Genomic DNA, 56,575 nt, shown 5'->3' on the forward strand with positions numbered 1-56,575 from the left:
GGCAGCAATCCGCCGGACGGCTGGGACCCAAAACCGAAATCCGACCCGGCGATCTCCCCGGTACGCAACGCCCGGGAGGACTGGCCGCGGCGCGAAGGAATGGGTCCGGTCGAACATCCCTACGACGTGCGCAGCGACATGGACGGCGATGCCTTTCTCAAGCGCAACCCGGGCAATGACGGCCGTGGCGTGGTGGTCGCGCACGTCGAGTTTTTCCCGGACTTCCTGTCGCCGGAACTGAGGACGGCATCCGCTGCGGACGGAAAGGAGATACCGAAGTTCCGGGATGTGATCAACATCCCGGGCCTCGCTCCTTCGCTGGACCCGGATGCGCCCCGCAAGGGCGCATTCTGGAGCCATCGGCTTGGCACGCCGGCGACGGCACGCGGCGGGACGATCGAAGTCGACGGCCATCGGCACCGTGTGCCGGGCGCTGGCGAGTACCGGCTGGCATTGCTGGATTTGAACAAGGACATCGGCGCGCTATGGGCGGTGTGGCCCGTACTCGACAAGGCATTCCACGGGCGCAGGTATCCGCAGGGGCTCAAGCCCGAGGATCCGGAAATCTACCTGCGCACGCGCGTGCTGTGGTCGCAGGCGAGCCAGACGCTGTGGATCGACACCGACCAGGACGGCGACTTCGACGATGAGGCGGGCGTCCGCGCGTACGCGGCCTCGCAACAGATCGGCGTGCTTGGACAGGACGATCCCGCAACCGTCCTGCGCGAAACCGTGGGCTATACGGTCCAGGCCGATGGCGACTACGTGTCCGTCAACATGGGCTTCGGTTCGCATGTCACCGCCGTCGCCGGCGCGGTAGCCGCGAGCAAGAGCGCGAAGGGCCGGATCCAGGGCGTGGCGCCCGGCGTGCAGCTGATCTCGGTCAATGTCAACGAGGCTGTGAGCGGCTATGCGCGCGGCATGATCGCGGCCTACGAGCATCCGGCGACCGACATCGTGCTGATCGAAGGCCACGCGGCCATCACGACCTTGCATGAGCAGGAACTGGGAGGGCGTTCGCTGGTCGCCGTGGTGCTGGACCGGCTGCAGGCGCTGCACGACAAGCCGACGTTGTTCACCGCATTCAACACCCCGGGCTTGTCGACCATTTCCGATGCGACGGTCCCGCAGAACGTGCTTTCGATAGGGGCGTACCAGAGCGCGGAGGCGGTGTATTCCAACTACGGCATCCACGTGCGTTACCAGGACGATCTGCACTGGGTCGGTTCGGAAGGACCGGCCGGCAACGGCATCCTCAAGCCGGATCTGCTGTCGCCCGCGAACCCCACGAGTCTGGAACCGGGCAATGTCGACCGGGACGATGGCGGCAAGCGCGCCGGCGTTTTCCGGATGATTGGCTATGGCATCTGCGGCGGGACTTCATGCGCGACGCCGGTGGCCACGGGCGCGACCGCCCTGCTGGTCGGCGCGGCCAAGCGTGAAGGCCTCCCTGTCAGCGGTTCCATCGTCCATCGCGCGCTGCGCGACAGTGCGCGGCCCCTTGCGCGCTTCCCGGTCTACAAGCAGGGCCGCGGCCTGATCCAGATCGACGCAGCCTGGCAGCGATTGCAGCAGATCGCGCAGGAGACGCCGGAAACCATCGAGGTGGCCGCCCCGGTGAAAACCTTGATGAGCCCGTGGCTGCAACAGCCCGATGTGGGCCAGGGTCTGTTCGAACGCGAAGGTTGGCAAGCCGGGCAATCGGCGACGCGCACCATCACGCTCAAGCGCACCAGCGGCCCGCGGGCGCCGGTGCGCTACCGCTTGCAATGGAGGGGTGATGCCGGGGCGTTCCGGTCCGTGCCGGAAGTGATGTTGCCGCTGGACCGGCTGGTGCCGTTGGAGGTGCGGGTGAGCGTGCCGGAAGAGAAGGTCTACAGCGCGCTACTGGAGCTGCACCGCGACGGCCTGGCCGGGCCCGCCGCGGTGGTGCAGGCGACCATCGTGGTGCCGCACCGGTTCACGGCGCAGAACAAATATCAGGTGGAGCACGAGTTCGAACTGGATCGCCCGGGTCGCAGGAACCTGTTCTACGACGTGCCGGAGGGTGCCGGCCTGGTGCGCTTCCGCATGCCGGAAGCACGCAAGGAGATCAGTACCTACTTGCATGCGCCGGACAATTGGCAGGGAGCGGCTCGTTTCACTTTCGAACAAAGCGGCCATGACCTGTCCAGTCCGATGCCAGGCAGCTGGCAGTTGATGCTGATGGACATGGGCGATGCTTTCGCCCAGGACTGGTCGGTCGCACCGGGCACGGTACTGCCGCGCACGAAAGTCAAAGTGCAGGCGTCCCTGCTGACGGTTGAAGCGCGCGCCGAAGGCGATAGCGTGGTGCTGCGCAACCGCGGTGCGGCGTTCGAAGGCGGCTTGCGCAGCCATGCGCTGGCCGCGCAACGCAGCGAGACGATCGCCCTGGCGCGCGTGCAGGAGGTCGAGCGCACGCTGACCGTGGCCGAAGGCACCGAGCGCCTGCTGCTGGAACTGCTACCGGACGCCGGTACCGATTCGGCCTGGGTGAACCTGTACCAGTGCGAGGCCGGTAAATGCACCCGGCACGGCGACGTAGACGTCAATGGCCGCCACAAACGCATCGTGGTGGACCGGCCGAAGGTCGGCACCTGGAAGGCGGTCGTCACCCATTACAGCGATGCGCCGGGCAAGGTCGAACTGCGCGAAACGCAAGCGCATGCGAAATATGGCGTATTGACCAGTGCCGACGCGCCGCGCAAGCGCGAAGTCAATGCCGAATGGTGCGTGTCGGTGAACATCTGGAACCGCGACAGGGTGCCGGCCGGCTACGCCCCAGCGATGTTGCTGGATGTCCAGGCCGAGGGTTTCGGCGAGCAGCCGCCGGCATCGGTGCTGCTCGAGGCCGTGCCGAGGGCCCCTGGCTGATTGAAATAGACTCGGGCTGGAGTTGCCCCCGGGGATAGATGTGTCCGGATTCTGCTGTCACAGGGTCAATCACAGCCAAACCTTCGTCAGGCGGCGCGGCAATCACATCAACGGTACAGAGAATTTCTCGAACCAATCCAAACGCGTGTAGCGCAAGTACAACGGCATTCCGCGCAAGAAGTCCTTCTTGTTCCCGAAAGAATGCGGGTCCGATTCAACTACGGGACGCCCAATCGACAGCTAGCTATTCCGCGCTTGGCTCGACCTGTAACCCTTGTCTGGGATAGCCCCTGAACTTTTGTGAAAGGCAACAAAAAACCCCATGGAATCATGGGGTTCGGCGCAAAACGCGGTGGTGGCTATGGGTGGACTCGAACCACCGACCCCGTCATTATGAGTGACGTGCTCTAACCGGCTGAGCTACATAGCCGCGCATTGAACCGCGCATTCTTCCTGTCTGACCCGTGCCTGTCAATCCGGGCCTCTGTGCTTGAGACATCGGCGTGGGCGTGGCACAGTCGGTGACAGTAGATTTCAGGAGTCCGCATCGTGATCGATCCGGACGGCTACCGACCCAATGTCGGCATAGTGTTGATGGGCCCGGATGGGCGGGTGTTCTGGGCGCGCAGGGTGCGCCGGGACGGCTGGCAGTTCCCGCAGGGCGGCATGAACACCGATGAGACCCCGGTCGAGGCCATGTACCGCGAATTGCGCGAGGAAACCGGCCTGCTCCCCGAGCATGTCGAGATCCTCGGCGCCACCCCCGGCTGGTTGCGCTATCGGCTGCCGCCGCGTGCCGTGCGTTACAACGAACGCCACGTCTGCATCGGCCAGAAGCAAGTCTGGTTCCTGCTGCGGCTGGTCGGCGACGAATCCCACCTGCGCCTGGACCTGACCGATACGCCCGAATTCGACCACTGGCGGTGGGTGGATTTCTGGTACCCGATGGAGCACGTGGTGGTGTTCAAGCGCGGGGTCTATGCCCGGGCGCTGCGCCACCTTGCCCCCTTCGCCCAATTGGTGGCGGGGGTGCAGGCGATGCCGCAGGCGTTGCTGGAAGCCTGGCTGCCCGAACTGGCCCTGGGCCGGCCGGCGCCGCGCAATCGGCCCAATCCGCGTCCCGGCGTCCGGCGCGATGGAAGCGGCGGTCCTGGCAAGAATTGACAATCATTCTCATTCGCGATGAAATAGGCCCCGTCCCCGATCGGGCTGTCAGGATCCACGCGCGCCATGTACGTCTGCATCTGTAACGGTGTCACCGACCACCAGATCCGCGAAGCCGCGACCAGCGGCGTACGCAGCGTGGCCGAGCTGACCATGCGGACCGGCTGCGGCGCCACCTGCGGGACTTGCCTGGACACCGCTTCAGCGATCCTGGAAGCCTCGCGCAGCGAGCTTGGCAATGCATTTCCCGTGCCCATGCTGGTTGCGGTCATTCAACGAGCCGCCTGAGCCGTCGCGGACGCCCGGACCCAACCGAAAACGAACACGATTCGCGTTCCGCCATCGGCCGGTGCGAACGGCTAACCTCAGCGCCTTCCCCACCGCCGGAGCAGGGCCATGAAGGGCGACGCCAAAGTCATCGAATTCCTCAACAAGGCGCTCTACAACGAGCTGACCGCGATCAACCAGTATTTCCTGCACGCCAAGATGCTGAAGAACTGGGGCCTGAAGGAGCTGGCGAAACACGAATACGAGGAATCCATCGACGAGATGAAGCACGCGGACAAACTGTCCGAGCGGATCCTGTTCCTCGATGGCCTGCCCAATTTCCAGGTCCTGGGCAAGCTGCGCATCGGCGAGAATCCGCGTGAGTTGCTGGAATGCGACCTGGCCCTGGAAAACGAGGCCACGCCTTTGTTGCGCGAGGCGATCGCGCATTGCGAAAAAGTGAGCGATTACGTGAGTCGCGAATTGTTCGCCGACATTCTGGAGGCCGAGGAAGAGCACATCGACTGGCTCGAGACCCAGCTGTCGGTGATCGACCGGATCGGCGAGCCGAACTACCTGCTGACCAAGCTCGAGGACTGATCGGTCGGGGCGGCCGGGACCCGGGCATTGCGGTTGAGCTGCGAGACATAGCCCTGCAGCGCCATTCGCGCACGCGCGTACTCGGCGATCACCAGCGCCACCGCCACTGCGGGGCGGTCGAGTTTCATCGCCCGCGCACCCAGTTCCACCCGCTTGGCCGCGGTCGACAGCGCCATCGCGCCGACATTGGCACTGGACGACTTGAGCGTATGCGCGGCATCGCGCATGGCATCCAGATCGGGCACCAAGGCGGCGTTTTCCAACTGCGCGATCAAACGCGGCGCGTCCTCCAGGAACAGGGCGATGATGCGCGCGGTTTCATCGCCGGCGATTTCCTGCAGCTCGTCCAGCATGCTGTGGTCCAGCACCGGGAAGGAAACCGGCGCGCCCGGCCGCGCCGGCGCGGCGATGGCCGAAACCGCATGCAGCGAAGGCAACGGCTGGACGACCGGCTCGGGTATCTCGCGGGGCTCGAAGCTGGCCCGACCCGGCAGCCAGCGCTGCAGGCAGTTCTCGAGCTGTTCGCGCGAAACCGGCTTGGACAGGTAGTCGTCCATGCCCGCATCCAGGCAGCGTTGCCGGTCGCCGGCCATCGCATTGGCGGTCATGGCCACGATCGGCAGCCGCCGCGATGATTTCTGCAGCGTCTCGCGGTCGCGCCATTCGCGCGTGGCCGAATAGCCATCCAGCACCGGCATCTGGCAATCCATCAGCACCAGGTCGTATTGCCCGGCCGCCATCTTCTCCAACGCGATCTGGCCATTGACGGCGATGTCGCAGGCGTAGCCGAGCACCGACAACAGTTTTTCCCCGACCGCCAGGTTGACCGGGTTGTCTTCGACCAGCAATAACCGGGTCGTTGCGCCGGCTTCGGCTGGAGTCGCGGCGATTGCGGTCGCAACGTCCACAACGGGACGGGGGTGATCGTTGCCGATGGGCGGCAACAGGACGTCCTTGTCGGGAATCGGTTCGAACGCCACTTCCGGGCTGTCCAGTGGTGGCGCGAACGACAATGCCGCATGCAGGTCCGCACCATGCGACTGGCGTGGCAGCAGGGTGCTGCCTTCGCGCAGTTCGTCGGGAATTTCCTCGTCGCCATACAGCCAGACCATGCGTACTTGCCGGGCGGCGTTGCTGCGGGTCACGCCGCGATGCAGGGCGCGCGCGCTGGCGCGGATGCTGGATAGATCGCCGATGATGATCGCGAACGGCATCGATCCCGGCGCCAGTCCGGCGCGTACGCGCTCCAGTGCTTCCTGGGTGGTGTCCGCGCAGGTCAACTGGATGCCCCAACTGGGCAGCAACAGGGCCAGGCGCTGGCGCAGCCGTGCGTCGGGACCGACCAGCAGGGCACGCGACAGGTCGGCGCCCGGATCCTGGGCGCGCATGTCGCCGATCACCTTCAGCATCGGCACTTCGAACCAGAAGCTGGCCCCGCGTCCTGGCTCGGAAACCACGCCGATGCGCCCACCCATCAGGTCGACGATGCGCTTGCAGATCGCCAGTCCCAGGCCGGTGCCGCCGTACAGTCGCGTGGTCGAGGCGTCGGCCTGGGTGAAGGAGTTGAACAGCCGCGACTGCGCTTCGGCATCGATGCCGATGCCGGTGTCGCGGATCTCGAAGCGCAGCAGGTGCTGGGCCGCGGTTTCGCCCAGCCGGCGCACGATCACGGTGATGGCGCCACGCTCGGTGAACTTGACCGCATTGCCGATCAGATTGCTGAGGACCTGGCGCATGCGCACCGGATCGCCGCGCACCGGCAGGCGCACCGCCGGGTCCAGTTGCAGGTTGAGGCGCAGATTCTTGTTGTCGGCCGGGCGCTGCATCAGTTGCATGACGCCGTCCAGCACGTCGCGCAGGTTGAAGCCGGTGACTTCCAGTTCCAGCTTGTTCGCTTCCAGCTTGGAATAGTCGAGGATGTCGTCGACGATGCGCAGCAACTGTTGCGAGGAAGCGCTGGCGGTATTGAGCATGTCGCGCTGATCCGGCGGCAGCGCCGCGCGCGAGAGCAGGTCCAGCATCGGCACGATGCCGTTGAGCGGGGTGCGGATCTCGTGGCTCATCGTGGCCAGGAATTCGCCCTTGGCCAGGACCGCCGATTCGGCCGCCTGCTTGGCCAGCAACAGTTGTTGTTCCAGGCGACCGTGGTGTTGCAGCTCGCGTTGCAGGTTGTTGCGCTCGGATTCGGCCATCGCCGCACGCGCTTCGCTGCCTTCGTGGCGTGCGGACAGGGCGCGCATGCGCAGGGCGACGACCATGCACAACAGCGCGGCGCAACCGGCGCTGGCCAGCGCCACCCATGTCCACGGTCCGGCGACGCCGGTCATCGGCAGCAGCAAGGCCGCCACCGCGAGCAGGATCGCGAGCAAGGCCAGCCATGGCGCCACGGGCCAGCGCCCAAGCAGGCTCATCCCTACAACACCGCGTTATGGAAATCGAAACCCAGATCGCTGCCGACGCCCTGCACCAGGTTGCCCTGGATGAAGTCGACGCCGCCCATCCACATCGCCGCCGCGGCCTGTGGGTCTTCGATCTGTTGCCCGATCACCTGCAGTCCCATGCGGTGCGCCAAGTCGATCATCCCGCGCAACTGGTCGCGCAGGCCGGGATCGTGATGGGCGGCGGCATAGCGGTTGGACACGCGCAGGTAACCGAGCGGCAACTGGCTGAGCAGGGCCTCGGCTTCGCGGCCGGGCTCGAATTGGCTGAGGCAGAACTGCACGCCCGCGGCCATCAGCCGGTTGCAGAACTGGCGCAGGGTCACCGAATGGATCAGCGCGTCGTCCAGGCGCAGGTCGATGATCAACGAGGTGCCTTCGATGCCGCGCGTGGCGATGGTCTGCAACAGCCAGTCGGCGAATGCCTCGCGCGCCAGCGAACGCGGCGATTGCGACACGAACAGGCGCAGCGACTTGCCTTCCATCTGGTAGCGGGACAGCAGGTCCAGCACGCGTTCCATCACCTGCCGGTCCAGCTCGACGATGCGTCCGGCCAGTTCCGCGGCCGGGACCGCTTGCGCCGCCGCGATCAGCGTGCCATCGGCCTGGCGCATGCGCAGGAACACCTGGTACTGGGCCAGTTCGCTGCCGGCGACCGAGACGATCGGCTGGTAGGCCAATTCCAGGTCGGCGTCGGCAAGCGAGAGACCGTCGTCGTCCGCGGATACCGCGGGTGGGAGGTAGGCGGCGATTCCTTCGGACTGCATGCGGGCTTGCAGCGCGGCGCGTTCGGTGGCTTCCAGCGCGCTGCCGGTGTCGGAGAAAGTGTGGGGAAGCGCCGCATAGCCCACCGCGCCCGCCAGGCGCAGGGTTTCCTCATTGCGGACGATGAAGTCGTGCTGGCCCAGTTGCTCGCGCAGGCGGCGGGCGAACGCCGCCATCGCTTCGGCATCCAGGTCGCGGGCCAGGGCAAGGAAGCTGTTGTCGTTCAGGCGAGCCAGCGGATGCGGCGCGGCGGCTTGTGCCAGCGCGCGTCCTGCGTCGGCCATCAGGTGCTCGAAGTTGGCGTAGCCATAGCGCTCGCGCAGGCCCAGGGTGCCGCCGATCTCGATGAAGAACAGGCCGGCGGAAGTCTTTTCCTCCAGCGCGGCGCCCAGTTGCTGCATCACATAGGCGCGGGTCGGCAAGCCGGTTTCAGGATTGACGACCAGGCTCGGTGCGGCGGCCGCGGGCGCACGCTGGCGCGAACGCTGGATCCGGTTGGAAACCGCAGCGATCAAGTGGCGCGGGCGTATCGGTTTGGTCAGGAAGTCGTCGGCGCCGCTTTCCAGCACTTCGTACTGGCGCTCCGGGTCGGGGTCGCCGGTCAGGAACACGATCGGCAGGTGCAGCAGGTCCGGACGCTGGCGGATCTGCATGGTCAGGGTCATGCCGTCCTGGCCTGGCATGTGCAGGTCCATCAGGACCAGATCGGGCTGGAAGCTTTCGATGGCCGGGATCACCCCGGTCGGTGCCATCTCCACTTCGGCCAGCATGCCGGCGCCGTGCAGCACGCTTTGCGCGAACAGGGCCTGGCCGCGATCGTCCTCCACGATCAGGATGCGGAACGGTGCCTCGTCCGGGTCCAGCTTGCGCGGGTCATTGGCGGAACTACGCCTGGCGCTGGCGTTCGCAGTGGCCTTTTTCGTGTCCGCACCCGTACTCGTGACGGCCTGCGGCTTGATGGCAGGGCTGGTGCCAGCCGAAGCGGCGAGCGGGGCCGGCGGAGGAGCGACAGGCCCGGGTTCGTCCGCGGGCGCGTCGCCGGCCCAGCGCCGCCAGTAATGCGGCGGCGGGGTTTCGGCACGCAACCGCGGGCGAAAAGGCTCGTCCTGCGGGCGGGAGGTGGGTTCAATGACAGACATCAGGCTTCCCCAAGCATGAGAGCCATTATGCGACGAAGTTCACATAATGGGGAGTTGGATCATTGCTCATTCCGCTGGCCCGGCATAGAAGCCGCCGGCGACGGCCGCAGCAGGCTGCGGATTCCGCGCGACAGCTTGCGCCAGACCCACCACACCAGCACGGCCAGCATCACACTGATTCCGACCACCGCGATCAGGGCCAGCCAGGGATGGGCGAAGGCCAGCGCCAGGCCGCCCACCACCACCGCATCCTCGGTGATCGAGGCGGTCCAGTTGCTGACCGGCTCCGGGGAGGTGTTCATCAATGCGCGCGAACCGGACTTTAACAGGTGGCTGGTCAGGGCCACGCCGGCACCGGCGGCCAGCGCGCCGCCACTCAACTGACCGTCGGGCGACAGCGTGGCCGCGGCCAGGAAGGCGCCGGCCGGCACCCGGGCCAGGGTCTGCAGCAGATCCCAGCCGGAATCCACGCCGGGGATCTTGTCGGCGAAGAATTCGGCCACGGCCAAGGCGCCGGAGGTGCCCAGCACCCACCATGACTGGGTCACCTGCAGGGCCGGCGGCAGGTCCAGCCAACCCAATGCGCCGGCCAGGCCCAGCCCGAACACGGTCAGATACACGCGGATCCCCGCCATCCATGCCAACAGGATCCCAATTACGAAAAGATGCGCTTCGGACATGCGGGGGATTCGCCTAGACTGGAACCGACACCGGACGGTCACAGGGGGCCGTCCACCCACTGCCGAGTATAGGCCCGTTGCCGCCCGCCATCCGTGCTGGCGCGGCCGCGTCGGATCGGCGCCGCCTGGTGGAAGCAGAGGCTTCCCTTTACGGATTGTTCCGATGTCCCATGCCCCTTCCTACCAAGCCCCTTCCCGTTACCAGATCGTGCAGCGTCGGACCACGCGTCGCTGGCCCTTGGCCGTGGCGGTGGGTGGGGTCTGGCTGTTGTCGTTGGGGCTGGCCTGGCATTGGGCCGGGATCCGCGCCGCGCCCACTCTGGCCGATACCGCCCGACGCATGCGCGACGCCGAGCAGCAGCTGGCGGCGCAGCAGTCCCGCCTGCAGCAGTTGAGCCAGCGTGAAGCCACCCTGAGCGTATCCGACAAGATCAGCCGCGAGGCCAACGGCGACCTGCAAGGGACCCTGGCCGAACGCGACGAGGAAATCTCCGCCCTGCGCGCCGACGTCGCCTTCTATGAGCGCCTGGTCGGGCCGACCCAGCAGCGCAAGGGCCTGAACGTGTTTTCCTCGGAATTCATCGCCGGCACCGGGGCCGCCTGGCACTACCAGATCGTGTTGACCCAGAACCTCAATCGCGGCGCCATCAGCCAGGGGCAGATGCGCTTCGTCATCGAGGGCGTGCGCGCGGGCAAGCTGGCCACGATCAACTGGAACGAGTTGCACCAGCAGCCCAGCGCGCCCGGGCAGACCTACTCCTTCCGCTATTTCCAGACCCTGGACGGACGGGTGATGCTGCCGCGGGATTTCACACCGCAACGGGTCCGGGTGGTGCTGGACAACGAAGGCGTGGCGGTGGAGCAGGCCTTCGACTGGAAGACCGCCAACACCTGATCCCTTCCGCTGATTCCTTCCGGGTTTGATCGCCCGGGTTCCTTTTCCCCTTTCCGCTTCCCCCGCAGGAGACCCGTATGTTCAAGAACAAGTCGACCCACCACGACGGCCAGGCCATCGATACCTTGATCGGGCCGCAGGTGACCCTGCATGGCGACCTGGTGTTCAGCGGTGGGCTCTACGTGGAAGGCCGCATCCACGGCAAGGTCGTCGCCGAAGAAGGCAAACCCGCGGTGCTGACCCTGGCCGAGCAGGGCCGCATCGAGGGCGAGATCCAGGTGCCCGTGGTCATCATCAACGGCGAACTGCAGGGCGACGTGTTTGCGTCCGAGCGCATCGAGCTGGCGGCCAAGGCCCGGGTACTGGGCAACGTGCACTACAAGGTGGTGGAAATGCGCGCCGGGGCGACCCTGACCGGGCGCCTGATCCATGTCGATGCCGCAGCTGCGGCCCAGGCCGGTCCGACCCTGGTTGCGGCGAACGGCTAGCGCCGGAAGGCTGTGGGAGCGGCGTCCCCCAAGAGGACTTCCTTCGGGGCGTAAGCCGCGAGCTCCTGGATATCGACGTTCAGAAGCTCCTTAACCCGCAAGGGATATCCTGAGCCCATGACTGATCTTCCAGCCACCGCTCCGCATCCGCCCTTGCCGCCGCTGACCCCGATGGCCCGCCGCGGGCTGTATGCCGCCGCGGCCTTGCTCCTGCTGGCGTTGGCATTCGGGGCGTGGGGTGTATGGAAGGTATTCGCCGGCGCCGATGCCAACCAGCCGACCCCGGCGCAGATGCGGGCCCAGCAGAAAAAGATCGACGAACTGGAACAGGGGGCCGCGACCCTGGCGCGTTCCGACCAGATCAGCCGCGACGCCAACCGCGACCTGCAAAGCACCCTGGCCGAACGCGACGAGGAAATTTCCGGGCTGCGCGCGGATGTCGCCTTCTACGAACGCTTCGTCGGCGCGACCGCCCAGCGCCGCGGCCTGGCCGTGCACGAGCTGCAACTGGTGCCGCAAAGCGACCAGGGTTGGCATTTCATCGCCACCCTCACCCAGAACCTCAATCGCGGCGCAGTCAATGCCGGCCGCCTGCAGGTGGCGGTGGAAGGGACCCACAACGGCAAGTTGCAGCGCCTGGCCTGGGCAGACCTGCGCCAGCAGGCCGATGCGCCGGGCGTGGATTATTCGTTCAAGTATTTCCAGCAGGTCGAAGGCGATTTCGTCCTGCCCGACGGATTCAAGCCATCGCGCGTCGCCGTGCGCCTGGCACCGCAGAGCGGGGCGGCGGTGGAGCAATCGTTCTCCTGGAACGACTCGCTGGCCGGCGCCTTTTCCACGCCATGAACGGAATCCGGCGGCTTACGGGTGCCGGGAATCCCTTGCTGCGCTTGAACCGCACGGCCTGCGGCCCCATCCTGATCCCATGAACACGCTAGTTTCCCTGCCAGTCGCCACACCCGCCCCCGATTACCAGTCGCTGGATCGGCCGTTGAATTTCACCGGCGCGGCCGCGGCCAAGGTGCGCGAGCTGATCAGCGAGGAAGGCAACGCGGCATTGGCCTTGCGCGTATACATCCAGGGTGGCGGCTGTTCCGGTTTCCAGTACGGCTTCGAGTTCGACGAAAACCGCGCCGAGGACGATGTCGCGGTCGACACCGACGACGTGACCCTGCTGGTCGATCCGCTGAGCCTGCAATACCTGATGGGTTCGGAAGTGGACTACACCGAGAGCCTGCAGGGCGCGCAGTTCGTGATCCGCAACCCCAACGCCAAGACCACCTGCGGCTGCGGCAGCAGTTTCAGCATGTGAGTGCGCGTCGGTCGCCGCGTATCATGCGCAGGCAGTGACCGACACCCGCCTCAAATTCCCCGCGGAACTTTCCGGCTTCGCCTTCGGCGACGCGCGCCTCGACCGTTCCGATGCCTTGCGCGACGATGCCGATGCGCTGCTGCGGCTGTGGCCGCATGCGCGGGTGATCGTGCTGGAAGCCGACGGCAGCGCGTTTGCCGATGAGGCTGGAGGGTTGCTGGTCACCCGCGGCGCCGCGCTGGGCAACGGGCCCGGCACTGCGGTGTTCCTCGGCCTGCAGGGCGAGGAGGCGTGGTTTTCGGTCGATGCCGAGGTGTTGCCGCTGGCCGCGCCGCGCCGCGTCGACCTGCGCAGCGCGGCGGCCACGTGGCCGGTGGCCGAATCCAGCGCCTTCGCCTTCGCCCGCGCCATGCAGCACTGGCGCAGCCGCAGCCGTTATTGCGGGATCTGCGGCGGCACGATTGAATTCCGCCGCGCCGGCTATGTCGCCCATTGCACGCAATGCGCCAGCGACCATTACCCGCGCGTGGATCCCGCGGTGATCGTCGCGGTCAGCGATGGCCAGCGCCTGTTGCTGGGCCGCCAGACCGGCTGGCCGGCGCGCCGTTATTCGGTGATCGCCGGTTTCGTGGAGCCGGGCGAATCGCTGGAACAGACCGTGGTCCGCGAGGTGTTCGAGGAAACCCGGGTACGGGTGCGCAGTTGCCGCTACCTGGGCGCGCAACCCTGGCCGTTCCCTGGCGCGTTGATGCTCGGCTTCGCCGCAGATGCGGAACCGGATCCGCCGCAGGTCGATGGCGAACTGGAGGAAGCGCGCTGGTTCGGACTGGAAGAGATCGCCGCTGCGCGCCAGCGCAAAGGCAACGACGAGGACGGAATCCTGCTGTCGCCGCGCATTTCCATCGCCCGTTCGCTTATCGAACACTGGTATGCGGGCATGATCGCCGCTGGCGACGCTTGAGCCGCGGCGGGCGGTTGCGCCCGTCGCGACCCGTTATTCACGACCGGGCAAGCTAGAATCGGCCACGGAGGGAACACATGTCGATCACCCTGGTTGCCGTGGTCATCGCGCTGGTGCTGGGGCATATCGCCCCGGCGCTGGTGACGGCGGCGCGTCGCTACACCTGGTATGGCCACTGGCTGCAATGGCTGGATACGCACATCGGCAGCGGTGGTTTCTGGCGTGGGCGCCATGGCGTGGCGCTGGCGCTGCTGCCGCCGTTGTCGCTGGTCGCATTGCTGCAATGGTGGCTGCACGCGCCGTTGTTCGGCCTGCTGGGCCTGCTGTTCGGGATCGCCGCGCTGGTTTATGCGTGGGGGCCGCGCGACCTGGACGTGGACGTGGAAGCGATCATCGATGCGCACGATCCGGCGACCCGGCGCGAGGCCATCGCCCATCTCTGGCCGGACGCCGCGACCGTCGTTGCCGATGGCCCGGCCCTGGTCGAAGCGGTGTTCCGTAACGCCTTGCACCGCTGGTTCGGGGTGTTGTTCTGGTTCCTGCTGCTCGGTCCGGTGGGGGCGCTGTTGTACCGGCTGGCCGCATTCGCCGCCGAAGGCGCGTACTCGCGCACTCTTCCCGCCGAAACCCTGGCCGGTGCGCACGCATTGCGAGCGGTGCTGGACTGGCCCGTCGCTCAACTGATGACCCTGGCGATGGCGCTGGTCGGCAATTTCGATACGGTGTTCTATGCCTGGCGCGAAGCGCAGGGCAACAGGATGCAACTGGACAATGGTTTCCTGGGCGCGGCCGCACGCGCCAGCGTCAAGAGCGAGCTGGCCGAAGAGGCGGAGGAATACGCCGAGGAAGGCATGGTCCAGGCCATGCGCGAATTGCCGGAACTGCGCGATGCGATGAGCCTGGTCTGGCGCATCCTGCTGCTGTGGATGGCGGTGCTGGCGTTGTTCGTGATCGCCGGCTGGGTGAGCTGACCCTGGATTCCAAAAATGTAGGAGCGGGCCTTGCCCGCGATGCTTTGGTTATCTGTCCGAAGCAAGAGCATCGCGGGCAAGGCCCGCTCCTACATGGGCATCAGCCGCCTGGCGCGAGCAAGGCGAACGGAAATCACGGCAAGTTACGCGCGATCCGCGCCACAGCGCATCAGGCAGTGGCCGCTGGAGCGAGCCTTTAACCCGGCGCCAGCAGCGTAAACGGAAACCACGGCAGGTTACGCGCGATCCAGTAAAGCGGCAGCAGCACCAGCCAGAACTTCGGCTCGGCCACGATCGCGATCAAGGGCCGCAACCACGCGGGCCGCCAACCCAGTTTCCACCCGAGCAGCAGCGGCGAGATCGCCAGTACCGTCATCGCCAGCGGATTCATCGAGAACGCCCGCGGAACATCGCCATGGACCAGCGCGTGCAGCGCGCGGGTCATTCCGCAACCGATGCAATACCAGCCGGTGAGTGCATGGAACATGCATTTCGGAAACAGGCTGCCGGCCGCGTTGGGATCGAAATTGCGCAGTAGCCAGAAACCGACAACGGCCGCGAGCGCGGCCGTTGTCAGTGCGGCTATCCGGATCGGCCGTAATGCGAACGACATCGGCCGGTTATTGATATTGCTGGATCATTTGCAGATAGGACTCGGCGCCGCCGGTGGCGAACATGACGATGTTGATCAACAGGCCGATGATCGCAAGAGCGGTGGCGACCCAGCACCAGGTCTTGGCGTTGGCCGAAGCGCGTTGCGCGCCGGCGATGTCGCCTTGCGCCAGCAGGCCGTTGACCTTGGCGGAGAACACGATGGCGACGATGCCCACCAGGCCCAGCGGACAGCACAGGCAGGTCGCCAGCACGGTGGCGATGATCGCCCAGGCAAGATGGTTGGGGATGCTGCCGGGTGCCGCGGAAGCGGGGGGCGGTACGTAGCTCATCGGAGTTCTCCGTCAGGGATTCGGGTAAGGAAGCTCGGCGACAGTCTAATTCACCCCACTCAGTCCGCCCAGCACCCCCAGGCCACCGAGGAACAGGACGAAAACGAGGTACAGCGTGATCGGGATCAATGCCAGTCCGGCCGACAGCATCGCCCAGAATTTCGCCTTGCCCGAAGCTTCGCGCGCGCCGGCGATGTCGCCGGCCGCACGCTTTCCATCCACCTGCGAGGCATAGACGATCGAGACGATGCCGAGCGGCAGGCAGCAGAACAACGTGCTGAGGATCGCCCACACCAGGTGGTTGGGTATGTATTCGTGCGTGCCACCGGGAGGTGGCGGTATGTAACTCATGGATTGACTCCGGCAAGGCATCCGCAACCTCGGGCGCGGATGTGTGATGCAAGCGATGTTTCCCCCGGCGCCAGCCTAACCGAGGCCGCCGCCCCGGCATAGCCTCAGGCGTCGCCGCCGCGCAATTCGCGCACTTTGGCTTCCAGCAGTCCGGCGCTGGCGGTGCGGCCGTCGATCGGTTCCCCCGCCACCACTTCGACATGCGCGCGGAAGCGGCGCGGCAGGCGCATGCGGCGCATGCGTCCGTCGCGATGGCTCCACATGCTGGTCCACATGCCCTTGAGCGCCATCGGGACCACCGGCACCGGCCGGCCGCTTTCATTGGCGCGTTCCAGCACGCGTTCCACGCCCGACTTGAATGGCGCGATCCCGCCATCGCGGGTCAACGCACCCTCGGGGAAGATGCCCACGATCTGGCCATCGGCCAGGGCCGCGTCGATCTCCTCGAATGCGCGCCGCATCATTTCCGGATTCTCGCGCGCACCGGCGATCGGGATGGCCTTGGCGGTGCGGAAGATCCAGCTCATCACCGGGATCTCGAAGATCTTGTAGTACATGACGAAGCGCACCGGCCGCGGCACGCTGGCCGACAGGATCAACGCATCCATATAGCTGACGTGGTTGCACACCAGCAACGCGGCGCCTTCGTCGGGCACGTTCTTCTCGATGCCGTGCAGGCGTAGCCGGTACAGGCCGCGCACGAATACCCAACTGAGGAAGCGCATCAGGAATTCGGGCACCAGGGTGAAGATGTATATCGCCACCACCACGTTGGCGATGGCCAGCGCCAGGAATACCTGCGGGATGCTCAGCCCCGGCATCGGCACGGTATAGCCGAATGCGCTCAGCTGCTTCATCTGCAACAAGATGCCCAGCACCGCGGCCAGCACGATGAAGGCCGCGTTCTGGATGTTCATTCCGGCGATCACGCGCGACAGCTCGTCCTTCGGCGTGCGGTTCTGGATCAGGGCGAACAACGGCACCACGAAGAAGCCGGTGAACAGGCCGATGCCGACCAGGTCCATGACGATGCGCCAGCTGCCGGGCTGGCGCAGGAACTGCATCACTTCCATCCCGCTGGTCGTGGCCGCGCCACTGCGGGCGAAATACAGGTCCAGCAGGAACGCGCTGATGCCGAACGCGCCCAGCGGTACCAGGCCGATTTCCACCGTGCGCGCCGACAGTTTCTCGCAAAGTAGTGACCCGACGCCGGTGCCGATGGAGAACAACGCCAGGGCGAAGATGTACAGCGTCTCCGAACCGCCCAGGTTGATTTCCGCATAGGTCGGCAGCTGCGAGGTCAACACCGTACCGATGAACCAGAACCAGGACACGCCCAGGATGGCGTTGCGCACCGCGACCTGCTTCTTGGCCAGGCGCAGCACGGCCAGCGATTCGGGGATCGGGTTCCAGTTGATCTTCAGCCCGGGCGCGCCGGCTTCCGCGCGCGGGATCGCGCGGCTGACCAGGTTGCCGCTGATCGCGAGCACGATGATCGCGGTCGCCGCGACCACCGGGCCCTGGTCGCCTGCGATTTTGAAGATCAGGCCGCCGAAGATCATGCCGACCAGGATCGAGATCGAAGTGCCCATCTCGACCAGGCCGTTGCCGCCGGTCAGCTCCTCCGGCTTGAGCACCGAGGGCAGGATCGAATACTTCACCGGACCGAACAGCGTGGACTGCAGGCCGGTGCAGAACAGCGCCACCAGCAGAACGACCATGTTCTGGGTCACGAAGCCGATCGCCGCCAGCGACATGATCGCGATTTCCATGGTGGTGGTGATGCGGATCAGCCTGGATTTCTCCAGCTTCTCGGCGATCTGGCCGGCGGTGGCGGAGAACAGGAAGTAGGGCAGGATGAACAGTGCCGGCGCCAGGTTGGTGTACAGCGTGCGTTCTTCGGTGCTGACGCCGAGATAGAACAACAGGCCGATGATGGCCTGCCGATAGACGTTGTCGTTGAACGCGCCGAAGCACTGGGTGACGAAGAACGGCAGGAAGCGCCGCTGTTTCAGTAAGGCGAACTGACTGTGGCTCGACATGCGCGCTCCTTGGATGCCGCGGAGACTAGCAGAACCTCCCATGCCTGTAGGAGCGCCCCTTGGGCGCGATGCCCTTCGGTCCGCATCCACGACCCCGACGAAGAGCATCGCGGGCAAGGCCCGCTCCTACGGAATCAGGAGCGGGCGATCGCCCGCCAGCCGATGTCGTGGCGGTGGAATTCGCCGGGCCAGGAGATGCCGGAGACTTCCTCGTAGGCGCGGCGTTGCGCATCGGCGATGTCCTTGCCCAGCGCGCACACGCACAGCACGCGGCCGCCCGAAGTCACCACGTGGTCGCCCTCCACTCGCGTGCCGGCGTGGAAGACCTTGGTCTCGGGCACGTCGGGCACATCCCAGCTGTTGATGGCGTCGCCGAGTCGCGGCGTGTCCGGATAGTTTTTCGCCGCCATCACCACGCCCAGCGAGGGTCGCGGATCCCAGCTCGCCTCGACTTCGTTCAATCGTCCGTCGATGCCGGCTTCCACCAGGTCCAGCAGATCCGATTGCAGGCGCATCATCACCGGCTGGGTTTCCGGGTCGCCGAAACGCACGTTGAATTCGATCACCTTCGGTGCGCCGGCCGCATCGATCATCAGCCCGGCATAGAGGAAACCGGTGAAGGGGATGCCGTCGGCGAGCATGCCCTGCACGGTCGGTTCGACCACTTCGCGCATCACCCGCGCGTGCACTTCCGGGGTCACCACCGGCGCCGGCGAATACGCACCCATGCCGCCGGTATTGGGGCCGGTGTCGCCGTCGCCGACGCGCTTGTGGTCCTGCGAGGTGGCCATCGGCAATGCGGTCCTGCCATCGACCATGCTGATGAAGCTGGCTTCCTCGCCCTCCAGGAATTCCTCGATCACCACGCGCGCGCCGGCGTCGCCGAAGGCGTTGCCGGAGAGCATGTCGGTCACCGCGTCCTCGGCTTCCTGCAACGTCATCGCCACGATCACGCCCTTGCCGGCGGCCAGGCCATCGGCCTTGACCACGATCGGCGCGCCTTTCTCCTGGATATAAGCCAGCGCCGGCTCCACATCGGTGAACACCGAATAGAACGCGGTCGGAATCCGGTGGCGGGCGAGGAAGTCCTTGGCGTAGGCCTTGCTGCCTTCCAGCTGCGCGGCCGCGGCGGTGGGGCCGAACACGCGCAGGCCGGCTTCGCGGAAACGGTCGACCACGCCGGCGACCAGCGGGATTTCCGGGCCGACCACGGTGACCGCGATCTTCGCGTTGCGGGCCAGGGTGAGCAGGCCGTCGATGTTGTTCACCGCCACGTTGGCGTTGCGGCATTTGGGTTCGGTCGCGGTGCCGGCGTTGCCGGGGGCGACGATGACCTCGGTGACGCGCGGGGACTGCGCGAGCTTCCAGGCGAGGGCGTGCTCGCGGCCGCCGGAACCGATAACCAGAATCTTCATAGCGTTTCGACTCCCGTGGCATTGCTTCGTAGCCCGGGCAGAGCGCAGCGAAACCCGGGGCTTTTCAATATTACCCAACGCTTCCCCCGGGTTTCGCTGCGCTCTACCCGGGCTACGGCCTTGATGCCTTCAACACGAATCAGTGCCTGAAATGCCGCACCCCGGTGAACACCATCGCCAGCCCATGCTCGTCGGCCGCGGCGATGACCTCATTGTCGCGCATCGAGCCGCCCGGCTGGATCACCGCCTTGATCCCTGCCGCCGCCGCAGCGTCGATGCCGTCGCGGAACGGGAAGAACGCATCCGAGGCCATCACCGAGCCCGGCACCGACAGCTTCGCTTCCTCGGCCTTCAGGCCCGCGATCTTCGCCGAGACCACGCGGCTCATCTGCCCGGCGCCGACGCCGATGGTGCGGTTGTCCTTCGCATAGACGATAGCGTTGGACTTGACGAACTTGGCCACCTTCCACGCGAACAGCAGGTCGGAGAACTGGGCCTCGGTCGGCGCCAGTTTCGTCGCCACCTTGAGGTCGTCGCGGGTCACGATGCGGTCGTCGGCGGTCTGCAGCAGCAGGCCGGAACCAACGCGTTTGGTATCGATGAAGCCGCTCGAAGCCGGCGCAAGCGGGATGCGCAGCACGCGGACGTTGGCCTTCCTGGCTGCGTAGTCCAGCGCGCCGGGTTCGTAGTCGGGCGCAATCAGCACCTCGACGAACTGCCGGTCCAGGATGACTTTCGCCGTCGCCGCGTCCAGCGTGCGGTTGAAGGCGATGATGCCGCCGAAGGCGCTGGTCGGGTCGGTGGCGTAGGCCAGTTCGTAGGCATCGCCGCAGGCCACGCCCACCGCCACGCCGCAGGGATTGGCGTGCTTCACGATCACGCAGGCCGGCGCGTCGAACTGGCGCACGCATTCCCAGGCCGCGTCGCTGTCGGCGATGTTGTTGTAGCTCAGCTCCTTGCCCTGCAACTGGGCGAAGGTGGCCAGTGAGCCGGGTGCCGGATACAGGTCGCGGTAGAACGCCGCCTGCTGGTGCGGATTCTCGCCATAGCGCAAGTCCATGACCTTGACGAAGTTGCCGTTGGTTTGCGCCGGAAACGCGGCACGGACCGGTACGTCGCCCGTTGCATCGGTGACCGAGGACAAATAGTTGCTGATCGCCGCATCGTACTGCGCCACGCGGTTGAAGGCGGCGACGGACAGCGCGAAGCGGGTTCGGGCCGACAGCGAGCCGTCACGCGCGTCGAGTTCGGCGAGCAGGCCGGCGTACTGCGAAGGGTCGGTGGCGACGGCCACGCGGGCGAAATTCTTCGCCGCCGAGCGCAGCATCGCCGGGCCGCCGATGTCGATGTTCTCCACCGCGTCCTCCAGCTTGCAGGCGGGATCGGCAGTGACGGTCTCGAACGGATACAGGTTCAGCACCAGCAGGTCGATCGGGGCGATGCCGTGTTCGGCCATCACCGCATCGTCGGTGCCGCTGCGCCCCAGCAGCCCGCCATGGACCAGGGGATGCAGGGTCTTGACCCGGCCATCCATCATTTCCGGGAAGCCGGTGACTTCGGACACATCGCGTACGGCCAGGCCCGCGTCACGCAATGCCTTGGCGGTGCCGCCGGTGGACAACAGTTCGACCTTGCGCGCGGCCAGCGCGGTGGCCAGCTCGACCAGGCCGGTCTTGTCGGAAACGGACAGCAGCGCCCGGCGCACGGGCAGGAAATCGGTGGGCATGGAGGCATCGGTGAAGCGGCGTGGGCCGACATTGTAGCGGTCCACACTGCTGCGGCGGGGCCCCGTAGAGCCGAGCTTGCCCGGCTGGGACTTTCCCGAGATCAGGCCGAAAGACAGCGCAGCAAGCTGCGCTCTACGCCAGCCCGTAATCCTTGAGCTTCTTGCGCAGGGTGGCGCGATGGATGCCGAGCAGGGCCGCGGCGCGGCTCTGGTTGCCTTCGCAGTGGTTCAGCACCTCCACGAACAACGGGATTTCCATTTCGCGCAGCACGATTTCGTATACGTCGTCCGCATCGCTGCCATCCAGGTCGCGCAGGTAGCGGCGTACGGATTGCGCCACGTGATCGCGCAACGGCGGTTTTGGATTGCCGCGACTGGCGTCGTGGCGAGCAGCGGCATTCACGAAGGAGGTTCCCCTGCAAACTCGGACAGTAGGCCCGTCGTGCGGTTGGCAGCTTTCGGCGGGGAGGGGAGTCTAGCGCGTGATCTGCGCGCATGCACGCCCTTGTTGGAAAATCTGCTCCGGTTAACGAAAGTCGAAGGTGAATGCGACCACGTTGGGGTTCGGCTCATGCAGTTGCAATGCGATCCGTGCGCTCTGCCCCGGGGCCAGTTCCGTTTGCGTTGCCGCAGTGCCCAGGTATTCCCGTGGCGTGAATGCGCGCGACCCCAGTACGCGACCATCCGCATCGGACAACGACAGCAGCAGCACTGGCCAGGCCTGCGCCCAGCGCGCGTCGTTGCGGAAGGTGGCCTGCACGTTCAAGCCAGCGGCGCTGCCGGCGATCGGACTGACGTCGCGGCTCAACATCGAGAACGCACCGGGCTGGTGCCACGGCGGTATCGAACAGCCCAGCGCACCGCACAGGCGCGTTAGCAAGGGCCGCCACGTCGCATCAGCCGCCAGGCGGGCGCGGTCGGCGAGCAATACCTGCAAGGCCAGCGCCAGCGAAAGCACGATCAGCATCGCCCATTGCCACCTGGCGGTGCGTGGGCGCACGCCGGGCCGTGCGACTTGGCGGGTGAAACTGGGCGTTGCCGGAAGCGCCCGCGTGAGTGGCGCCGGTGCGGAAGCGACAGGTACGGAGGCAGTGGATGCGGCCGTCGCGTTGCTTTGGGTGGCATCGGTCGTTTGCGGATCGATATCGGGGTTTGCTTCGTCGATAACTGCTGCGCGGGTTCCGGCGGATTCTTCGCTGGGGTCTTCCAGCGAAGCCGGATCTGCAGGCATTTCGTCGCCGATGGTTTCCGCCTCGGTGGTGGCCGTCGTTTCGGGCGCAGAGAGCGTGGCCGTTTCGTCGTTTTGCAGGAAACTGACGAAACTGCGCCCATCCGCGGCCGGCACGTCCGCGGCCGTCGTTCCGGTCGCGGTGCTTTCACGCAGGACACCGCCGCAACGCGGGCACATTTCCGGCGCCAGGCGTGTTTCCCGGTCGATGGCGACCAGTTCGCGGCAGTGGGGACAGGAAATGAACATGCGGCTATTCAATCACAACCCATCGCGGGTGTAGGAGCGGGCCTTGCCCGCGATGCTTTTCGCGATCTGCATGAAGAGCATCGCGGGCAAGGCCCGCTCCTACACGCGGCCATCAGCGGCGGCGGCCGTCGATGCGCATCCAGTCGCCGTCCCGGGTGGCGACCAGCCCATCGAACCATTCGGAATAACGGGCGAGCAATTCGTCCTCCTGTCCGTGCAGGATCCCGGACAGCGCGAGGCGGCCGCCCGGGGCGACGCGCGCGGCGAGGGTTGCGGCCAACGCATCCAGCGCCGAGGCGAGGATGTTGGCGACCACGACCGGATAGGCGGAGACCGGTTCGTCCTGTGGCAGGTAGACGGCGAGCCGCTCGCCGACGCCGTTGCGCCCGGCATTGTCGAAGGTCGCGATCAAGGCCTGCGGATCGTTGTCGACGCCGACGGCCTTCGATGCGCCCAGCTTGAGCGCGGCCAGGGCGAGGATGCCGGAGCCGCAGCCGAAGTCGAGCACGGTCGCGCCAGTCAATTTCCCTTCGCCGGCCAACTGGTCGAGCCAGCGCAGGCACAAGGCGGTGGTCGGATGCGTGCCGGAGCCGAAGGCCAGGCCCGGATCCAGCCGCACCACCGCGGCTTCCGCGTTGTCCGCTTCCCCGGGCAGGTCGTGGTTCCAGGGCACGATGAAAGTACGTGCGCCGAAACGCAGCGGCACGTACTGGTCCATCCATGCGCGTTCCCAGTCCTGGTCGTCCACGGTGCGGAAGCCGGCCGTGGTCCAGTCCAGGCCGGGATCGAACGATTCCAGCGCGGCCAGCAACGCGAGCGCGTTGGTCTCGGCGGGAAACAACGCGGTCAGCACCAGCGCATGCCACAGCGGGGTCTGGCCGACGCCGGGTTCCAGGATCGCCTGCTCGTTGCCGGTATCGGCATCGGCATCCAGCAAGGTGACGGCAAGCGCACCGACGTCTTCCAGCGCGTTCTCGTAGCGTGGTTGATCGGTTTCGCTGCAGCGTAGGGAGAGTTCCAGATAGGGCATGTTGCCGCTCGGTCGATGGGGGCTTGGAGATGAACGCCACATTCGATTCCTGAAGAAGAATCGGCCGTGCCGGGTAACGTGAGAACTGCATTAGACTACGGCGGCGCCGGCGAATTGTCGTCCGCAAGTTCGAACTGGGCGATGGATATCGCCCGAAGGCGAGGGCGCGATCGATTCATTTCCCGGGCTCTCCGGGCCCGCATAGCAAAACTGGACAGCAGCAACGGCTCCCATGCTCACGTCGAAAGCGAAATCCATGTTCTTGCTGCTTGCAGTCGCCGGACTGCTCGTTGTCGTGTGCTGGAATCGTGGCATGGCGGATTGGACCGGGGTGGCGCCGCGCGTTGAAGAAGGGGTGAGTGGGATGGCGATTCCCGCCACCGGTTGGCGCGATCGATCCGTTTCCGCCCCCAGGCCGCTTGGGGAAAACGGTCCGCATGCGGATTTCGAAGGCGCCAGCGACCTTTACGCCTATGTCCAGGGTCTGCGCGCGCGGGAAACGGCGGGAGACGCGGAAGCCTTGTGGAGGGTAAGCCGCGTGCTCGACTACTGCGCCGCCTACGCGTCCGATCCGACCGGTTATGCCGCTGATACCCGCACGATCTCGGAACTCAAAGGCGCCGGGACCGCGGCGATGGCGGCGGCGCGCGACCGCGTAGGCCGGCGCTGTGCGCGGTTCGCTCCTGTCGATGACTTTTCCTTGTCCGCGCTGCGCGCCAAACGGCTGGAAGCCGCACGCGCGGGCAGCCTGGCTGCCGAGGCGGCGCTGCTGGCCATGGGCGAACCCCTGTCGGACAGCGACGAATACAAGCGGGATCTGGTCGAACGGGTCAGGAGGTCCGGAAACCCTGACGCCTATGTCGCGATTTCGCCGGCAATGGGCATCGCCGGGAGTGGCCAGGAAGTCTACCTGGGCAGCGTGTCCGGCACGCAGCTTTCGGAACTGGCCTGGTTGCTGGCGTCTTGCCGTCTCGGCAACGCTTGTGGCCCCGGGAGCGTATTGGTGACGTCGTACTGCGCAAACGGCGGAATCTGTTCGCGCGACAGCTCGCAGGATTTCAGCGCATTCGTTCTGGACGCTGGCGTGCCGCGGCAGGGAGCAGACAGTTTGAACTTAATGGTGGATAGCCTCATGTCGGATATCGGAGTTGCGAAATGAATCACAAGCGCTTTGCGCAAAAAGCGAAGAACTGGTTCTGGATACTTCTGTTCGTGGCTTATGCCGCGTTGGCGGCGGGCGTGGTGATCGACACCATAAGACCCGAGTTTCGCGGGCTGACGCAGGTGTCGGTGATCTCGGTGAGTTCTGCCGAGGAAATGCGGAGCAAGGGTGCGAGCCAGGTCGCGGCTGTCTATCGCGCGACCAGCGGAGTGCCGTTTTCGTCGCTGCCGCCGGGCAGCACCTTCAAGATCGTATGGCCGGACGGCTCATCGGAAGAAATCCTGGTGGGCAACCCTGCTTCGAACATCGCCGCACGGCCGCTGGGGGGCACACAGCGGCCGTCGACGGAATAGGACCGGCCGGCCCGGTTACACCAGCGCGATCGACTTGCTCTTGCGCTCCGCCAGCCGCTTTTCCAGGTAATGGATGTTCTGCCCGCCGGCCTGGAAGCCCTGGTCGCGCATGATCGACTGCTGCAACGGGATATTGGTCTTGATCCCGTCCACGACCATCTCGCTCAGGGCCACGCGCATGCGGGCGATGGCGGTGTCGCGGTCGGGACCGTGCACGATCAGCTTGCCGATCATAGAGTCGTAGTTCGGCGGCACGCGATAACCGGTGTAGATGTGGGTGTCCACGCGCACGCCCGGGCCACCCGGCGGATAGAAGCCGGTGATCGTGCCGGGGCTGGGCGCGAACGTGTCCGGATCCTCGGCGTTGATCCGGCACTCGATCGCGTGGCCGCGCAGGACGATGTCGGACTGCCTGATAGACAGCTTCTCGCCGCCGGCGATGCGCAATTGCTCGCAGACCAGGTCGATGCCGGTGATGCGTTCGGTGACCGGATGCTCCACCTGGATGCGGGTGTTCATTTCGATGAAATAGAAGCGGCCGTTCTCGTACAGGAATTCGAAGGTGCCGGCACCGCGATAGCCGATGCGCAGGCACGCATCCACGCAGACCTTGCCGATCTCGTTGCGCTGTTCCTCGCTGATGCCGGGCGCGGGCGCTTCCTCGACCACCTTCTGGTGGCGGCGCTGCATCGAGCAATCGCGTTCGCCCAGGTGGATCGCGCCGCCCTGGCCGTCGGCCAGCACCTGGATCTCCACATGGCGCGGATTCTCCAGGAATTTCTCCATGTACACCTGGTCGTTGCTGAAAGCGGCCTTGGCCTCGGCCTTGGTCGTGCTGATGGCGCTGTGCAGCGTGCCTTCGGCATGGACCACGCGCATGCCGCGCCCGCCGCCGCCGCCGGCGGCCTTGATGATCACCGGATAGCCGATCTCGCGCGCGATCTTGGTGTTGGTGACGATGTCGTCGTCCAGCGGGCCGCCGGAGCCGGGCACGCAGGGCACGCCCGCGGCTTTCATCGCCCGGATCGCTTCGACCTTGTCGCCCATCAGGCGGATGGTGTTGGCCTTGGGGCCGATGAAGACGAAGCCGGATTGCTCCACGCGTTCGGCGAAGTCCGCGTTCTCGCTGAGGAAGCCGTAGCCCGGATGGATCGCCTGGGCGTCGGTCACCTCGGCCGCGGCGATGATCGCCGGCACGTTCAAATAACTTTCGCTGGAAGGCGCCGGGCCGATGCATACCGATTCGTCGGCCATCGCCACGTGCTTGAGGTTGCGGTCGACCGTGGAATGCACCGCGACCGTGCGGATGCCCAGCGTGTGGCAGGCGCGCAGGATGCGCAGCGCGATTTCGCCACGGTTCGCTATCACTACTTTGTCGAGCATGGCCGCGCCTCAGCCGATCACGAACAGCGGCTGATCGAATTCCACCGGCGAGCCGCTTTCGGTCAGCACCGCCAGGATGGTGCCGGACACGTCGGCTTCGATCGGATTGAACATCTTCATCGCCTCGATGATGGCCAGGGTCTCGCCAGCCTTGACCGTCTGGCCGACAGTGACGAACGCGGGCTTGTCCGGCGAGGGCGAGGTGTAGAACGTACCGACCATCGGCGCGCGCATGACGTGGCCTTCGGGCTGGTCGTTGCCGGCCGGCTTGGCGCTGCCGCCGGTCGAGGATTCGGTGGGCGAGGCCATCGGCATCGGTGCGGCCGCGCGCTGCTCGGGTGCGGCTGCGTACATCTGCGGCTGCGGGGCGTAGCTGCCCTTGGGCACGCGAGCCAGGCGCACGCTTTCCTCGCCTTCCTTGATCTCGATTTCGGCGAGGTTGGATTCTTCCAGCAGGTCGATGAGTTTCTTGATCTTGCGCAGGTCCATGGTGGCCTCGGGAGTGTGTCTAATGGAATGGATGAGGAGCGAGCGGAGAGGAGTGAGGAGTGAGCGGAGAGGAGTGAGGAATGAGGAGTGAGGAGAAGCGATTCGCCGTTCCTCACTCCTCACTCCTCTCCGCTCGCTCCTAGCTTCTTGATCGCCGCTTCCATCGCGTAGCGGTAGCTGTCCGCGCCGAAGCCGCAGACCACGCCCACGGCCAGGTCGCTGAGGTAGCTGTGGTGGCGGAACGGTTCGCGACTGTGCGGGTTGGACAGGTGGATTTCGATGAACGGGAGGGCCACCGCCGCCAGGGCGTCGCGCAGGGCGACCGAGGTATGGGTGAAGGCGGCGGGATTGATCAGCAGGAAGGCGGTGCCGTCGTTGCGCGCGGCCTGGACCCGGTCGACGAGTTCGTGTTCGGCATTGGACTGCAGGCTCTCGAACTGATGCCCCGCGCCCGCGGCCTGCGCGGCCAGGGCGGCGTCGATCTCGGCCAGGGTGGTGCGGCCGTAGACTTCAGGCTCGCGGCTGCCCAGCAGGTTGAGATTGGGGCCATGCAGGGCCAGCAGTTTTGCCATCGAACGCTCCAGCGGAAGCGGCGCAGTCTGCGTGAAGACGTCAATGCTGTCCAGTTCGCAGAAGTTACTGTCGTTTTAAGCACGCATTTGAAAATGGACAGTTGACGCCCAGGGTGGCGACGTGGGAGCGGCGTCCCGCCGCGAGCTCTTGATCTTGTGTCCTTCCCGGTTCCGGCGCGATCTAAAGTCAAAGCCGAAAAGCTCGCGGCGGGACGCCGCTCCTACATTCCCGCTTATCCGAGTTCAGCGCAATTCCACCCAGCCATTGATCTCGCCGTGTTCAAACGGCCCGATCTTCTGCTTGAGGATCCTGCCGTCGGCACCGACCAGCACCGAATACGGCAGCACGCCCTTGCGGTTGCCCAGCCACACGCTGGCGTCGGCGGGGCCGGGCGTATCGACCAGGATCGGATAGGCCACCGGCACCCGGCCGAGGAATCCGTGGATGTTCTCCGGCGTATCCAGCGCCAGCCCGAGCACCTGCACGCCTTGCTTGCCCTGGGAGCGGGCATAGCGGTCCAGCTCCGGCATTTCCTCGATGCACGGCCCGCACCAGCTGGCCCAGACATTGATCAGCAGGGGTCGGCCCGCGTACGCGCCGGGCAGCGACTGCATTTGTCCCTGCAGGTTCGCGAGCTCGAGCGGCGGCATCGGTTCGCCTGGTTTGGCCGGCTTCACTCCGGGCGGCGGTTCCGGTGCGGTGGCGTCGATTGCCGTCTGCAAGGCCCGCTGGCCGGCGTCGCTACGCAGCAGCGGACTGCCGCCGAACCAGAGGCTGGCCAGCGCGCCAAGCACGCCGGCCGCCAGCGCCGCGGCCAGCAAGTGGAGGTTGCGAAACTTCATCGTTTGGCGCGGGCCAGTGCGTCGGCCACGATCTGCTGGGTCAGTACGGTCGGCAGCACCTCACCTTCGCCGCCATCGTTGGGGAAGACCACGTACAGCGGCACCCCGACCGCCTTGTGGGCTTCCAGGAATTCACTGATCGCCGGGTCGACATTGGTCCAGTCGCCCTGCATGAACACGGCGTCGGCCTGGGTCATCGCCGCGCGGAACCGCTCGCCGTTCAACACGGTTTTCTCGTTGGCCTTGCAGGTCACGCACCAGTCGGCGGTCATGTCGACGAAGACCACCCGGCCTTCGCTACGCAAGGCCGCGAGCTTCGCCGCCGAATACGGCACTACATCGGCGGTCGCCGTCGGGTTGGCGGTTTCGCGTTGCAGGCGGTGCACCAGCGCCAGCGGCGCCAGCGAAGCGAGCAGCAACGCCACCGCCAGCGCACGACGCAGCGGTGCGGCTTGCAGGCGCAGGCGCTGGTACCACCACAACCCGAGCGCCAGCAGCACCAGCCCGACCAGGGCCAGCGCGATCGCATCCACCCCGCGTTGCTTGCCCAGCACCCACAGCAGCCAGACCGCGGTCAGATACATGGGGAAAGCGAGGAAATGCTTCAGCGTTTCCATCCACGCGCCGGGTTTCGGCAGGCGTTGCGCCAGCCCGGGGATGAAGCCGATCAGCAGGAACGGCAAGGCCAGGCCCAGGCCGAGGAACGCGAACAGCAGCAAGGCGACCGGCGTTGAGGCAGTGAAAGCGAAAGCCAGCGCCGCGCCCATGAACGGCGCCGTGCAGGGACTGGCGATCACCACCGCCAGCACGCCGGTGAAGAAGTCGCCGGCCGGGCCGCTGCGTCCGGTCAGTTCATGGCCGGCACCTGCGAATCGATGGCCGAGGGCGAATACCCCCGACAGGCTCAGTCCCACCGCGAACATCAGATAGACCAGTGCCCCGATCACCAGCGGCTGCTGCAACTGGAAGCCCCAGCCCAGGGCCTGGCCCGCCGCGCGCAAGCCGATCGCAAGAGCGCCCAGGGCGATGAAACTCAGCAGCACCCCGGCCGTGTACCAGAGCGCGCTGCGGCGCGCATGCCCGCCACCGCGTCCGCCGTCGGCCAGCGACAAGGCCTTCAGCGACAACACCGGCAGCACGCACGGCATCAGGTTGAGGATCAGTCCGCCGGCCAGGGCCAGCAGCAGCGCGACGAACACGCCGGTCGGTGCGCTGGCCGCATTGGCCTTGCGCAGCACGTCGGCGGGCGGAGTGGTGCGGGCGACCTGCCCGGCGGCGACCGTCCCGACGACGACATCGGCATCGGTGGCGGGTGAAGTCGCATTGGCATCGGCCGTGGGCAGAGGCGCGATCAGTTCGGGTGCGCGCGCTTCCCCCGTCGTCGCGGCCGCAGTGATGTTGCCCTCCGGGATCGCCAGCTTCACTGCGCGGGTCATCGGCGGATAGCAGATGCCGTCCTTCTGGCAGCCCTGGAAGGTCACCTTGAGCGTGGCCTCGGCGGCATCGCCATGGCTGCGGATCAGCGGCACCGGCACTTCGGCCTGGCTGAAATAGACCACGACGTCGCCGAAGTGCTCGTCGCGATGGGCGCTGCCCTTGGGCCAGCGCGGGCGATCCAGGCCGATGCCTTTCGCGCCCTCGAGCTTCATGGTGGTGCGATCGCGGTAAAGGTAATAACCGGGGGCCGGGGTCAGGCGCAGCAGCAACTGGTTGCCGTCGTAGGCGATGGCTTCGAAGGCGAAAGCCTGTTCCTGTGGCAGCGGCAGGGCCTCGATCGCGCCGCTGGCCGGAGTTTGCGGGCCGAACAGCGGCAGGCCGCCGGTATTGGCCGGGCCGAAGCTGTTGGGCAAACCGTTACTGGTTCCGGCCGCAGGCAATTTCACCACCAACTTGCGGGTCTGCGGCGGGTAGCAGATGCCTGCATCCGCGCAGCCCTGGTATTTGACCTTCAGGGTGACGCTGTCGGCGTCGGCGGACGCCTTCCCGGCGAGCACTCCGGTGAGGTCGTCGTGGTAGGTCTCCACGTCGCCGAAGAATTCATCGTGGTGGGCCTTGCCCTTGGGCAGTTGCAGCTTGCCGGCCTGGAAACCGGGGCCCTCCACCTGCACGTCGATCCGGTGGCGGTACAGGTAATAGCCATCGGCGACCTTCCACAGCACCTCGATGCGGTCGCGGGTGGGCGCGCTGGCAGTGAGCACGAAGGCCTGGTCCACTGGCAGCAGGTCTTCTTCGCTGATCGCCTGGGCGGGATGCGCGACAAGCGCGAGCACGAACAGGGCCAACAGGCGTTGCAGCAAGGTCATCGGGTTACTTTCCTCAGCGATCTGCACGGGGCGGTCCGGGTCCGGGCGGGGGACCATGGGTGCCGGGTCGGACTTCGACCGTCGGCACGTCGTGCAGTTCACAAGGTTAACCGCTGACGATGACTCCTGGCTTGGAAACCATGCCGCGGCGGCCATTGGCACGGCCTACCCGCTGGGCAGCGAGTTCCTCCATCACCTCCAGCAGCGACAGCCGGGTACGCAGCGGTGCGGCCCTGAAGGCTTCGACCAGGCGGAATTCCAGCGGATCCTCGATCAGCAAGGCTTCGGCGGTGGCGATCGAATCCAGCTGCATGTCCTTGGACAAGGGCATTTCGCCGCGACCGGTGGCCAGCCACTCGAACTGGGTGCCGGCCACCAAGGCGATTTCACGCAGGTGGGAAACGCTCGGATTCTTGCCCAACGGGGCTTCCCAGTGGCTGACCGCACTGCGTTGCACGCCTACCGCCTGCGCCAACTGGTTCTGGGACATGCCTGCCGCACGCCGGGCCAGTCGAATCCTTTCCTGTTGGGTCATCGCCGCTCCCGGGCTTGGCTGCTTCGCAACCGCACCTTACTTAAGCTATGGGGCCAAAGGGTAGCTTTATGTTACCAATAGTATCTAGGTGAACAAAAATAGACATCATATGTCTGCTTTTGGTGGCTGCTTCCATACTGTTTCTCGCGCGGATAGCAAAAATGGATTCCAGGTGACCGAAGGTCACTTTTTCCCACGGGCTTTTGCCTCGTCAACGCTCTCCTGGAGTGCTATCTCTACGGCCGCTGGCAGGAGGCCGGCTTCGACAAGGAGTCGGCGGGGGGAGAGGCTCGGGTGAGGTAACGCCAAGCAGGGACACGACACCATCTCCATAAGAGCGCGCATGCCCCTGTCATGTGCGCTCTTTTTTTTGTGCCCTTGAAACGTCCCCGCGAGCGCCCCATCTGTCCAGGATCCCGGCGTTGCCGGGTTTTTGTCCCTGCGAAGCTGGCACTCACCTGGTACGAGTGCTAACATCGCCGCCCCTTTCCCAGTGCAATCAATCACTTAAGAGGATTGAAATGAGCAATATCAAGCCGTTGTACGACCGCGTCGTCATCAAGCGGGTCGAAGAAGAGAAGTTGTCCGCTGGCGGCATCGTCATTCCGGACTCCGCCACCGAGAAGCCGATCAAGGGCAACGTCATCGCTGTCGGCGACGGCAAGGCCCTGGACAACGGCAGCGTCCGCGCGCCCAAGGTGAAGGTCGGCGACCAGGTCCTGTTCGGCAAGTACAGCGGCACGGAAGTGAAGCTGGACGGTACCGATTACCTGGTGGTGAAGGAAGACGACATCTTCGCGATCCTCGGCTGATCCTTTTTTGGTTTGTAGAGCCGAGCTTGCCCGGCTGCTCTTCGCCCCGCGCCAACGGCATCCGAGCAAGCTCGGATCTACGAACAGAAAACCTGTTACCCATCAATTTTCTGGAGTTCCAACATGTCCGCCAAAGAAATCCGTTTCGGTGAAGACGCACGCGCCCGCATGGTGCGCGGCGTCAACATCCTCGCCAATGCCGTCAAGGCAACCCTGGGCCCGAAGGGCCGTAATGTCGTGCTCGAGAAGAGCTACGGCGCCCCGACCATCACCAAGGACGGCGTCTCCGTCGCCAAGGAAATCGAACTGGCCGACAAGTTCGAGAACATGGGCGCGCAGATGGTCAAGGAAGTCGCTTCCAAGACCTCCGACAACGCCGGCGACGGCACCACCACCGCCACCGTGCTGGCCCAGGCGCTGATCCGCGAAGGTTCCAAGGCGGTCGCCGCCGGCATGAACCCGATGGACCTCAAGCGCGGCATCGACAAGGCCGTCGTGGCCGCCGTGGCCGAGCTGAAGAAGATCAGCAAGCCCACCGCCGACGACAAGGCCATCGCCCAGGTCGGCACCATTTCGGCCAACAGCGACGAGTCGATCGGCAACATCATCGCCGACGCGATGAAGAAGGTCGGCAAGGAAGGCGTGATCACCGTCGAGGAAGGCTCGGGCCTGGACAACGAACTCGACGTGGTCGAGGGTATGCAGTTCGACCGCGGCTACCTGTCGCCGTACTTCGTCAACAACCAGCAGTCGATGTCGGTCGACCTGGACGACCCGTTCATCCTGTTGTATGACAAGAAGATCTCCAACGTCCGCGACCTGCTGCCCGTGCTGGAAGGCGTGGCCAAGTCCGGCAAGCCGCTGCTGATCGTGGCTGAAGAAGTCGAAGGCGAAGCCCTGGCGACGCTGGTGGTCAACACCATCCGCGGCATCGTCAAGGTCTGCGCCGTCAAGGCCCCTGGCTTCGGCGACCGTCGCAAGGCGATGCTGGAAGACATGGCCACCCTGACCGGCGGCGTGGTGATTTCCGAGGAAGTCGGCCTGTCGCTGGAGAAGGCGACGCTGCAGGACCTGGGCCGGGCCAAGAAGATCCAGGTGACCAAGGAAAACACCACCATCATCGACGGTGCCGGCGAATCCACCAACATCGAAGCCCGCATCAAGCAGATCAAGGCGCAGATCGAAGACACCTCTTCGGACTACGACCGCGAGAAGCTGCAGGAACGCGTGGCCAAGCTGGCCGGCGGCGTCGCGGTGATCAAGGTCGGCGCTTCGACCGAGATCGAGATGAAGGAAAAGAAGGCCCGCGTCGAAGACGCCCTGCACGCGACCCGCGCCGCAGTGGAAGAAGGCGTGGTCCCGGGCGGTGGTGTCGCGTTGATCCGCGCGCTGCAGGCCATCGGTGACCTGAAGGGCATCAACGAAGACCAGAACCACGGTATCAACATCGCCAAGCGCGCGATGGAAGCGCCGTTGCGCGAGATCGTCACCAACTGCGGCGAAGAGCCGTCGGTGGTGTTGAACAACGTCGCTGCCGGCACCGGCAACTACGGTTACAACGCCGCGACCGGCGAATACGGCGACATGATCGCGTTCGGTATCCTGGATCCGACCAAGGTCACCCGCTCGGCGCTGCAGAACGCGGCTTCGATCGCCGGCCTGATGATCACCACCGAAGCGATGGTGGCTGAGGCTCCGAAGAAGGACGAGCCGGCTGCCGGTGGCGGCATGGGCGGCGGCATGGGTGGCATGGGCGGCATGGATTTCTGATTCGGCCCGCCAGTTACCCAACTGGTTGTTGAAGAAAACCCCGCAGCGATGCGGGGTTTTTCTTTGGATGTCGCATCGATCAACGGCCCAGCAGGCGCGTTGTTCCCGTGCAACTAGAAACTCGATCTGGCAATGACGAAAAGACGGATTCCCGCTCTCTCCGCGATGTCGCCGTGATACCGCCATGGGGCCGCCGCCCGACAGGCTCCGCGTTGCTGTCTGCCTGCTGACGGCAACCTGGGGAAGTCCGCATGCGATTGACGGATTTGCAGGCATGACGCTCCAGCGTCGCGTGATGGGCGCGCTGCTGGTGGCAGTCATCGTCCACTCGGCGCATTCCGTTCGCACCTGGCCTCGCGACTCGACACGTTCACCGTCGATGAGCCGCGGCATATCATTTCTGGCACGTCCTACGTACGCAGCGACGATTTCCGCCTGAATCCGCAACATCCGCCCCTGGCCAAGCTGCGAGTGGGGTTAGCGATGCCGCGCGATTTCAAACCGCGGCCGACGCCCGTGCTGAAGGAAAAACTGCAGGAACGCGATTAGATCGAGGAGACATGTTCTTCGACAACGACTGTGCACGCGCGCAATGCGATGCGCGCATCGCGTGTGGTCGTTGCACGGCCTGCTGCTGTTCGACCTGGGATTGTTGCTGTGGCGTGCATTCGGCCTGGCATGCGTGGCCGGAAGCCTGGTCCTCCTCGCCATCGAGCCCACCGTCGCGGCGCACCTGCCCGTGGTGATGGCCGATCCGCCGCTCGGCCACATTGCTGGTCGCTGCAGTGTGCGGCGGCCTGCTGGCGGCGGACTGACGCTGGCGCTGTGTCGCCGGTTTCGGACTCGCGATCGGGCTGGCGCCGGGCGCGGAGCATTCGGCCTTGCCGGGCATCGCGGTGATCGCGCTGTTGCCGGTGGGTGCGGTCGTCATGGCCATCAGCGAAAAGCGTGTGCGGGAATACCACAACGAACCGGTCGGCGGCAGCGACGGCGCTTGGGAATATTTCGACAACGAGGGCCTGGACCTGGGCCAGCGCTTCGGCGAACTGCACGCCTTCCACGACCGCGTGGTCGAACCCGGCGGCGAACCGTTGTATTCCAATTGCAGGGTCGGCGAAGAACAGATGCGCGCGGCCAGGTTCAATTATCGCCGTCGCGTCGAGAGCCTGGACGACACCAATGTCGAAGGCATCTATGAGGGGTACTACATCCATACCCGTTCCGACCATCGGCCATGAGCATCGGCTGGGATCCGAAGGTCGTGTTCAAGGGCCTGCAGCCGGTGGCCCGGTTCGGATTCGTCGAAGTCTGGCATGGGCGCCAGGTATTGCCGCGCACGCGCGCCGGCAGCATGGGCGGCAAGGTTTTCGAATACGTCTACAAGGACAATGACGACGACTGGGGATTGGTGGCGCGACGATTGGAGGAAGCGGCGGAATATTTCCCGCAATCGGCCAGCACCGCCATCGAATTCGGCAACGCGTATGTGCGCATGGGCGATGGTCCTGCGGCGATCCGCGCTTTCAGGCGACCGCTCGACCAGGACAAGGCGCCGGTCGATGCGCGCATGCGCGAACAGATGCAGGCGCAGATCAGGCGGATCGAAGCCGGTGCGGATCTGTCGGCGATGAAGCCGTTGCGCAATCCGGAAATGGAGTAGCGACGGCAGGCATCGCCGCAGTCGTTGCCGGCCCGACGCGGCTTCGGGCATGCTGCTGCGATGAACCCTTCTTCTGGAACCAAGCGTCGCCTGTTGCGTTGGACAGGGTGGGCGCTGCTGGCGCTGGTCGTCCTGTACGCGCTTTACCTGCTGGCCGGCAACCTGTTCCTCAACACATCGCTTGGCCAAGCGGCGCTCAATCGCCAACCGGAAAAATTCCAGATGCGGTGGGCGCGCGGGTCGACCTGGTGGCCGGGCCGGGTGTCGCTGTCCGGGGTTGAGCTGGAGGGCCATGCGCGCCACACCCGATGGTCGATCCGCGCCGCTGGCGTCCGCGGCAGGATCGGATTGCTGCCGTTGCTGCGCAGGGAAGTGCACGTTCCCCATGTGTGGGTCGTCGATGCCACCGCTGCCGTCGACCAGGTCGATGCGGAACAACCTGCGCCGGTCCCGCGCCCGGGCGGCTGGACGCTGCGCTTCGACCGCATCGCCAGCGATACGATCCAGCGCGGCAGCTTCGGCAAGCTGTTGCTGGAGGGCAAGGGCAGCGCGGAATTCGGCTTCGTCAAGCAACTGCGTGGCGGACCGATGGAAGTGCTGCCCTCGACGGTGAAGTTCAGCGGCGCGCACTTGACCCAGGAGGGCCGGGAATACCTGCGCGACGGCAGGCTCGATGCCCGTTTCGCCATCGCCCGCCATACCCGCGCGCAGGCGCAGGGGTTGGACAAGCTGCGTTTGAGCGATATCGAACTGGAGTTGCAGGGCACGACCGCCGCATTGGCGGTGGCGCTGGACGCCAAGGGGCAAGGCACTTTCAAGACCGTGCCCGGCCAGGGGCAGGCGAAGGCGGGCCTGAAATTTTCCCGCGGCGTGTTGGCGCCGGGTAGCCGGTTGCGCTGGCAGATGCCGCTGATCAGCACCGACCCCAAGGGCGTGACCCACACCGACCATGTGCAGGTCGCGTTGCAGGTCGATCGCGACATGGCGCTTACCGTGTACATGCCGCCGCAGGCGGATGGCGCGTTCGGCCTGGACGCGGATCTGCGGATCGCGGGCAACCAGGTTCCACTCAAGGATTTCGGCAGTGTGCTGCCGCGCACCTCTGGTCATGTGGCAGGCCAATGGCGGTTTTCCTCGTTGCGCTGGCTGGGGCGTTTCTTCACCAAGGCACCGTGGCTGACGCTGGATGGTGCGGGCGATGTCACTGCCGATGTGCAGGTGGCGAACGGCAAGGTCGCCGCCGGCAGCAAGTTCAGCGTGCCGGAGGTAGCCGTGGTGGCCGAGGTGATGAGCAATCGCATCGAGGGCCGCGGACGTGCTGACGGACGCTTCGACGCTGGCGCCAACGGTGGATTGCTTCCCACGTTGAACATCGTGCTCAGCCATTTCAACGTCGCCGCCAACGACAACCTGCATGCTCCCTACGTGCAAGGCAACGACCTGCATCTGGACGTGGCCGCGGGCGAAGACCTGGCCGCATTGCGCGATTCGCTGCGCGCGCATCTGACCTTCAGGGGTGCCCGCATCCCGGACCTGCGCATCTACAACCGCTATCTGCCCAGCCAGCACCTGCGCTTCGAGGGCGGCAGCGGCGTGCTGAGCGGCGACCTGCACCTGGATGCCCAGGGCGACATCGGCCGCGGCTGGATCCGGGTGAACGGACGCAAGGCGCGGATGCGCGTGGCCGGCATGACCCTGCGCGGAGACATCGACATCAACACGCGATTGCGGCGCGCCGACCTGGCCAACCGCAATTTCGCCGTCGACGGCAGCAGCATTGCCCTGGACAACATCAGCTTCAGCGAGCCCGGCGGCGAAACCCGCGGCGGCTGGTGGGCGCGCATCGACCTGCCGCGTGCGCGCATGGACTGGGACAAGCCGCTCGACATCGGCGGTACCGCCAGCGTGAGGATGAAGGATGTCGGCTTCCTGCTGTCGCTGTTTTCGCGGCAGAAGGAATATCCCAAATGGGTATTCAAGCTGATCGACGCCGGCCAGGCGCAGGTGCAGGGCAGGGTGCAGTGGCAACGCGACACCTTGGTGCTGGATCGCATCACCGCCAATAACGACCGCTTCGACCTGCAGGCGCGGCTGCGCCTTCGCGGACAACGACGCGATGGCAGCCTGTATGCGAAATGGGGCGTGTTGAGCATGGCGGTGCAGGCGGAGGGTCCGAAGAACCGGTTCCACCTGTTACGCGCCCGGCAGTGGTACGACGCACAACCGGAGCTGCGGCCGTAGAACTCTGCAAGGCGCGCGATCAAACGCGGCCCTCCCTGTTCAGTTTTGTGCGCCATCACTCCGGCAGCCATGCGCCCGTACCGCCTCCTGGATTTCACGATGCGCAAACATCCAGTTGGCACAAGGGCTGTAACCGTTCTCACAAAATCGGCCTGAAAGCGCAGCTACTGAACCCTTGGGTACTGTTTTGCACTGCAGCGTGCATGAGCCGCGAGGCCTCCTTCACGATGCTCGCGCATCCCGACGTGGGGGAGGGAGCAAGCCCGCAACTGGCCTAGCCATTGCGGGCTTTTTTGTGGCTGTTTGAAACTCGTCTAACGCTTCCGTGATCGGAGGCTTGCGGGAGCGGCCGTAGGAGCGACGTGAGTCGCGAGCGTGATTCTTCCCTCTGGCCGGGCGCATCCGCCGATACGTCGTCGTGTCGCTGACCCTGTCGCGGCCCTTCCCGCACCGCGCGAAGGCTTGGGAGTGGATTCGGTCGCGACTCACGTCACTCCTACGTCCGCAGCGCCGGAGGGGCTAGAATTGCGGCATGAGCAACGATGCCAACGCCCGTCCGGTTTCCCCACGGGAAATCCCCCTGCAAGTAGTTACTTCCACCGGGCCGGCAGCCCCCTCGCTGGAAACCGGTGTGAAACAGATGGGCGGCGACAAGATCGCCCGTTCGCCGGTGCAGTTCCTCGATGCGCCGGTGCTGCGCAAGCCTTCCTGGATCCGGGTACGCATCCCCAGCGACGGTTCCGTGGCGCGGCTCAAGGCCAGGCTGCGGGAAAACCGCCTGGTCACGGTCTGCGAGGAAGCCAGCTGCCCCAACATCCACGAGTGTTTCAGCCACGGCACCGCCACCTTCATGATCCTGGGCGAGGTCTGCACCCGGCGCTGCTCGTTCTGCGACGTGGCCCACGGCCGTCCCAAGCCGCCCGATGCCGGCGAGCCGCTGAGCCTGGCCACCACCGTCGCCGACATGGGCCTGAAATACGTGGTGGTGACCTCGGTGGACCGCGACGACCTGCGCGATGGCGGCGCCCAGCATTTCGTCGATTGCATCGCCGCGATCCGCGAGCACTCGCCGAAGACCAGGATCGAGATCCTGACCCCCGACTTCCGCGGCAAGGGCCGCATGGACCGGGCCCTGGAAATCCTGGCGGCGAACCCGCCGGACGTGTTCAACCACAACATCGAGACCGTGCCGGACCTGTATTCCAACGTCCGCCCCGGTGCCGATTACCAGTGGTCGCTGACCTTGCTGCAGAAATTCAAGCAGCAGCATCCCGGGCTGCCGACCAAGTCCGGGATCATGCTCGGCCTGGGCGAAACCCTGGAGCAGGTCCAGGCCACCCTGCGCGACCTGCGCGCGCACGACGTGGACATGATCACCATCGGCCAGTACCTGCAGCCCACCGCCCACCACCACCCGGTGCTGCGCTACTGGACTCCGGACGAGTTCAAGGAACTGGAGCTGTACGGCAACGCGCTGGGCTTCAGCCACGTCGCCTCCGGCCCATTGGTGCGCTCCTCGTACCATGCCGATCGCCAGGCCATGGAAGCCGGCGTCGCTGGCTGAAGTCGCCGGCTGGATTGATGGCTGGAGTTATTGACTGAACAGGGTCCGTCCGCACGACGGCCGGCAAACGCGGTATTCACACCCGGTCGGCGCTGCGCGGCTAGTCTGCGGGTCAAGATGACAAGCTTGGCAACTTCCGGCACTGTCATCCGGTCCAAGCTTGTCGCAGTCTCCCTTTGCCCTCCAGGCCCGAGTAGTCGAATGAAATTGAAGACCCCCGCAATCGCCGTGCTTTCCCTGGCCCTGGTCGCCCCGCTGGCGCTGTTGGCCCGCGCCGACAGCGCCTCCCTGCCCGGCGCTTCCGCAACGCCGACCGCCGACCAGTCCACCACCTCGAAACTGGTCTACGGCCTGCTTTCCGACAGCCGCTACGCCTATCGCCCGCAGGCGCTGGACGATGCGCTGTCGCAGGACATCTTCAAGCGCTACCTGGAAGCGCTGGACGGCGGCAAGCAGTACTTCACCGCGGCCGATATCGAGAAATTCGGTCCGTACAAGACCGAACTGGACGACGCCATCCGCAGCGGCGAACTGGCCCCGGCCTACGACATCTTCGGCGTCTACAAGCAGCGCGTCGGCGAGCGCGTCGCCTATGCGCGCGCGCTGCTCAAGCAGGATTTCGACTTCACCGGCGACCAGCGCTGGGAATACGATCGCGAAAAGGCGCCGTGGGCCGCCAACGCGCAGGAGCTCGACGAGGTCTGGAAGAAGTCGGTGATGAACGACTGGCTGCGGCTGAAGCTGGCCGGGCAGAAGCCCGATGAGATCCGCAAGACCCTGGACAAGCGTTATGCGACCTACCAGCGCAGCGTCAACGAGTTGAAGAGCGAGGACGTGTTCCAGACCTTCCTCAACGGCTATTCCAGCGCGATCGATCCGCACACCGATTACTTCACCCCCAAGACCGCGGAGAACTTCAACCAGTCGATGTCGCTGTCGCTGGAAGGCATCGGCGCGCAACTGCAGCGCCAGGACGACATGGTGGTGATCCGCGAGATCATCCCCGGCGGCCCCGCCGACATGAACGGCAAACTCAAGGCCGGCGATCGCATCGTCGCGGTCGGGCAGGGCAAGTCCGGACCGATCACCGACGTGATCGGTTGGCGCATCGATGACGTGGTTGCGCTGATCCGTGGCAAGAAGGATACCCAGGTGCGCCTGGAATTCATCCCCGCGGCCAGCGGCGTCGACGGCAAGCACGCGCTGGTCACCATCACCCGGCAGAAGATCAAGCTGGAGGAGCAGGCGGCCAAGGCCGAAACCATCACCCTGCCGGCCGCGGACGGCGAACCGGAACGGCGCATCGGCGTGGTCAAGCTGCCGGCGTTCTACCAGGACTTCGAGGGTCGCCGGAAGAACCCGAACGACTACACCTCGGCCACCCGCGACATCGCCAAGCTGCTGGTCAAGTTCAAGGCGGAGAATGTCGACGGCGTGGTCATGGACCTGCGCAACAACGGCGGCGGTTCGCTGGACGAAGCGGTCGAACTGACCGGCCTGTTCATCGACAAGGGTCCGGTGGTGCAGGTACGCGAATCCGGCGGCCGCGTTACCGTCAACGCCGACACCAAGCCTGGCGTGGCCTGGGACGGCCCGCTGGCGGTGCTGACCAATCGCGGCTCGGCTTCGGCCTCGGAAATCTTCGCTGGCGCCATCCAGGACTACGGTCGCGGCCTGGTGATCGGCGAAACCACCTTCGGCAAGGGCACCGTGCAGAACATGGTCGACCTGGACCGCTGGCCGGCCAACGAGACCGCGCGCTTCGGCCAGGTCAAGCTGACCATCGCCCAGTTCTTCCGCGTGGCCGGCGGCAGCACCCAGCACAAGGGCGTGGTTCCCGACATCGCCTTCCCGGTCAGCGTCGACGCCACCGAGTACGGCGAGAGCACCTACGACAACGCCTTGCCGTGGACCAAGATCGCGGCGGTGCCGCACACCCAGTACGGCAACTTCGCCCCGCTGCTGCCGAAGCTGGAATCCCTGCATGCCGCACGCGTGGCCAACAACAAGGAATTCCAGTGGTGGTCGCAGGACGTGGCCGAATTCCGCGCCGAGGCGGCGAAGAAGTACGTGTCGCTGAACGAGGCCGAACGTCGCGCCGAACGCGACAAGCAGGAAGCCCAGCGCAAGCAGCGCCAGGCCGAACGCAAGGAATTGGGCTTGCCGCTCGACCCGTTGGCCAACGATGCGGCCGACGACGGCCTGGGCGCCAACGAGCGCGACATCGTCAAGGACGCGGCGCGCGAGAAACTGGCCGACAAGCGCCCGGATCCGTTGCTGCGCGAATCGGCTGCGATCCTCGGCGACGCCATCGACGTGCTCGGCCATGACCGCACGCTGTCGGCGCAGGTGCTGCCGGAATCGACCATGCCGGGAAGCTGGGCGGATTAGCAGTTTCCTTCTCCCTCCGGGAGAAGGTGCCCGAATAGCCTGCCCCCGAATGCTCTAGTCGGGGGACGGATGAGGGAAAGGGCTTTCAGGTAGTACTGAATCCTCCAAAGCGCGTCATTCTCCCTCCCTCATCCGTCGCTACGCGCCACCTTCTCCCGATGGGAGAAGGAAGCAACAGCAAGAATCGGATAGCGGGCGCCCAGTACGCCCGCTACGCTTTGGGCCATGACAAACCAGGATCAAAAACTCGAACGCGCCCGCGCCCTGCTCGACGGCGGCGAACCCACGCTGGACGAACTCGCCGCCGCGGTCGGCCTCAGCGCCTCGCACCTGCAACGCAAGTTCCAGGCGCGTTACGGGATCAGTCCCGCCGAATACCTCGCGCAGAAGAAACTCGGCGCGTTGAAATCCGGGCTGCGCGCGGGCCATGACGTCAGCGCCGCGCTTTACGACGCCGGCTACGGATCGCCTTCCCGTGTCTACGAGCAAGGTGCGGCGAAGCTCGGCATGACCCCGGCCACGTATCGCGCCGGTGGTGAAGGCATGGAGATCCGCTGGTCGCTGGTCGGGACCGTGCTCGGCAACGCGCTGGTCGCGGCGACCGAACGCGGCATCTGTGCGGTCGAGCTGGGTGAGGATGGGGCCGTGCTGGAACAGCGCCTGCGCGAGGAATTCCCGCGTGCGAATCTCCAGCGCGTGGACGCGGGCAACGACGACTTCCTCGCCCCGCGTCTGCGCGCGGTGGCCGAACGCCTGTCCGGCCTGGACAGCGAAGTGCCGGTGGACCTGATGGGCACCGCGTTCCAGAAACGCGTGTGGGATGCGCTGATGAAGATTCCGGTCGGCCAGACCCGCAGTTACGCCGAACTCGCCGACGCGCTGGGCGCGCCGAAGGCGGCGCGCGCGGTGGCCAGTGCCTGCGCCCACAACCGGATCGCGGTCGTGGTGCCCTGCCACCGCATCATCCGCGGCGATGGCTCGCTGGGCGGTTATCGATGGGGCCTGCCGATCAAACAGGCGCTGCTGGAACGCGAACGCGCCGCGTGAACGTAGGAGCGGGCCTTGCCCGCGATGCTCTTCGGCAAATCGCGAAGAGCATCGCGCCCAAGGGGCGCTCCTACACGATTGCGGCTTGAGCGTTGCGCAAGCTGGCGTTCGAGGAATTTCAATGCGCGGAGCCGGCTGCGCGGCAGACGCGGGGTTACAATGACGCCCTGACTGTCGGGTATCCCCATGACCTCCCCCATTTCCCCTGTGGCCGCCCCGGCGCGCGGCCTGTCCGTCGTCGTTGCCCTCGCTGCCGTCTACCTGATCTGGGGTTCCACCTACCTCGGCATCCGCTTCGCCCTGGAGGGCGGCTATCCGCCGCTGCTGATGGCCGGCGGCCGCTTCCTGCTGGCCGGTTCGATGATGTACCTGGTCCTGCGCAGGCGCGGCGAATCCGCGCCGACGCGCGGGCAATGGAAAAACCTGGCCTTGATGGGCCTGTTGATGATGGTCCTGGGCAACGGCATGGTCAGTATCGCCGAACAATGGGTGTCCTCGGGCCTGGCCGCGGTGGCGGTCGCCTCGACGCCGCTGTGGATGGGCCTGTTCTCGCTGGCGCGCGGGCAGCGCCCCAGCGGGCTGGAATGGGTCGGCATCGGCATCGGTTTCGTCGGCGTGCTCTGGCTCAACGCCGGCAGCACGTTGTCGGCCAGCCCGGCCGGGCTGGTGGCGCTGCTGATCGCACCGATCGCCTGGGCGTTCGGTTCGATCTGGAGCAAGGGTCGCGACCTGCCCACGCCCTTCATGTCCGCGGCCGGGCAGATGATCACCGGCGGCGTGATGATGCTGGTCGCGGGCTTCGCCACCGGCGAAAGCTTCGCCGCGCTGCCGACGCTGAAGGGCACGCTTGCCGTGGCCTATCTGATCCCCTTCGGTTCGATCATCGGCTTCACCGCCTATGTCTGGCTGCTGCACCATGTGCGCCCGACCCTGGCCGGCAGCTACGCCTACATCAATCCGGCGATCGCGGTGATGCTGGGCGCGTGGCTGGCGGCGGAACACTTCACCTCGCACGATCTGGGCGCGATGGCGGTGATCCTGCTCGGCGTGATCGCGATCACCCTGGGCAAGGGGCGCGCGCCGAAGGCCGCAGCGGAGGCGACTTCATGACGACCGCACGGCTCGACCGCGGCGGCCTGTGGATGGCCGCCGGCTCGTTCGTGATCTGGGGCCTGATGCCGTTGTACTGGCACCTGCTGAAGACAGTGCCGTCGCTGCAGATCGTGATGCACCGGATCGTGTGGAGCGCCCTGCTGGTGGTCGGCGGCCTGTGCCTGACCCAGGGCCTGCACTGGCTGCGCAAGGCCGTGGCGCAGCCGCGCGTGGCGTGGATGCTGGCCCTCAGCGGGGTGCTGATCGCCTTCAACTGGGGCCTGTACATCTGGGCGGTCAATGCCGGCCATGTGGTGGAAACCAGCCTGGGCTATTTCATCAATCCGCTGCTCAACGTGGTCCTGGGCGTGTTGCTGCTGCGCGAACGCCTGTCGCTGGCGCAATGGCTGGCCGTGGCGGTGGCCGCCGCGGGTGTGCTGTGGCTGACCTTCAACTACGGCAGCTTCCCGTGGATCGCGCTGTCGCTGGCCGCCTCGTTCGGCTTCTACGGCTTCATCCGCAAGCTGGCGGTGGTCGATTCGATCCCCGGGCTGGCGATCGAAAGCCTGTACCTGTTCCTGCCCGCAGTGGCCGCATTGGCGTGGGTGGAAATGAATGGCAATGGCGGGTTCGTCGGCAGTTGGGGCTGGCAGGTCGATGCATTGCTGGTTTTCGGCGGCGCCTTGACCGCGGTGCCGCTGATCGGGTTTTCCTACGCGGTGCGGCGCGTGCCGTATTCGGTGATCGGCTTCATGCAATACATCGCGCCGACCCTGCAGTTGCTGATCGGCGTGCTGGTGTTCGGCGAAGTCTTCGACCGCGCACGCGCGATCGGCTTCGGTTTCATCTGGGTCGGGCTGCTGATCTTCGCCGTCGACGGCGTGTGGCGTTCGCGGCGCAGGCCGGCGTGCCTGCCGGTGGCGGAAGGGCTGGAGTAGATCTTGTCCCCCAAGGGGACTTCCTTCGATGCGTAGAGCCGAGCTTGCTCGGCTGCACTCCGCGATGAATCAAAAGCAGCCGAGCAAGCTCGGCTCTACGAGCCGGGGCAGGGACCGCCGGCATCCGCCCACAGCTTGAACGCAGCGACGAACTGGTCATGCGCTACCGGCACCGGCAGGCGCCCATTGCCCGGATCCCAGCCCCACAACACCAGCTTGTCTTCGCTGACGTGCTTGAGCAGGGCGGGGAAGTCGCGGTCGCCGTTGCTCTTCCTGTTCTTGATCATCGCGCACAGCTGCGCGGCCGGCAGTCCGATCCACGCCATCTTGTGTTCCGGCGGCGGCAGCGCCCAGTGCGGCGCGCCCGGCGGCGCGTGCGGGCCGTAACTGGCCGGCGGGTTGGCTTCGGCGTGGCAGGTCGCGCAGGGCAGTCCGAGCGCGCCCTTTCCTTCAGGGCCGCGCACAACACCCATCTGGTGCGGCGTCTGCGCATCGAACTGCAACGGTGAATCGCCCGGGATATGGCAGTTGCTGCAGCGTGGGTGCTGGAAGACTTTTTCGACCGTGGCGAAGGCTTCGACGGCCTTGGCCTTCTGTTCCGGGCTGACGCGTGGGCCGCAGGCGGCGAGGGAAAGGACAAGAAGGCTGGCGGACAGGATGCGCATCGTCGTCTCCTCAAGCCTTGGCCGGGGTTGCAGCTTGCGCTGCGAGTTGGAACGGAAGTTCGCGCAGGCGTTGTCCGTTCAACGCGAACAGGGCATTGGCCACCGCCGGTGCGATCGGCGGGGTGCCGGGCTCGCCGACGCCGCCGGATTTCTCGGTGCTCGGCACGATGTGCACTTCCACCGCCGGCATCTCGCTCATGCGCAGTACCTGGTAGTCGTGGTAGTTGGATTCCTGCACGCGGCCGTCCTTGAAGGTGATGCGGCTGTGCAGCGCGGCGCCGAGGCCGAAGGCGATGCCCGATTCGATCTGCGCGGCGATGCCGGCCGGATTGATGGCCACCCCGCAGTCGACCGCGCAGACCACGCGGTGCACGCGGATCGTTCCATTCTCGACCGACACTTCCGCCACCTGTGCGATGAAACTGCCGAAGGATTCGTGCACGGCCACCCCGCGTGCGCGGCCTTTTTCCAACGGGCCACCCCAACCGGCTTTCTCCGCCACCAGGTTCAACACGCCCAGGTGGCGTGTGTGATCGGCGAGCAGGCCGCGACGGTATTCCACCGGATCCTTGCCGGCCGCATGCGCAAGCTCGTCGACCAGGCTTTCCATGGCGAACGCGGTGTGGCTGTGCCCGACCGAACGCCACCACAGCACGGGAATGCCGGGTCTCGGCGAATGCAGGCCGACGCGATGGTCGGGGACGTCCTTGAGGTAGGGAGAATCGGCGACGCCTTCGGTCGACGTTGCGTCGATGCCGTTCTTGACCATCATCGGTTCGAAGAACGTGCCGGCGATGATCGACTGGCCGGCGATCACGTGCTGCCACGCGATCGGCTTGCCGTCCGCATCCAGCCCCACTTTCGCCTTGTGCACGAACGCGGGGCGGTAGAAGCCTCCGCGCACGTCGTCCTCGCGGCTCCATACGGTTTTCACCGGCGCGTTGGCGGCCTTCGCGATGTGCACGGCTTCGAACACGACGTCGGGCGACGGATTGGCGCGACGGCCGAAACCGCCACCCAGGAAAGCGGTGTGGACGAAGACCTGCTCGGGCTTGAGTCCGGTGATTTCCGCCGCGGTCTTCTGTTCCAGCGTCTGGAACTGGGTGCCGATCCACAGCTCGCATTTGTCCGGCGAAATCTTCACCGTGCAGTTCAGCGGCTCCATCGGCGCATGCGCCAGGTAGGGAAGGGCGTATTCGGCTTCGACGGTCTTCGCGGCCTTCGCCAGTGCGGCAGCGACGTCGCCCGCTTGCGAAGCCGGAAGTCCGGGCGTGCCGGCAAGCTCGGTGAACTGCGCGCGCAGCGTCGTGCTGTCCAGTGCCGCGTTCGGCCCCAGGTCCCATTCGACCTTCAACGCATCGCGTCCCTGTTTCGCCGCCCAGTAATGGTCGGCGATCACCGCCACGCCCGTTGGAATCCGCACCACGTTGCGCACGCCGGCGACTGCTTTTGCTGCGGTCGCGTCGAACGACTTGACCTTGCCGCCGAACACCGGCGAGCGCGCGACCACGGCGGTCAGCAGGCCCTCGAACTGCACGTCCATGCCGAACTGCGCGCGGCCGGTGATCTTCTCCGGCGAATCCAGGCGCTTGGTCGCCTTGCCGATGATCTTCCAGTCCTTGGGATCCTTGAGCGTGATCGTGGCCGCATCCGGCGCGTTCAACTTGCCGGCGGCGTCGGCGAGCGCGCCATAACGCACGCGTTGCTTGCCGGCGATGGCTTCGCCGTTTTCGGTGCGGACTTCCGCGACCGGTACCTTGAAGTGCGCGGCCGCGGCCTGCAACAGCATCGCGCGCGCCGCGGCGCCGGCTTGCCGGTAACGATCGAATTCGGACCAGGTACTGGTCGAGCCGCCGGTGCCCTGCATGCCGAACACCGGACTGAAGTACGCCGGCGCCGCCGGCGCATGCTCCACCTTGATCTTCGACCAGTCCGCGTCCAGTTCCTCGGCGATCAGCATCGGCAGCGCGGTCCAGACGCCCTGGCCCATTTCCGAGTGCGACAGCAGCACGGTCACGCTGTCGTCGTTGCCGATGCGCAGGAAGGCGTTGGGCGCGAAGCTGGCGACGGCGGCGGCCGCCGCCGGTTGCGCCGACAGGCGTCTGGCGCCCGGAATGACGAAGCCGATGACCAGCCCGCCGCCGACGAGTGCGCCGGCCTTGAGGAACTGGCGGCGGGAATTATTGGTTTCTGCGTTCACGGTGGATCTCCGTCGAACTCGAATATGGCCGCCAGCGGCGGATGGAACGGATCAACCCTTGCCCAGCTCCGCGGCGCGATGCACCGCCGCGCGGATGCGCGGATAGGTGCCGCAACGGCAGATGTTGCCGGACAGTGCCTGGTCGATATCGGTATCGGTGGGCTTGGGGATCACCGCCAGCAGCGCCACCGCGGACATGATCTGTCCCGACTGGCAGTAACCGCACTGGACCACGTCCAGTTCCGCCCAGGCCTGCTGCACCGGATGCCGGCCGTCGGCGGACAGGCCTTCGATGGTGGCGATCTTCTTGCCTGCCACCGCGGACACCGGCGTGACGCACGAACGCAGCGGCGCGCCGTCGACGTGCACGGTGCAGGCGCCGCACTGGGCGATGCCGCAGCCGAACTTGGTGCCGGTGAGGCTCATCAGGTCGCGCAGGACCCAGAGCAGGGGCATATCCGCAGGCGCGGCGACTTCGCGCTCGGTACCGTTGACGTGCAGCTTCATGGGAGTTCCCGGGCGTTGGCTGGGGTGAACGGACGTTACTCCTGCCATGGCGGGTTGCCAACCATGCGCGCATTGGTCCATCGTCTGACCGAATGGGCAGCCATCGTCACGTGCTTGAAACATCCGCCGCCGCGCACCAGCTTGGGGAATCGGCTGCGCTGGCGGTCGTGGTCGATACCGAAGGCTCCACCTATGTCCGGCCCGGCGCGATGGCCTTGTTCGGCGCCAATACGGGACAAGTGGGCTGGTTGAGTGGCGGCTGCCTGGAACCGGAGATCGGGAAACGCGCGCGCATCGCTGCCGCGCAATCGCGCATCCAATGGATGGACATAGACACTCGCGACGACGAAGACCTGATCGCGGGTTCCGCGCTCGGTTGCCGCGGTCGCCTGCATCTTGCGTTGTTGCCGCTGGCTGCGCTGGCCGGATGGCCGCACTTGATCGAAGCATGGCTGCAGCGGCGCGGGCCCTTGCGGTTGTCGTTATCTATCCAGGGCGATCTGCAGGTCGAAGTGGGCGAACTGCGGCAACGCTGGCGGATCGAGTGCGCGCCAATGGAAGGATCCGGCGCAGCGGAGGATTCGTGGCGGATCGAGATCGCGCCGCCGCCGGCACTGGTGGTGTTCGGCGCGGGACCGGAAACGCCGACCTTGCTGCCGCTGCTGCGCGGCCTGGGCTGGATGACGACGCTGGTGGAGCGCCGCGCGCGCTGGCTGGCGCAGGCGCAATACGCCGACGCCGGCCTGGAAACCACGGCGGGATTCGCGCGGTCGCACTCGGGAGCGCAAGCCTTCGATGCCGCCCTGGTGATGAACCACAATTTCGAACTGGATCGTGAGGCGCTGCTGGAATTGGCCGCGTCCGCCATCCCGTTCGTGGGCCTGCTGGGGCCGGTGCGCAGGCGCGAGGATCTGTTCCGGGTGCTGCCGCCGGCGGCCCGCGAGGCGTTATCGTCGCGGCTGCATTCGCCGGTCGGCCTGAAGCTGGGCGGGCAGGGACCGGAGGCGATCGCCTTGAGCATCGCAGCGCAATTGCAGGTCCACCGCTTCCCGCAATGACCATCAAGAATCCGCATGTCGCCATCGTGCTCGCCGCAGGCGGCAGCCGGCGCCTGGGGCGCGCCAAGCAGCTGCTGACCCGCGATGGGGAAACGCTGGTGCGTCGCGCGGTGCGGCTTGCCGCCGCCACCCGTCCGCTGCGGTTGTTGCTGGTGACCGGTGCGTATGCCGGCCAGGTGCGCGCTGCGGTGGCTGGCCTCGAGCTCGAAACGGTTTCCAACGCGGGCTGGGAGGAGGGCCTCGCCGGCAGCCTGCGCGTGGCCGCGTCCGCGCTCGCGGCCAGCGACGCGCCCTGCCTGGTCCTGGGTTGCGATCAACCCGCGCTGGACCAGGACCATCTGCGACGATTGCTGGAAGGAGCCGCGTCGGCTGCTGCAGGATGTTCGGCGACATCGCACGGAAATGCGCCCGGCATTCCCGCCGTGGTGACTGCGGCGTTATTGAGGGAAGCGCGGAATCTCGATGGCGATCGCGGCCTGCGCGCGTCGCTGCGGCATCTGCCGGCGGAAGCGATCCATCTTCTCGAGGCGCCTGAGCTCCGGTTCGACCTGGACACGCCTGCAGACGTGGAGAAGGCCATCATCGATGGCCTTCTCGATCCGCTCCTGGACGCCGGATAGCAGTCAGGTCGCGCGCAGCGCCACCGTCACCGGCAAGCGCGCCGCACGCAGCGCCGGGAACAATCCGCCGACCAGGCCGATGCCCAGCGCCCACTTCAGGCCGCTCCACAGCAGCTCGGGCGAAACCTTGAACTGGAACACCACCTGGCTGAAGTTCGCGCCCAGCGTGGCCACGCTGTAGCCGTTGAAGACGGCCCAGGCGATGAATCCGCCCAGCACCCCGCCCAGCAACGCCAGCAGCATGGTTTCCAGCATCACCGCCATCACCACCGGGGTGCCGCGGAAGCCGATCGCGCGCATGGTCGCGATTTCGCGCGCGCGCCCGGCCACTGCCGCATACATGGTGTTCAACGCGCCGAACACCGCGCCGATGGCCATGATCGCGCCGATCACCGTGCCCAGCGCCTTGATCACCTTGGTCAGTCCCTCGGATTGCTTGCTGTAGTAATCGCGGGTGGTCAACGCATCCAGTTTCAGGCGCGGGTCGGCGGCCAGCGCGGCGGTCAGTTCCTTGAAGCCGGCCTTGCCGTTCACGCCCACCGTCACCGACTGGTAGGCGCGGCGATCGTAGGCCGAGGACAGGGTCTCGATGTCCGTCCACAGCTCCGAGTCGTGCGCGTCGCCCGAAGCGAACACGCCGACCACCGTCCACGCCTGGTTGCCGAGCTTGACCTGCTTGCCGATGTCGAGGCCGCGATACTGCTTCTTCGCGCCCTGGCCGACCACCAGTTCGCGCACGCCTACGTTGAACTTGCGGCCTTCGGTGATCCTGATCTGCGGGCGGATCGCCCAGGCCTCCTCGCTGACGCCGCGGAACTGCGCATTCGCATCTTCGCCACTGCTCGCGGTCGGCAGGTTGACCACCTGCGACAGCTCCGGCGAAATGATCGCGCGGCCCTTGGCGTCCTTGCGCAGCCCGGCCAGCGTGGCGATCAACGGCACCTGGTCGCGGGTGATGACCGAGTTGGTCTCGGCCTGCGAACCGCCGCGCAGGATGATCGCGGTGTCGTCGTTGCCGGTCTGCTTGAGCGTGGCGGAAAAGCCTTCGCCCATCGCCAGCATCGCCACCAGCACGCCGACCACGCCGGCGATGCCTACGATAATGACCGACGAGGCGCCCCAGCGTTGCGGCAGGCTGGCGATGCCGATGCGCGCGGCGGCCAGCGCGAGCCGTCCGCTGCGGGTCAGCAAAAGCCAAAGTGCGAGCGCTACCGCCACTGCGGCCACGCCGTACCACGGCAGCATGATCCAGACCACCAGGCCCACGATCAGCAACAGGAGGGAGAGCGCATTCCAAAGCCATTTGTTCTTCATGTCGTGCTCCTTATCGGCCAGCCAGCGCGTCGACGATCTTCAGGCGCATCGCCCGCATCGCGGGCAACGCTCCCACCACCAGGCCGATGCCCAGCATCAGCGCCAATCCCACCAGCCAGGTTTCCCTGGGGATGCCGGGCAGGTTCAACATGCCGCCGCTCATCGCGCTGACCACCGGGATGATGATCGCGGCCAGGCCCAGGCCGATCATCCCGCCGAGCACGATCAGCAGCACCGATTCCACCAGTACCAGGGTCAGCACGGTGCCGTTGGTGAAACCCAGGGTCTTCAGTACCGCCAGTTCGGGGATGCGGTCGCGCACCGCCTGCGACATGGTGTTGCCGGTCAGCAGCAACAGGGTGAAGAACACCGCGGCCATGATCGCGGTGACGATCAGGCCGATGTCGGCGAACTGCTTGGCGAAGGACTGGTTGAAGGCCTGCTCGGTCTGGGCCTTGGTCTCGTGGTCGGAGTTCTGCGAGATCGCATCGATCGCCTTGGCCACGCGGGTGGCGTGGTCCACGTTGTCCAGCTTGACCATGTACCAGCCGACCATGCCGCTGGTGTACTGGTTGGCCTCGTCGAAGTATTTCCAGTGGAAGACCAGCTGGTTCTCTTCGCCCTTGCGCTTGCTGTCGGCGAGCTTGAAGGTGCCGCTGAGCTTCAGCGGCCAGGCGTTGCTGCCGTCCTTCTGCGGGAAGATCGTGGCCTGCAGCGGGATGGTGTCGCCGACCTTCCACTTGAAGCGCTTGGCCAGCGCTTCGCCGACGATGGCGCCGGTGCGGTCGGCCTGCCAGGCCTTCAGCTGGGCCGGATCGATGATGTATTCGGGATACATCTCGAAGTAGTCGGGGCCGACCGAGAAGTTGGGGAAGAAGTTCTTCGGATCCTGGTAGATGCCGCCGAACCAGGCCGCGTACGCGGTCTTCTTCACGCCCGGCGTGGACTGGATCTGCGGCAGCAGGCTGTAGGGCAGCATCTGCGTGATCGACAGGCGCGAGGCGACCACCAGGCGATCGGCGCCGGCGACGCTGCCGCCGCTGTTGAAGGCTACGCGCACCGAGTCCAGCAATCCGAACAGCAGGAACGCGGCCACCACCGACAGCAGGGTCAGGAAGGTGCGCGTCTTGCTGCGGAACAGCGCGGACCAGATCAGGGAGAAATATTTCATGCGGATCTCCGGGGGGCGAGGGCAGAGGAACGAGGGCAGAGGAACGAGGAACGAGTAGCGAGTAGCGAGTAGCGAGTAGTGACTCGTTCCTCGTTCCTACCTACTCGTTCCTTGCTTCAATGCGCCGCCGGTGTATCGGTCAGTTCGCCCTTGTCCAGGTGGATGGTGTGGGTCGCGTACTCGGCGGCCTTCGGGTCGTGGGTGACCATGATGATGGTCTTGCCGTGTTCCTTGTTCAGCAGCTGCAGCAGGCCCAGCACTTCCTCGGCCGAGTGCCGGTCCAGGTCGCCGGTCGGTTCGTCGCAGATCAGGAAGGTCGGGTCGGAAACGATGGCGCGGGCGATGGCCACGCGTTGCTGCTGGCCGCCGGACAGTTCGTTGGGCCGGTGCGAGCCGCGGTCGGCCAGGCCCACCAGCTGCAGCGCGATCTCGGCATTGCGCTTGCGCTGCGCGCCGCCGAGCTTGGTCAGCAGCAACGGCAATTCGACGTTCTTCTGCGCGGTCAGGGTGGGCATCAGGTTGTAGAACTGGAACACGAAGCCGACATGCTGGCTGCGCCAGTGGGCCAGCTGGCCGTCGCTGAAGCTGTCGATGCGCTCGCCCTCGATCTCGATCTCGCCGCCGCTGGGCGTGTCCAGCCCGCCGATGAGGTTGAGCAGGGTGGTCTTGCCCGAGCCCGACGGACCCATCAGGGCGACGAAGTCGCCGCGCGGGATCTCGAGGTCCAGGCCATGCAGCACGGCGACTTTCTCGGGGCCGCGCTGGTAGGTCTTGCTGAGGTTGCGGATGGAGACCAGTGAGGACATGTGCGTTTTCCTTCGACTCGGTTGGATGTTTCGGCCGTCATCCCAGCGAACGCCGGGATCCATCTTGATGTTGCTTCTGCTTCTGGTCTTGCCTCCTCCCTTGCGCGCAGCGCAGGGGAGGATTGAGGAGGGGTGCATTTGATCTTGCTTTTGATCCTGCTTTTGGTCTTGCTCTGGTTCTTCGCTCGTCGTCCCCGCGAAGGCGGGGATCCAGTGTCTTTGCTTTGTAAAGCGCTTGAAGTCGCTGGATCCCCGCTTTCGCGGGGATGACGTCCTGGTGATTCAATCATTCCAGATCTTGGGATGAGTCCTGGAGCGACGATGGAGCAGCCACTGAATCGACAACGATTCCCGCGTGTTTCGTTACACGCCGGGAAAAATCACGGTTAATTACTCGGCGGCTTCCTCCGCCAGCTTCACCTTCGCCCCTTCCCTCAGTTCCGCCGGCGGGTCCAGGACCACCGATTCGCCGGGCGACAGGCCCTGCAGCACCTGGCGGTCATCGCCCATCGCGCGGCCCAGGCGCAGTTCGCGCAGTTCGACGGTGTCCTCCTCGGTCACCACGAAAGCATAGTCCTTGCCGCCGCGGTTGCTGATCGCGGCATCCGGCGCGCGCACGCCCTCGTTCTTCGGTTGCTCGCCGGCGGGTTTGGCCGCTTCCAGGAAGCTGACCTTCACCCCCATGTCGGGGACGATGCGTGGGTCCTTCGTGTTCAGCGCCACGCGCACCTTGACCGTGGCCTTGCTGCGGTCGGCGGTGGGGATGATGGCGATCACCTCGCCCGGGATCTTCCAGTCCTGGTAGGCGTTGAGGGTCGCCTCGATCGGCATCTTCGGTTGCACGCGGCCGATGAACTGTTCGCCCACTTCCACTTCCACTTCCAGCGAATCCATGTCGACGATGGTGCCGATGCCGGTACGGGTGAAACCGCCGCCGGCAGACAGCGGCGAGATGATTTCGCCCGGCTGCGCCGCCTTGGCGATCACCACGCCGGCGAACGGCGCGCGGACCACGGTGTTGTCCACGCCGTTGTCGGCGATGGCCAGGCGATCGGCGGCGACCTTGGCGTTGCGCTGTGCGGTAAGCAATTGCGCGCGCAGCGAATCGCGCTGGGCGACGGCCTGGTCGTACTGCGACCTGGAAACCAATTGCTGTTGCACCAGCGTGGACAGACGCCTGGCGCTGGCTTCGGCTTCCACCAGTTGCGCCTGGGTGCCGCTGGCCGCACTGCGTGCCGCGCCCAGTTGCGCGGCGTAAAGCGAGCGCTCGGCGTTGGCGTCGATCGGATCCAGCGTGGCCAGGACCTGGCCTTCCTCCACGCGCTGGCCTTCTTCGATCATCACTTCCTTGACCTTGCCGGTGATCTTGGCCGAGACCGTCGCCATGCGCCGTGCCACCACATAACCGCTGGCGTCGAGCACCGAAGCCGAGGCCGTGCCCGCGCCGATGGCGGCGGTGGGCGCGGTGCGCACCTCGATGGCCTTGTCGCGCCCGAACAGGAACCAGCCCACGATCGCCAACAAAGCGAGCACGAGGACGGCGGCCACGGCGATCCACAGTCCGCGGCGCGATTTCGGCGCCGATGGCGGCGCCTTGCGGTCGATGCGGAGTTCTTTGAGCAGGTCGGCGGAAGTATTCATCGAATAACCAGACGGGGCAGGGGGCGGAGTGTGACCGTCAATGTTACCCAGGCCAACCTGCCGGAAGTCAGTTTCTCGGGCGCGGCAACCCTCAATCGCCCGGGCCCGCGGCGCTGATCATGCCTTGCAGCGCCTGCAGGTGCTTGTCCAATGCCTTGCGGCCTTTCGCCGTGAGCTTGTACCAGGTGACCGGCTTGCGCTCGACGAAATCGCGACGCAGTGCGACGTATTCCTCGTCTTCCAGTCGCCGCAGTTGCGCGCCCAGGTTGCCATCGGTCAGTTCCAGTTGTTCCTTGAAGCGCGAGAAGCTGATCTCGCCATGGCGCGCGAGCAGCACGCTGATCGCCAGGCGGACCCGGTGTTCCAGTGCAGCGTCGAAACCCTGCAGGGCTTTCACTCGCCCGATTCCTGCTTGCGGCTGCCGATGCCCGACCAGATCAGCGACAGTGCGATCAACAAGCCGGTGATCGTCCACACGTAGGACGTGGTGAATACATTCAGCACCACGTAGCCGCCCAGCATCGCCAGGCCGCTCCACATCAGCGGCCGCTCCAGGTGCACGCCGGCCAGCGCATAGACCAGTCCGCCCACCAGCAGGTAGTTGCCGACGACATCGACGAACTCGAGCCGGCCGGTCGCTGCGGGCAGCACGCACAGCACGAAGCCGACCCCGCCGATGGTCCAGTGCAGGCCGTAGCGCCGGCCCAGCGCCTTGTCGATGACGCCGTGGTCGCGCGCGTGGCGGGCACCCAGGTACCAGCTGAGCAGGCCGCCGCCGATGCCGCAGACGAACCAGAAAGGTCCCGCCGCGTCCGGCGCGAAGTCGGGCAGGGCGAAGCCGACCGAGACGATGGCCGCCCACAGGAAATAGATCGCCGGGACGCCACGCGGCGCATCTTCGCGCCTTACCGCGCTGGCGATGTAGTCGAGGTCGTGCTTGATCTGTTCGGGGTCGGTCATGGCGATGCTCCGGGTTGACGGATGTGAGAGTACTCTGGATTGCAGAGTTGTCAAGTCCGGAAGCGATCCGGAACAGGCCAATGCCCATTCATCGAGGAGGCAAGATCGAAATGAGCATGGGAACCATCGCGCTGGTTGCGGCCAGCACCCCCCCGCCACCGGCAAGACCGTGGGGCTGGAAACAGTGCGAAAACTATGTGGGAGGGGCTTCAGCCCCGACGCTCTTCGAAGAAAGCGTCGGGGCTGAAGCCCCTCCCACAACAGCACGGTGCCGCGCTCAGGCGGGGTATCGCCCCTTCAGCATTTCGAACGCCGCGCGCAACGCCATCGCCTCGCCGCCCGGCGGGCGACCCGGGCGGTCGCTGTCGTTCCACGCATACACGTCCAGGTGCGCCCACTTCTGTTGCGTGGGCACGAAGCGTTCCAGGTACAGCGCGGCGGTGACCGCGCCGGCCATGCGCGAACCGGCGTTGGCCAGGTCGGCGATGCCGCTGTTGAGGTAGCGCAGGTAAGGACGCCACAACGGCATGCGCCACAGCGGATCGCGGGTGCGTTCGCCGGCCGTGATCCAGTCGTTGGCCAAGGCATCGTCGTTGGCGAACAGGGCCGGCAGGTCGGGGCCCAGGGCGATGCGCGCCGCGCCGGTGAGCGTGGCGAAATCCAGGACGATGTCCGGCGTCTGTTCGCCCGCGTAGGTCAGCGCGTCGCAGAGGACGACCCGGCCTTCGGCATCGGTGTTGTCGATTTCCACGCTCAGGCCCTGGCGCGTGGCGATCACTTCGCCGGGACGGAACGCGTCGGGACCGATCGCGTTCTCGACCGCGGGGATCAGCAGGGTCAGCCGCAACGGCAGCTTGCGCGCCATCACCAGCTCGGCCAGGGCCAGCGCGTGCGCGGCGCCGCCCATGTCCTTCTTCA

General features: G+C 66.1%; 53 protein-coding genes, 1 tRNA gene and 1 pseudogene (2 of these 55 only partly in view). 25 read left to right on the plus strand and 30 right to left on the minus strand.

The window, feature by feature from the left end:
* Positions 1–2,895: the 3' portion of a S8 family serine peptidase gene (locus CSC74_RS09335; RefSeq protein WP_162314164.1), read on the plus strand. 300 nt of this gene lie to the left of the window's left edge; only the last 2,895 of its 3,195 coding nucleotides appear in the window; its start codon lies beyond the left edge, outside the window; the stop codon is at positions 2,893–2,895.
* A 34-nt stretch (positions 2,896–2,929) separates the two neighbouring features.
* Positions 2,930–3,189, plus strand: a pseudogene (locus CSC74_RS17550) (hypothetical protein); the annotation flags it as partial.
* A gap of 59 nt (positions 3,190–3,248) precedes the next feature.
* Here CSC74_RS17550 and CSC74_RS09340 read toward each other — a convergent pair.
* Positions 3,249–3,325 (minus strand) — tRNA-Met (locus tag CSC74_RS09340).
* A gap of 119 nt (positions 3,326–3,444) precedes the next feature.
* On the opposite strand from CSC74_RS09340, the gene CSC74_RS09345 reads away from it, so the two are divergent.
* The 3 genes from CSC74_RS09345 to bfr all read left to right on the plus strand — a co-directional run bounded on the left by CSC74_RS09345 (position 3,445) and on the right by bfr (position 4,926).
* Complete coding sequence (locus CSC74_RS09345) at positions 3,445–4,059, plus strand: RNA pyrophosphohydrolase (RefSeq protein WP_162314165.1); 615 nt, start codon at positions 3,445–3,447, stop codon at positions 4,057–4,059.
* A 66-nt stretch (positions 4,060–4,125) separates the two neighbouring features.
* A complete protein-coding gene (locus CSC74_RS09350; RefSeq protein ID WP_162314166.1) occupies positions 4,126–4,347 on the plus strand; it encodes a (2Fe-2S)-binding protein in 222 nt (73 codons plus the stop codon).
* 108 nt (positions 4,348–4,455) lie between these two features.
* Positions 4,456–4,926 (plus strand): bacterioferritin, encoded by a 471-nt coding sequence (bfr, locus tag CSC74_RS09355; RefSeq protein ID WP_162314167.1) that lies wholly within the window; start codon positions 4,456–4,458, stop codon positions 4,924–4,926.
* Here bfr and CSC74_RS09360 read toward each other — a convergent pair.
* Genes CSC74_RS09360 through CSC74_RS09370 form a run of 3 tightly spaced genes read right to left on the minus strand, consistent with a single transcriptional unit; the run spans position 4,899 to position 9,948 of the window.
* Positions 4,899–7,301 carry a hybrid sensor histidine kinase/response regulator gene (locus CSC74_RS09360; protein ID WP_425501451.1) on the minus strand — a complete coding sequence of 801 codons (2,403 nt, stop codon included), beginning with the start codon at positions 7,299–7,301 and terminating at the stop codon, positions 4,899–4,901. The genes bfr and CSC74_RS09360 overlap by 28 nt on opposite strands.
* Before the next feature lie 38 nt (positions 7,302–7,339).
* On the minus strand, positions 7,340–9,268 hold the full coding sequence (locus tag CSC74_RS09365; protein ID WP_162314169.1) for an EAL domain-containing protein: 1,929 nt from the start codon (positions 9,266–9,268) through the stop codon (positions 7,340–7,342).
* A gap of 59 nt (positions 9,269–9,327) precedes the next feature.
* Positions 9,328–9,948, minus strand: coding sequence for a DUF4126 domain-containing protein (locus tag CSC74_RS09370; RefSeq protein ID WP_162314170.1), 621 nt, complete (start codon positions 9,946–9,948; stop codon positions 9,328–9,330).
* 163 nt (positions 9,949–10,111) lie between these two features.
* Here CSC74_RS09370 and CSC74_RS09375 point away from each other — a divergent pair, with 163 nt between their 5' ends.
* From CSC74_RS09375 to CSC74_RS09400, 6 genes are all read left to right on the plus strand, one after another.
* Entirely contained in the window at positions 10,112–10,843 is a 732-nt protein-coding gene (locus tag CSC74_RS09375) for a DUF6776 family protein (RefSeq protein WP_162314171.1), read from the plus strand.
* A 77-nt stretch (positions 10,844–10,920) separates the two neighbouring features.
* Positions 10,921–11,331 (plus strand): bactofilin family protein, encoded by a 411-nt coding sequence (locus CSC74_RS09380; RefSeq protein WP_162314172.1) that lies wholly within the window; start codon positions 10,921–10,923, stop codon positions 11,329–11,331.
* Positions 11,332–11,448: 117 nt separating this feature from the next.
* The gene (locus tag CSC74_RS09385; protein ID WP_246193105.1) at positions 11,449–12,177 is read left to right on the plus strand and encodes a DUF6776 family protein; all 729 of its coding nucleotides are present in this window, start codon (positions 11,449–11,451) and stop codon (positions 12,175–12,177) included.
* Positions 12,178–12,256: 79 nt separating this feature from the next.
* A complete protein-coding gene (gene erpA / locus CSC74_RS09390; protein ID WP_162314173.1) occupies positions 12,257–12,643 on the plus strand; it encodes an iron-sulfur cluster insertion protein ErpA in 387 nt (128 codons plus the stop codon).
* A 34-nt stretch (positions 12,644–12,677) separates the two neighbouring features.
* On the plus strand, positions 12,678–13,604 hold the full coding sequence (gene nudC / locus CSC74_RS09395) for an NAD(+) diphosphatase (protein WP_162314174.1): 927 nt from the start codon (positions 12,678–12,680) through the stop codon (positions 13,602–13,604).
* Between the two features lie 77 nt (positions 13,605–13,681).
* Positions 13,682–14,575, plus strand: a complete 894-nt coding sequence (locus tag CSC74_RS09400; protein WP_162314175.1) for a hypothetical protein — start codon at positions 13,682–13,684, stop codon at positions 14,573–14,575.
* A 196-nt stretch (positions 14,576–14,771) separates the two neighbouring features.
* Here the strand turns inward: CSC74_RS09400 and CSC74_RS09405 are convergent, their stop codons facing one another.
* From CSC74_RS09405 to prmA, 9 genes are all read right to left on the minus strand, one after another.
* Positions 14,772–15,188 carry a DUF2752 domain-containing protein gene (locus tag CSC74_RS09405; protein ID WP_162314176.1) on the minus strand — a complete coding sequence of 139 codons (417 nt, stop codon included), beginning with the start codon at positions 15,186–15,188 and terminating at the stop codon, positions 14,772–14,774.
* Between the two features lie 7 nt (positions 15,189–15,195).
* A complete protein-coding gene (locus CSC74_RS09410; protein WP_162314177.1) occupies positions 15,196–15,519 on the minus strand; it encodes a CD225/dispanin family protein in 324 nt (107 codons plus the stop codon).
* Between the two features lie 45 nt (positions 15,520–15,564).
* Positions 15,565–15,870, minus strand: a complete 306-nt coding sequence (locus tag CSC74_RS09415; protein WP_162314178.1) for a CD225/dispanin family protein — start codon at positions 15,868–15,870, stop codon at positions 15,565–15,567.
* Between the two features lie 104 nt (positions 15,871–15,974).
* Positions 15,975–17,912, minus strand: coding sequence for an MFS transporter (locus CSC74_RS09420; RefSeq protein ID WP_162314179.1), 1,938 nt, complete (start codon positions 17,910–17,912; stop codon positions 15,975–15,977).
* Between the two features lie 134 nt (positions 17,913–18,046).
* Positions 18,047–19,327 carry a phosphoribosylamine--glycine ligase gene (gene purD / locus CSC74_RS09425; RefSeq protein WP_162314180.1) on the minus strand — a complete coding sequence of 427 codons (1,281 nt, stop codon included), beginning with the start codon at positions 19,325–19,327 and terminating at the stop codon, positions 18,047–18,049.
* A gap of 139 nt (positions 19,328–19,466) precedes the next feature.
* A complete protein-coding gene (purH, locus tag CSC74_RS09430) occupies positions 19,467–21,053 on the minus strand; it encodes a bifunctional phosphoribosylaminoimidazolecarboxamide formyltransferase/IMP cyclohydrolase (RefSeq protein WP_162314181.1) in 1,587 nt (528 codons plus the stop codon).
* Positions 21,054–21,186: 133 nt separating this feature from the next.
* On the minus strand, positions 21,187–21,456 hold the full coding sequence (fis, locus tag CSC74_RS09435) for a DNA-binding transcriptional regulator Fis (RefSeq protein WP_162314182.1): 270 nt from the start codon (positions 21,454–21,456) through the stop codon (positions 21,187–21,189).
* A 123-nt stretch (positions 21,457–21,579) separates the two neighbouring features.
* Positions 21,580–22,530 (minus strand): DUF3426 domain-containing protein, encoded by a 951-nt coding sequence (locus CSC74_RS09440; RefSeq protein WP_246193108.1) that lies wholly within the window; start codon positions 22,528–22,530, stop codon positions 21,580–21,582.
* 112 nt (positions 22,531–22,642) lie between these two features.
* A complete protein-coding gene (prmA, locus tag CSC74_RS09445; protein ID WP_162314183.1) occupies positions 22,643–23,560 on the minus strand; it encodes a 50S ribosomal protein L11 methyltransferase in 918 nt (305 codons plus the stop codon).
* Positions 23,561–23,792: 232 nt separating this feature from the next.
* On the opposite strand from prmA, the gene CSC74_RS09450 reads away from it, so the two are divergent.
* Together CSC74_RS09450 and CSC74_RS09455 are read left to right on the plus strand one after the other, a co-directional pair.
* Complete coding sequence (locus tag CSC74_RS09450; protein ID WP_162314184.1) at positions 23,793–24,719, plus strand: hypothetical protein; 927 nt, start codon at positions 23,793–23,795, stop codon at positions 24,717–24,719.
* Entirely contained in the window at positions 24,716–25,075 is a 360-nt protein-coding gene (locus tag CSC74_RS09455) for a hypothetical protein (protein WP_162314185.1), read from the plus strand. Before CSC74_RS09450 ends, CSC74_RS09455 begins: the two co-directional genes overlap by 4 nt.
* 15 nt (positions 25,076–25,090) lie before the next feature.
* Here the strand turns inward: CSC74_RS09455 and accC are convergent, their stop codons facing one another.
* The 6 genes from accC to CSC74_RS09485 all read right to left on the minus strand — a co-directional run bounded on the left by accC (position 25,091) and on the right by CSC74_RS09485 (position 31,200).
* A complete protein-coding gene (gene accC / locus CSC74_RS09460; RefSeq protein WP_162314186.1) occupies positions 25,091–26,458 on the minus strand; it encodes an acetyl-CoA carboxylase biotin carboxylase subunit in 1,368 nt (455 codons plus the stop codon).
* A 9-nt stretch (positions 26,459–26,467) separates the two neighbouring features.
* A complete protein-coding gene (gene accB / locus CSC74_RS09465) occupies positions 26,468–26,947 on the minus strand; it encodes an acetyl-CoA carboxylase biotin carboxyl carrier protein (protein ID WP_162314187.1) in 480 nt (159 codons plus the stop codon).
* Positions 26,948–27,066: 119 nt separating this feature from the next.
* On the minus strand, positions 27,067–27,519 hold the full coding sequence (gene aroQ / locus CSC74_RS09470) for a type II 3-dehydroquinate dehydratase (RefSeq protein ID WP_162314188.1): 453 nt from the start codon (positions 27,517–27,519) through the stop codon (positions 27,067–27,069).
* 243 nt (positions 27,520–27,762) lie between these two features.
* On the minus strand, positions 27,763–28,362 hold the full coding sequence (locus CSC74_RS09475) for a TlpA family protein disulfide reductase (protein ID WP_162314189.1): 600 nt from the start codon (positions 28,360–28,362) through the stop codon (positions 27,763–27,765).
* On the minus strand, positions 28,359–30,665 hold the full coding sequence (locus CSC74_RS09480) for a protein-disulfide reductase DsbD family protein (RefSeq protein ID WP_162314190.1): 2,307 nt from the start codon (positions 30,663–30,665) through the stop codon (positions 28,359–28,361). Before CSC74_RS09480 ends, CSC74_RS09475 begins: the two co-directional genes overlap by 4 nt.
* A 106-nt stretch (positions 30,666–30,771) precedes the next feature.
* Positions 30,772–31,200: a helix-turn-helix transcriptional regulator gene (locus tag CSC74_RS09485; protein WP_162314191.1), complete on the minus strand. Its 429-nt coding sequence runs from the start codon at positions 31,198–31,200 to the stop codon at positions 30,772–30,774.
* Between the two features lie 521 nt (positions 31,201–31,721).
* On the opposite strand from CSC74_RS09485, the gene groES reads away from it, so the two are divergent.
* Positions 31,722–32,012 (plus strand): co-chaperone GroES, encoded by a 291-nt coding sequence (gene groES / locus CSC74_RS09490; RefSeq protein ID WP_162314192.1) that lies wholly within the window; start codon positions 31,722–31,724, stop codon positions 32,010–32,012.
* 123 nt (positions 32,013–32,135) lie between these two features.
* Positions 32,136–33,782, plus strand: a complete 1,647-nt coding sequence (groL, locus tag CSC74_RS09495; protein ID WP_162314193.1) for a chaperonin GroEL — start codon at positions 32,136–32,138, stop codon at positions 33,780–33,782.
* A gap of 496 nt (positions 33,783–34,278) precedes the next feature.
* On the opposite strand, the gene CSC74_RS09500 is transcribed toward groL, so the two are convergent.
* A complete protein-coding gene (locus CSC74_RS09500) occupies positions 34,279–34,719 on the minus strand; it encodes a hypothetical protein (RefSeq protein WP_211369602.1) in 441 nt (146 codons plus the stop codon).
* Here CSC74_RS09500 and CSC74_RS09505 point away from each other — a divergent pair.
* From CSC74_RS09505 to rarD, 8 genes are all read left to right on the plus strand, one after another.
* Positions 34,712–35,020, plus strand: coding sequence for a hypothetical protein (locus CSC74_RS09505; RefSeq protein ID WP_162314195.1), 309 nt, complete (start codon positions 34,712–34,714; stop codon positions 35,018–35,020). The genes CSC74_RS09500 and CSC74_RS09505 overlap by 8 nt on opposite strands.
* Complete coding sequence (locus CSC74_RS09510; protein WP_162314196.1) at positions 35,017–35,442, plus strand: hypothetical protein; 426 nt, start codon at positions 35,017–35,019, stop codon at positions 35,440–35,442. The genes CSC74_RS09505 and CSC74_RS09510 overlap by 4 nt, the downstream gene beginning before the upstream one ends.
* A gap of 60 nt (positions 35,443–35,502) precedes the next feature.
* Positions 35,503–37,683, plus strand: coding sequence for a translocation/assembly module TamB domain-containing protein (locus CSC74_RS09515; RefSeq protein ID WP_162314197.1), 2,181 nt, complete (start codon positions 35,503–35,505; stop codon positions 37,681–37,683).
* Between the two features lie 532 nt (positions 37,684–38,215).
* Complete coding sequence (lipA, locus tag CSC74_RS09520) at positions 38,216–39,247, plus strand: lipoyl synthase (RefSeq protein ID WP_162314198.1); 1,032 nt, start codon at positions 38,216–38,218, stop codon at positions 39,245–39,247.
* 201 nt (positions 39,248–39,448) lie between these two features.
* Entirely contained in the window at positions 39,449–41,638 is a 2,190-nt protein-coding gene (locus CSC74_RS09525; RefSeq protein WP_162314199.1) for a carboxy terminal-processing peptidase, read from the plus strand.
* 225 nt (positions 41,639–41,863) lie between these two features.
* Positions 41,864–42,685, plus strand: coding sequence for a bifunctional transcriptional activator/DNA repair enzyme AdaA (locus CSC74_RS09530; protein WP_162314200.1), 822 nt, complete (start codon positions 41,864–41,866; stop codon positions 42,683–42,685).
* Between the two features lie 186 nt (positions 42,686–42,871).
* A complete protein-coding gene (gene yedA / locus CSC74_RS09535) occupies positions 42,872–43,795 on the plus strand; it encodes a drug/metabolite exporter YedA (protein ID WP_162314201.1) in 924 nt (307 codons plus the stop codon).
* Complete coding sequence (rarD, locus tag CSC74_RS09540; RefSeq protein ID WP_162314202.1) at positions 43,792–44,715, plus strand: EamA family transporter RarD; 924 nt, start codon at positions 43,792–43,794, stop codon at positions 44,713–44,715. The genes yedA and rarD overlap by 4 nt, the downstream gene beginning before the upstream one ends.
* Before the next feature lie 95 nt (positions 44,716–44,810).
* Here rarD and CSC74_RS09545 read toward each other — a convergent pair whose 3' ends face one another.
* From CSC74_RS09545 to CSC74_RS09555, 3 genes are read right to left on the minus strand one after another with little or no spacing between them, the layout of a single operon-like run.
* Positions 44,811–45,380, minus strand: coding sequence for a hypothetical protein (locus tag CSC74_RS09545; protein WP_162314203.1), 570 nt, complete (start codon positions 45,378–45,380; stop codon positions 44,811–44,813).
* Between the two features lie 10 nt (positions 45,381–45,390).
* On the minus strand, positions 45,391–47,580 hold the full coding sequence (locus CSC74_RS09550) for a xanthine dehydrogenase family protein molybdopterin-binding subunit (protein ID WP_162314204.1): 2,190 nt from the start codon (positions 47,578–47,580) through the stop codon (positions 45,391–45,393).
* Between the two features lie 51 nt (positions 47,581–47,631).
* Positions 47,632–48,087: a (2Fe-2S)-binding protein gene (locus CSC74_RS09555; protein ID WP_162314205.1), complete on the minus strand. Its 456-nt coding sequence runs from the start codon at positions 48,085–48,087 to the stop codon at positions 47,632–47,634.
* 110 nt (positions 48,088–48,197) lie between these two features.
* On the opposite strand from CSC74_RS09555, the gene CSC74_RS09560 reads away from it, so the two are divergent.
* Both CSC74_RS09560 and CSC74_RS09565 read left to right on the plus strand, forming a co-directional pair.
* Positions 48,198–49,145 carry an XdhC family protein gene (locus CSC74_RS09560; RefSeq protein WP_246193110.1) on the plus strand — a complete coding sequence of 316 codons (948 nt, stop codon included), beginning with the start codon at positions 48,198–48,200 and terminating at the stop codon, positions 49,143–49,145.
* Positions 49,142–49,765, plus strand: a complete 624-nt coding sequence (locus tag CSC74_RS09565) for a nucleotidyltransferase family protein (RefSeq protein WP_162314207.1) — start codon at positions 49,142–49,144, stop codon at positions 49,763–49,765. The genes CSC74_RS09560 and CSC74_RS09565 overlap by 4 nt, the downstream gene beginning before the upstream one ends.
* A 3-nt stretch (positions 49,766–49,768) precedes the next feature.
* On the opposite strand, the gene CSC74_RS09570 is transcribed toward CSC74_RS09565, so the two are convergent.
* The 7 genes from CSC74_RS09570 to CSC74_RS09600 all read right to left on the minus strand — a co-directional run.
* Complete coding sequence (locus CSC74_RS09570) at positions 49,769–51,079, minus strand: ABC transporter permease (RefSeq protein ID WP_162314208.1); 1,311 nt, start codon at positions 51,077–51,079, stop codon at positions 49,769–49,771.
* A gap of 10 nt (positions 51,080–51,089) precedes the next feature.
* Positions 51,090–52,250 (minus strand): ABC transporter permease, encoded by a 1,161-nt coding sequence (locus CSC74_RS09575; RefSeq protein ID WP_162314209.1) that lies wholly within the window; start codon positions 52,248–52,250, stop codon positions 51,090–51,092.
* 116 nt (positions 52,251–52,366) lie between these two features.
* Positions 52,367–53,056 carry an ABC transporter ATP-binding protein gene (locus CSC74_RS09580; RefSeq protein ID WP_162314210.1) on the minus strand — a complete coding sequence of 230 codons (690 nt, stop codon included), beginning with the start codon at positions 53,054–53,056 and terminating at the stop codon, positions 52,367–52,369.
* 390 nt (positions 53,057–53,446) lie between these two features.
* Complete coding sequence (locus CSC74_RS09585) at positions 53,447–54,697, minus strand: efflux RND transporter periplasmic adaptor subunit (RefSeq protein ID WP_162314211.1); 1,251 nt, start codon at positions 54,695–54,697, stop codon at positions 53,447–53,449.
* A gap of 91 nt (positions 54,698–54,788) precedes the next feature.
* Positions 54,789–55,094 (minus strand): transcriptional regulator, encoded by a 306-nt coding sequence (locus tag CSC74_RS09590; RefSeq protein WP_162314212.1) that lies wholly within the window; start codon positions 55,092–55,094, stop codon positions 54,789–54,791.
* On the minus strand, positions 55,091–55,657 hold the full coding sequence (locus CSC74_RS09595; RefSeq protein ID WP_162314213.1) for a hypothetical protein: 567 nt from the start codon (positions 55,655–55,657) through the stop codon (positions 55,091–55,093). The genes CSC74_RS09590 and CSC74_RS09595 overlap by 4 nt, the downstream gene beginning before the upstream one ends.
* A 277-nt stretch (positions 55,658–55,934) precedes the next feature.
* Positions 55,935–56,575, minus strand: the 3' end of a protein-coding gene (locus tag CSC74_RS09600; RefSeq protein WP_162314214.1) for a leucyl aminopeptidase family protein. Its footprint extends 745 nt past the window's final position; only the last 641 of its 1,386 coding nucleotides appear in the window; its start codon lies beyond the right edge, outside the window; the stop codon is at positions 55,935–55,937.

The organism is Pseudoxanthomonas yeongjuensis (assembly GCF_010093345.1).
Lineage (GTDB): Bacteria > Pseudomonadota > Gammaproteobacteria > Xanthomonadales > Xanthomonadaceae > Pseudoxanthomonas_A > Pseudoxanthomonas_A yeongjuensis.

Bases quoted from the DNA above. Each gene is read 5' to 3' on its own strand.
- CSC74_RS09530 (WP_162314200.1), top strand. From the start codon at position 41,864: ATGACAAACCAGGATCAAAAACTCGAACGCGCCCGCGCCCTGCTCGAC.
- groL (WP_162314193.1), top strand. From the start codon at position 32,136: ATGTCCGCCAAAGAAATCCGTTTCGGTGAAGACGCACGCGCCCGCATG.
- purH (WP_162314181.1), bottom strand. From the start codon at position 21,053: ATGCCCACCGATTTCCTGCCCGTGCGCCGGGCGCTGCTGTCCGTTTCC.
- CSC74_RS09410 (WP_162314177.1), bottom strand. From the start codon at position 15,519: ATGAGCTACGTACCGCCCCCCGCTTCCGCGGCACCCGGCAGCATCCCC.
- CSC74_RS09365 (WP_162314169.1), bottom strand. From the start codon at position 9,268: ATGTCTGTCATTGAACCCACCTCCCGCCCGCAGGACGAGCCTTTTCGC.
- lipA (WP_162314198.1), top strand. From the start codon at position 38,216: ATGAGCAACGATGCCAACGCCCGTCCGGTTTCCCCACGGGAAATCCCC.
- erpA (WP_162314173.1), top strand. From the start codon at position 12,257: ATGAACACGCTAGTTTCCCTGCCAGTCGCCACACCCGCCCCCGATTAC.
- CSC74_RS09380 (WP_162314172.1), top strand. From the start codon at position 10,921: ATGTTCAAGAACAAGTCGACCCACCACGACGGCCAGGCCATCGATACC.
- CSC74_RS09405 (WP_162314176.1), bottom strand. From the start codon at position 15,188: ATGTCGTTCGCATTACGGCCGATCCGGATAGCCGCACTGACAACGGCC.
- CSC74_RS09505 (WP_162314195.1), top strand. From the start codon at position 34,712: ATGGCCATCAGCGAAAAGCGTGTGCGGGAATACCACAACGAACCGGTC.
- CSC74_RS09515 (WP_162314197.1), top strand. From the start codon at position 35,503: ATGAACCCTTCTTCTGGAACCAAGCGTCGCCTGTTGCGTTGGACAGGG.
- CSC74_RS09455 (WP_162314185.1), top strand. From the start codon at position 24,716: ATGAATCACAAGCGCTTTGCGCAAAAAGCGAAGAACTGGTTCTGGATA.
- CSC74_RS09570 (WP_162314208.1), bottom strand. From the start codon at position 51,079: ATGAAGAACAAATGGCTTTGGAATGCGCTCTCCCTCCTGTTGCTGATC.
- CSC74_RS09545 (WP_162314203.1), bottom strand. From the start codon at position 45,380: ATGCGCATCCTGTCCGCCAGCCTTCTTGTCCTTTCCCTCGCCGCCTGC.
- CSC74_RS09375 (WP_162314171.1), top strand. From the start codon at position 10,112: ATGTCCCATGCCCCTTCCTACCAAGCCCCTTCCCGTTACCAGATCGTG.
- accC (WP_162314186.1), bottom strand. From the start codon at position 26,458: ATGCTCGACAAAGTAGTGATAGCGAACCGTGGCGAAATCGCGCTGCGC.
- CSC74_RS09475 (WP_162314189.1), bottom strand. From the start codon at position 28,362: ATGAAGTTTCGCAACCTCCACTTGCTGGCCGCGGCGCTGGCGGCCGGC.
- prmA (WP_162314183.1), bottom strand. From the start codon at position 23,560: ATGCCCTATCTGGAACTCTCCCTACGCTGCAGCGAAACCGATCAACCA.
- CSC74_RS09400 (WP_162314175.1), top strand. From the start codon at position 13,682: ATGTCGATCACCCTGGTTGCCGTGGTCATCGCGCTGGTGCTGGGGCAT.
- CSC74_RS09370 (WP_162314170.1), bottom strand. From the start codon at position 9,948: ATGTCCGAAGCGCATCTTTTCGTAATTGGGATCCTGTTGGCATGGATG.
- CSC74_RS09485 (WP_162314191.1), bottom strand. From the start codon at position 31,200: ATGACCCAACAGGAAAGGATTCGACTGGCCCGGCGTGCGGCAGGCATG.
- CSC74_RS09525 (WP_162314199.1), top strand. From the start codon at position 39,449: ATGAAATTGAAGACCCCCGCAATCGCCGTGCTTTCCCTGGCCCTGGTC.
- CSC74_RS09555 (WP_162314205.1), bottom strand. From the start codon at position 48,087: ATGAAGCTGCACGTCAACGGTACCGAGCGCGAAGTCGCCGCGCCTGCG.
- CSC74_RS09385 (WP_246193105.1), top strand. From the start codon at position 11,449: ATGACTGATCTTCCAGCCACCGCTCCGCATCCGCCCTTGCCGCCGCTG.
- CSC74_RS09575 (WP_162314209.1), bottom strand. From the start codon at position 52,250: ATGAAATATTTCTCCCTGATCTGGTCCGCGCTGTTCCGCAGCAAGACG.
- CSC74_RS09565 (WP_162314207.1), top strand. From the start codon at position 49,142: ATGACCATCAAGAATCCGCATGTCGCCATCGTGCTCGCCGCAGGCGGC.
- bfr (WP_162314167.1), top strand. From the start codon at position 4,456: ATGAAGGGCGACGCCAAAGTCATCGAATTCCTCAACAAGGCGCTCTAC.
- CSC74_RS09480 (WP_162314190.1), bottom strand. From the start codon at position 30,665: ATGACCTTGCTGCAACGCCTGTTGGCCCTGTTCGTGCTCGCGCTTGTC.
- groES (WP_162314192.1), top strand. From the start codon at position 31,722: ATGAGCAATATCAAGCCGTTGTACGACCGCGTCGTCATCAAGCGGGTC.
- CSC74_RS09450 (WP_162314184.1), top strand. From the start codon at position 23,793: ATGCTCACGTCGAAAGCGAAATCCATGTTCTTGCTGCTTGCAGTCGCC.
- rarD (WP_162314202.1), top strand. From the start codon at position 43,792: ATGACGACCGCACGGCTCGACCGCGGCGGCCTGTGGATGGCCGCCGGC.
- CSC74_RS09500 (WP_211369602.1), bottom strand. From the start codon at position 34,719: ATGGCCATGACGACCGCACCCACCGGCAACAGCGCGATCACCGCGATG.
- CSC74_RS09350 (WP_162314166.1), top strand. From the start codon at position 4,126: ATGTACGTCTGCATCTGTAACGGTGTCACCGACCACCAGATCCGCGAA.
- yedA (WP_162314201.1), top strand. From the start codon at position 42,872: ATGACCTCCCCCATTTCCCCTGTGGCCGCCCCGGCGCGCGGCCTGTCC.
- aroQ (WP_162314188.1), bottom strand. From the start codon at position 27,519: ATGGCAAAACTGCTGGCCCTGCATGGCCCCAATCTCAACCTGCTGGGC.
- CSC74_RS09420 (WP_162314179.1), bottom strand. From the start codon at position 17,912: ATGTCGAGCCACAGTCAGTTCGCCTTACTGAAACAGCGGCGCTTCCTG.
- CSC74_RS09415 (WP_162314178.1), bottom strand. From the start codon at position 15,870: ATGAGTTACATACCGCCACCTCCCGGTGGCACGCACGAATACATACCC.
- CSC74_RS09595 (WP_162314213.1), bottom strand. From the start codon at position 55,657: ATGACCGACCCCGAACAGATCAAGCACGACCTCGACTACATCGCCAGC.
- CSC74_RS09440 (WP_246193108.1), bottom strand. From the start codon at position 22,530: ATGTTCATTTCCTGTCCCCACTGCCGCGAACTGGTCGCCATCGACCGG.
- CSC74_RS09510 (WP_162314196.1), top strand. From the start codon at position 35,017: ATGAGCATCGGCTGGGATCCGAAGGTCGTGTTCAAGGGCCTGCAGCCG.
- CSC74_RS09585 (WP_162314211.1), bottom strand. From the start codon at position 54,697: ATGAATACTTCCGCCGACCTGCTCAAAGAACTCCGCATCGACCGCAAG.
- CSC74_RS09580 (WP_162314210.1), bottom strand. From the start codon at position 53,056: ATGTCCTCACTGGTCTCCATCCGCAACCTCAGCAAGACCTACCAGCGC.
- purD (WP_162314180.1), bottom strand. From the start codon at position 19,327: ATGAAGATTCTGGTTATCGGTTCCGGCGGCCGCGAGCACGCCCTCGCC.
- accB (WP_162314187.1), bottom strand. From the start codon at position 26,947: ATGGACCTGCGCAAGATCAAGAAACTCATCGACCTGCTGGAAGAATCC.